The following is a 52707-nucleotide window of genomic DNA, read 5'->3' as shown; positions in this document are numbered from 1 at the left end:
CCAACTTGCCGTAGATCGGCTCGCCCCAGCCAGGCGGCACGCCATCGGCCACCGCCATGACCTTCGCGCCGACCGAATCGCCGGACTTGCGCAGCGCGTCCATGTAGCTTTCCAGCTCGGCCACCTGCTCTGCGCAAGGCCAGAAGAACGGATTGCCTTCCACCGCGCTCCAGTCGTGCAAACGTGGCACGACATCGCCGATCTGGGTCATGCAGCCGCGCACGGTGACGCCACGCTGGACCAACCACTTCTTGGCGATGACCGCGGCAGCCACGCGCAGTGTGGTCTCGCGCGCGCTGCTGCGCCCGCCGCCGCGCGGATCGCGGGTGCCGTACTTCTGCCAATAGCTGTAGTCGGCATGGCCGGGGCGGAACTGCGCGGCGATCTTCGCGTAGTCCTTGCTGCGCTGGTCGGTGTTGCGAATCAGCAGCGCGATCGGCGTGCCGGTGGTGACGCCTTCATACACGCCGCTGAGGATTTCGACCTCGTCCGCTTCGTGCCGCGCCGAGGTATGGCGGGTCTTGCCGGTGGCACGGCGCGAAAGATCGTGGGCGAAGTCTTCTGGCGCGATGGCGATGCCGGGCGGACAGCCGTCGAGGACGCAGCCGATGGCCGGCCCATGCGACTCGCCAAAAGTGGTGACGCGCAGCAGATGGCCGAAGGTGTTCAAGGGCTGATCCGTGACCCCGATGGGGACGATGAAAACGGGCTAACGGCGGAAAGATGCCGCATTGCAGCAAATGTAACAGCATTGAAATGCTGCAGCGCAAATCTTCGGTCTTTGTGCCATAAAAAAACCGGATGCCCAATGTGAATTGGACATCCGGTCTGGATCACGACTACACATCTGGTGGGCACTGAGGGGATCGAACCCCCGACCCGCTCCGTGTAAAGGAGCCGCTCTACCGCTGAGCTAAGTGCCCGGAGCCGACATTATCGCAGGCCAGTGCGCGCAGCGAAACCACCAAAATGCAAAAGCCCGGCATTTAGCCGGGCTTTTGCGCGAAAACTTTGCGCTGCGATCAGTTGACCGCGTCCTTCAATGCCTTGCCTGCCTTGAACGCGGGGTTCTTGGAGGCCTTGATCTTGATGGTGTCGCCAGTACGCGGGTTGCGGCCGGTGCGGGCGCCGCGCTTGCGAACCGAGAAGGTACCGAAGCCCACGAGGGTCACGGTGTCGCCCTTCTTGAGGGCCTTGGTAACGGCAGCGATCATCGCATCGACAGCACGGCCGGCATCGGCCTTGGTCAGTTCAGCGCCATCGGCTACGGCTTCGATGAAATCAGCTTTGTTCATTGGTGTATTGGCTCCGTTGCGGTTGTTGGTGCAAGAAATCGGTTGACCAAAATAAAGGCGCTCCCCTGCCTGTGCTTTGGGCTTACCGCAGCGAGAACAGGTGCACGCCACGGTTGCCAAACTTTATACCAGCGCCATTTCCTGCATGCAACACGAAAACAAGCTCTGGTGCGGGTTTCAGCGGTTCATTTGGGATCAGGTCGCATTTTCCCCATATTCAGTGCTTGAGCGAAGGGCGGGTGGTGCCCTTCCCCCTGCCTTTTGGCACTGCGGCCCGCACGCGCACAGCGGGCGTTTTGGCCGCCGCCTTGCCAGCCGTCTTGCGTGCTGGAGCCGGTTGCACCAGCGCAAGCTCCAGCACTTCGTCGATCCATTTCACCGGCACGATCTTCAAGTTCCGGGTCACTGTCGCCGGCAGGTCGGCAAGATCCTTGCGGTTTTCCTCCGGGATCAGCACCGTCTTGATCCCACCACGCAAAGCCGCCAGCAATTTCTCTTTCAGCCCACCAATGGCGCTTACACGGCCACGCAAGGTGATCTCGCCGGTCATCGCCAGATCATGCCGCACTGGCACTTTGGTCAGCATCGACACCAGCGCGGTGGCCATTGCAATACCCGCACTGGGGCCATCCTTCGGTGTGGCGCCATCGGGCACATGCACATGCACATCGTGCTTTTGCAGGAAATCAATTTCGATGCCCAGTTGCGCCGCGCGCGCGCGCACCACCGACAGCGCCGCCGATGCCGATTCTTTCATCACATCGCCCAACTGCCCGGTCAGGATGACCTGCCCCTTGCCCGGCACCAAAGTGGACTCGACTTGCAACAGATCGCCCCCCACTTCGGTCCATGCCAAGCCGGTGACCAAGCCGATTTCGTTCTCTGCCTCGGCGCGGCCAAAATCAAAGCGCTGCACCCCCAGATACTTGGCCAGGTTCTTGCCATTCACGGTGATCGTCTTGGGTGTGCTGCCTTTGGCCTGCGGGCCTTGCAGCGCAATATCCTTGACCACTTTGCGGGCAATCTTGGCTAGCTCGCGCTCAAGGTTACGCACGCCTGATTCCCGCGTGTAATAACGAATGATGTCGGTAATCGCCGCCTCGGCAATCACCAATTCGACCTCACGCAGACCGTTGGCCTTGATCTGCTTGGGCACCAGATAGCGGCTGGCGATATTGAGCTTTTCTTCCTCGGTGTAACCGGGAATCCGGATCACTTCCATGCGATCGAGCAATGGACCTGGAATGTTCATTGAATTGGACGTTGCCACGAACATCACTTCGGACAAATCCAGATCGACTTCCAGGTAGTGGTCGTTGAAGGCGTGATTTTGCTCGGGATCCAACACTTCCAGCAAGGCCGAAGAAGGATCGCCACGGAAGTCCATCGACATCTTGTCGATTTCGTCGAGCATGAACAGCGGATTCTTGCTACCCGCCTTGTTCAGATTCTGCACGATCCGGCCGGGCATCGAGCCCACATACGTGCGCCGATGGCCGCGAATCTCGGCTTCATCGCGCACGCCACCGAGTGCCATGCGCACGAATTTGCGGTTGGTGGCCTTGGCAATACTTTGCCCCAGCGAGGTTTTGCCTACGCCAGGCGGCCCCACCAAGCACAAGATGGGGCCCTTCATTTTCGAGACCCGTGACTGCACCGCCAAATATTCCAGGATGCGGTCCTTGACCTTCTCCAACCCGTAATGGTCTGCATCCAGCGTGTCTTGCGCGGCCTTCAAATTCTTGCGCACCTTGCTGCGCACGTCCCACGGCACGCCCAATAACCAATCCAAGTAATTGCGCACCACACCCGCCTCGGCCGACATCGGTGACATCTGCTTGAGCTTGGCGAGTTCAGTCTTGGCTTTGGTTTCCACCGCCTTGGGCATCTTGGCCGCAGCAATTTTCTTGGCGATTTCTTCCAGCTCATTGGGCGCTTCATCCAGCTCACCCAGCTCTTTCTGGATAGCCTTCATCTGCTCGTTGAGGTAGTACTCGCGCTGGCTTTTTTCCATCTGCGTCTTGACCCGCCCGCGAATGCGCTTTTCCATCTGCTGCACATCAATTTCACCCTCTACCAACCCCACCAGCAATTCCAAGCGCTCGGCGGTATCCAGGGTTTCCAGCAGTTTTTGCTTATCGGCAAGACGCACGCCCAGATGCGCAGCCACGGTATCGGCCAGGCGCTCGGGCTCTTCAATCCCGGCCAAGGTTTGCAGCAACTCCGGCGGCAATTTGCGATTGGTCTTGATGTACTGCTCAAACAGCGCCAGCAGCGTGCGCCCGATGGCCTGGACTTCACGCGGCTCGCGGCTGATCGGGACAGGCACATCCTGCGCATCGGCAAATAGCGCACCATCATGCGCATGCACGTGCTGTACGCGCGCGCGCGTCACGCCTTCCACCAACACCTTGATGGTGCCATCCGGCAACTTCAGAAGTTGCAGCACCTGCGCCAAAGTACCCACCGAGTGCAGATCGGTGGCACCAGGGTCGTCGGTCTCCGGGGAGGTCTGCGCCACCAGCAAAATGCGTTTATCCCCTTCCACGGCAATATCGAGTGCGCGAATGGATTTTTCGCGCCCCACGAACAGCGGGATCACCATATGCGGGAACACCACCACGTCACGCAGCGGCAACACTGGGAGGATGTGGGCAGTAGAGTCAGTAGGGGCAGACATGCAAGATCTCCTGGTGCGGCACTGCAATCACAATGCCTGACTCGTTTATGGGGTTGTTGTCGCCGTGTTGCAAGCATTTTTGCAACAACAGAAAAACAATCTGCAAATCAATACGTTACCGAATCCAAAAAACAAACAAGCCGCCCGAAGGCGGCTTGCGGGAGCCACCGGCAGGCAACTCAATCGGCAGCTGCCACCTTGGCCGGGGCACTTTGGTAGATCAGATATGGCTCGGACTTGTGCTCGATCACGGATTCATCCACCACCACCTTGCTGACGTTTTCCAGCGAGGGCAGGTCATACATGGTGTCCAACAATACTGATTCGACGATGGTGCGCAGGCCACGTGCACCGGTCTTGCGCTTGATTGCTTTTTTGGCAATCGCAGCCAGCGCGTCGGGACGGATTTCCAGCTCCACGCCCTCCATGTCAAACAATTTCTTGAACTGCTTGGTGATGGCATTTTTGGGCTCGGTCAAAATCTTGATCAGCGCCGCTTCGTCCAGCTCCTCCAGCGTTGCTACCACCGGCAAGCGGCCGACAAATTCCGGAATCAAGCCATACTTGATCAAGTCTTCCGGTTCCACTTGCGACAACACCTGGCCGATATCTGCCTTGCGTTCGGCACTCTTGACCTTGGCGCCAAAGCCAATCCCGCCAGATTCGCTGGAACGTTGCTGAATCACCTTGTCCAACCCGGCAAACGCGCCACCCACAATGAACAGGATATTGCGGGTATCGACTTGCAAGAACTCCTGCTGCGGATGCTTGCGGCCACCCTGCGGCGGCACGCTGGCCAAGGTGCCTTCGATCAGCTTGAGCAGCGCCTGCTGTACGCCCTCACCAGAGACATCGCGGGTGATCGACGGGTTTTCGCTCTTGCGCGAAATCTTGTCGATTTCATCGATGTACACAATGCCCTGCTGCGCTTTTTCGACATCGTAATCGCATTTTTGCAGCAGCTTCTGAATGATGTTTTCCACGTCCTCACCGACGTAACCGGCTTCGGTCAGGGTGGTGGCATCGGCCATGGTAAACGGCACATTGAGCATGCGTGCCAACGTTTCCGCCAGCAGCGTCTTGCCCGAGCCGGTGGGGCCCACCAGCAGGATATTGGATTTTGCCAGCTCGATGTCGTCCGACTTCTGTCGACTCTCGATGCGCTTGTAGTGGTTGTACACCGCCACCGCCAGCGTTTTTTTCGCACGCTGCTGGCCAATCACGTATTGATCGAGTACTTCGAGAATCTCGCGCGGCTTGGGCAGCGAACTGCGGCTGGACTGCGCCTTTTCCTCAAGCTCCTCGCGGATGATGTCGTTGCACAACTCCACGCATTCATCGCAGATGAACACACTGGGCCCTGCGATCAGCTTGCGTACCTCGTGCTGACTCTTTCCACAGAAGGAGCAGTACAGGATCTTGCTGTTGTCGCCGGTGTTGCGTCCCTGACGGTCTTCGCTCATTCGCCACTCACTTGCCGCGCATCCGCGCTTTCGGCCCGAGAATACCATATGCACCCGCCGGGCCTGACAGGCCGGTGCATCCCTGATTTATCGCCGGCGCAATCCAGTATCGGGGCTGCGCAGGCTGGTTCAATTGGCTTGAATCGACTCGTCCGGACGCCGCACCAGCACTTCATCTACCAAGCCGTATTCACGCGCAGCCTGGGCACTCTTGAAGTTGTCACGGTCGGTATCGCGGGCAATAGTTTCGATCGGCTGGCCAGTGTGGCGTGCCAAAATCTCATTCAAGCGTTCGCGCATCGTCAAGATTTCACGTGCCTGAATGTCGATATCAGTGGCTTGGCCCTGTGCACCGCCCAGCGGCTGGTGAATCATCACGCGCGAATTGGGTAGCGCATAGCGCTTGCCCGAAGCACCCGCTGCCAGCAACACCGCACCCATCGAGCAGGCTTGACCCACGCAAATGGTGCTCACGTCCGGCTTGATGTATTGCATGGTGTCGTAGATCGCCATGCCCGCAGTGACGATCCCGCCAGGCGAGTTGATGTACAGACTGATGTCTTTCTCGGGGTTTTCCGCCTCGAGGAACAACATCTGTGCCAACACCACATTGGCCACGTGATCGTCGATACCGCCCACCAGGAAAATCACGCGCTCCTTCAACAGGCGCGAGTAGATGTCGTAGGCGCGCTCACCGCGGCTGGTCTGTTCGACCACCATCGGCACCAAATTGAGAGCTTTGATCGGATCCATGGGTACTCGCTGCGAAAGACGTGTGTTGCGGGATGACTGTCGACTACCTTGCCAGACCGCCGCCGAAGCGGCGAGTTCCGGCAGTCGCAGGCTTACGAGTTAAGTGCGTCCTGGAAGCTCAGGGCTTGCTCGGTATGCTGAGCACGCTCCGCAATCCAGTCGATGACCTGTTCTTCCATAACGCGGTTCTGCAAGCCCTGCATCAACTGTTGGTCATTGCGATACAGCGCGATCACCTGTTCCGGCTGCTCGTAGGTCGATGCAATCAGGCGCATGGTCTCATTCAGGCGCTCGGGCTCCAGACGCAGATCATTGCGGCGGGCAACCTCACCCACCAACAGGCCGACCAATACGCGCTTGCGCGCAGCCTCCTGGAACGCGGACGGATCGGCATTCAATTGCTGACCTTGGCGGCGCGCTTGTTCGGCGGCATTGGCTTGCAGCGCATTGGCTTCGTTTTCAACCAGACGCGGCGGCAATTCCACATCCTTGTAAGCGGCAACCAATTGGTCACCCACTTCGCGGCGCAAGCGGTTCATCAGCGCACCCTTGAGTTCACGCTCCAGGTTGCTGCGAATGTCTGCCTTGAATTGTTCGATGTCACCGCTCTTGACACCGAAGCTGCGAATGAAAGCGGCATCAATGTCAGGCAACGCCTGCTCAAACACTTCACCCAGTTTGAAGGTGGATGTCAACGTTTTGCCGGCAAATTGCACGGCGTGCCAGTCTGCCGGCAGGGTCACATCCAGCGTTTTTTCTTCACCCGCCTGCATTCCAACCAGTGCGGTTTCAACCTCCGGATACATCGCCGCAGTGCCCAGCACGGTACTGGTCTTTTCCACGCCTTCCGCAGGCATACGGGCGCCGTCGAGGATGCTGTAGGTTTCCACATTGACCAGATCGCCGGCCTTGGCAGCGCGCTCGACCTTGCTCCAGCTGCCGCGCTGCTGACGCAGGTTTTCCAGCATGCGATCGATATCGGCATCAGTCACTTCCGCTGTATGCCGAACCACTTCCAGCTTGGTCATGTCGAGGTCGCCAAATTCCGGCACCAGCTCGACCGCAGCCACATACTTCAGCTCACCTTCGGCAGCATCTTCTCCCGGCGTCACTTGTGGCAGACCGGCCACGCGCAATTCGTTTTCGCGCACGGCTTGATCCAGCCCCTGGCGCAACAGGCCATCCACGATTTCGGCGCGCACCTGGCCGCCATAACGCTGCTCAACCACCTTGGTCGGCACCTTGCCTGGGCGAAAGCCCTTGATGCGCACGTTGTGCGCGATTTCGCGCAGGCGGCTGCCGATTTGCGCTTCGACGTCGCCTGCGGGCAGGCTGAGGATGACGCGGCGCTCGAGGTTGCCGGTGGATTCGACCGAGACTTGCATGATGCGATGACTCCTGGGCGGGCATGTCACAGCCCGGTTGCGGGTACGAAGGGTTGGACGGGCGCAGCATGGCCGCGCGGAACGTACTAGTTTCGCCGATTTTGCCCGTTCGCGCCACCTGTCTGATGGAATGGCGTTGACATGCGACGCCTAGCGCTGGACAATGCCGGGCCTTTCGTAGCGCTGGCGTGCCACGACAGGGAACAGGAAGCATCCACCAAGTGTCTTCGAAATGTTCGGTTCCATCGTCGGGGTATAGCGCAGTCTGGTAGCGCGCCTGCTTTGGGAGCAGGATGTCGGGGGTTCGAATCCCTCTACCCCGACCATTTCGGTACCGTACGATGCACCACTCCGGATCGGGCGCCCGTAGCTCAACCGGATAGAGCACCGGCCTTCTAAGCCGGTGGTTGCAGGTTCGATTCCTGCCGGGCGCGCCATTGTTGTGAAGGTTTGAGGTTTTTTGTGGTGGCTGTAGCTCAGTTGGTTAGAGTCCTGGATTGTGATTCCAGTTGTCGGGGGTTCGAGTCCCCTCAGCCACCCCACTTCTTCGCTTGTTGTTGCATTGCAGCGCTTGCAAGAATTGGATTGTTTGCTACAATTTCGCTTCTTTCGGGGCCGTTAGCTCAGTTGGTAGAGCAGTTGACTCTTAATCAATAGGTCCAAGGTTCGAATCCTTGACGGCCCACCAATCCCGAAACGCCCGGCCTTACCGCCGGGCGTTTTCTTTCGCGCCACATCAACGATTCGAACCAAGGTTCACCCGTTATGCGAGCGGCTTTTCGTGCTTCGCATCAGGTCGCTGCGGAGTGAATATCCCGGATGTCGCCCAGCTCACGCAGCAGCGTCGTGGCATAGCAGCCCGGCGGCAGGGCAAAACGCAGCTCCAATGCGCCGTCACCGTGCCATGCCCATGCCAGTTCTACCGGCCGCAGGCGCAAGTTGCGGCGTTCTTGCTGCAGCTCGGCACGCTCCAGGCCGCGCTGCAATCTTGATGCGGTATCGCCTGCCAGTGCAGCCAATTCAAACGCGCGTGCGGGCCCACTCGTGCGCAATTGGCCTGCGCCCCACAACGGGCCGGTGGGATGAATATCGAATGCCTGCAGCCGTGCCTGCAACTCGGGCGTGAGGGCTTCCGGCCCGAACACGCTACGGCTGCCGTCCAGCATCCACACTTCGCCGTCAAGCGCAGCATTCCAGGTGCCCGCCGCAACCCGCGCCGACAACACGCGGTTGAACAATTCAGCACGTGCTGCCGACAACAGCAGACTGCGCTCTTCGCGCTTGACCCTGCGCCCGGCAAACATCGCCACCGCCTGCTGTACGTTGTCGCCTTTGCGGCCAAAGCGCTGTTCGCCGAAATAGTTGGGCACGCCGTGTGCGGCAATCGCCTGCAAGCGCTGTTCAATCGCCACACGTTCGCCCTCCAACTCACGCAGCACCAACACGAAGCGGTTGCCCGCCAGTGCGCCACGCGGCAGCTTGCGCAAATGCCATGCGTGTTCCAGCACACGCAAATCGTCGCTTTGCAATAAGCCGATATCGGGTGCGATCTTTTTCGGAATCCACACCGAAAACCGCTGCCGGGTGACGGCATGGCGATCCTTCAGGCCCGCATAGCCAATTGCGGATTCGGCAACGCCGGCCCACTGCGCAATCGTTTTGGCGGCGAACGCGGTGTTCATGCCGCGTTTTTCGATGCTGATGAGCAGATGCTCACCCGCACCACTGGGCTCGAACCCCGGCAATTCTTCCACGAAGAAATCTGCATCCGTGCTGCGAATATGCGCACCCAGTACCGCAGCGCCGTGAGCGCAAGGCAGCTCCATCACGGCCGCTCCAACAAACACACCGCCTGCGCGGCGATGCCCTCGCTACGCCCGGTGAAGCCCAAGGTTTCGGTGGTGGTGGCTTTCACGCTCACCGCGTCCACCGCAATCCCAAGATCGCAGGCAATGCACGCGCGCATCGCCTGCGCATGCGGGCCCACTTTGGGTCGCTCGCAAATCACGGTGATATCGCAATTGCCTACCTGCCAGCCACGCCCGCGAATCAGCGCGGTGCAGTGACGCAAGAAACTGCGGCTGTCTGCATCTTTCCAGCGCGCATCCGTGGGCGGGAAGTGCATGCCGATATCGCCTAGCGCCAACGCGCCCAGCATGGCATCGCACAACGCGTGCAGCACCACGTCGCCATCGGAATGCGCCCGCAAGCCATGCGTATGTGCGATGCGCACACCACCCAGCATGATGTGATCACCACTGCCGAAGGCATGGACGTCAAACCCTTGACCAATGCGCATGCTCATGCCGCCCTCGCCAACAAAAATTCCACCAACGCCAAATCCGCCGGGGTGGTGACTTTGAGATTATCTTCGCGGCCTTCCACCAGTACCGGATGCAGGCCCAACCGCTCTACCGCCATCGCCTCGTCCGTCACCGTCACCCCTGCGGCCTGCGCCGCCTGCAGTGCGCGTTGCAACAGGTCACGGCGAAACGCTTGTGGCGTCAGTGCGCGCCACAGGCCGGCGCGTGGCACGGTGGCTTCGATGCGGTGATCGGCATCTGAAGCCTTCAAGGTATCGCGCACCGGCGCGGCCAAAATCGCACCATCTCGCTGCACGTTGGCAGCGGCAATCAATGTCGATAAATCACCGCCGTGCACATTGGGGCGTGCGGCATCGTGCACCAATAGCAAAGCATCGTGCGCCACGTTTTCTGGCAGCGCATGCAGCGCCGCCAGCACCGAATCGGCGCGCTCAAGGCCGCCCACACAGGTCACCACCGGCTTGCCGTGCAGGGTTGTCCAACCCGGCCAATGCGGGTCGTCCGCTGCCAACGCCACTACCGCGCCATCCATCTGCGGGTGCGCAAGCAATGCCTCCAGCGCGTGCCCAATCAACGGTTTGCCCGCCGCATGCAGATATTGCTTGGGCACATCGCCACCGAAGCGGCGGCCGCTACCGGCAGCCGGTACCAACGCCCAGATCATGGCGTGACGTCATCCGGGTCGGCTACTGGCTCATCGACGGCGGCATCGGCAGGCGCCGGTGCAGCCGTTGTTTGCGGCGTTCCAGGTTGCGCAACAGGTAGCTTTTCTGGAGTTGCCACAGGCGCAGGTGCAAGTGCTGGCTCCGCAGCTCGCGGTGGCGCAGATTGCACCGCCGCGTGGTCGATCACGCGGTAAAAGGTCTCGCCAGGCTTGACCAGACCCAGCTCACTACGCGCACGCTCCTCCACTGCTTCGCCACCACTTTTGAGGTCAGCCACTTCCGCTGCAAGCGCGTCATTGCGCGCTTGCAGCTTGCCGTTCTCGGATTGCTGGGCCAGCACTTGTGCATTCAACGCCACCACATCGGCCTGCCCGCCGTGGCCGTACCACAGCTTGTATTGCAATGCGGCCAGCAGCAACGCCAGCGCGAGCAACACACCCAGCAGTCGCATCCAGGGGCTCCGTCAGCGCTCGATCGACACGAAGGCATCGCGCCCGGCGTAGCGTGCCGCGCTGCCCAACTGCTGCTGGATGCGCAGCAATTGGTTGTACTTGGCCACGCGGTCGCTACGACACAGCGAGCCGGTCTTGATCTGGGTGGCGGTGGTGGCCACCGCGATATCGGCAATCGTGGTGTCTTCGGTTTCACCCGAGCGATGCGAGATGATCGCCGCGTACTTGGCCGCATCGGCCATCGCGATGGCTTCCAGCGTTTCACTGAGCGTACCGATTTGGTTGACCTTGATCAGAATGGCATTGGCCACACCACGACTGATGCCGTCGCGGAAGATGCGTGGATTGGTGACGAACACATCATCGCCCACCAATTGCACCTTGCCGGCCAAGCGATCGGTGAGCTGCTTCCAACCGTCCCAATCGTCTTCGCCCATGCCGTCTTCAATGGTGATGATGGGGTACTGCGCGCACCAATGCGCCAGGAAGTCCACGAACTGTTCGGAGCTGAGCCGCTTGCCTTCGCCAGTGAGATTGTATTTGCCATTTTCGTAAAACTCGGTGGCCGCACAATCCAACCCCAGCATCACGTCTTCGCCAGCCTTGTAGCCGGCCTTGCCGATCGCTTCAAGGATCACTTCCAACGCCTCTTCATTGCTGCGCAGATCGGGGGCGAAACCGCCCTCGTCGCCCACCGCAGTGGACAGGCCGCGCCCCTTCAGCACCGACTTCAGCGCATGGAAAATTTCGGTCCCACTACGCAGCGCTTCGGAGAACGAATCAAAGCCGACCGGCAGCACCATGAACTCCTGCAGGTCGACGTTGTTGTCGGCATGCGCGCCACCATTGATGATGTTCATCATCGGCACCGGCAACACCGGGGTTGCGCCAGTCAGGCTGGCAAGGTATTGCCACAGTGCCAGCTTTTTCGATGCGGCCACCGCATGCGCCGCCGCCATCGAAACGCCCAACAAGGCATTGGCACCCAAGCGGCCTTTGTTGTCGGTGCCATCCAGATCAATCAGACGTTTGTCCAGACCGGCCTGATCGGCCGCATCAAATCCGCGCAGGGTGTCGGCAATCGTGCCATTGACGTGGCCCACCGCTTTCAACACACCCTTGCCCAGATAGCGGGTTTTATCGCCATCGCGCAGTTCCACCGCCTCCTTGCTGCCGGTGGATGCGCCCGACGGTACCGCGGCGCGGCCAAACGAGCCATCGCTCAGTGCGACCTCCGCTTCCAAGGTGGGGTTGCCGCGGCTATCCAGAATTTCGCGGGCGTGGATGTGGGTAATCGTGGTCATCGTGTGGGCGTCGCTGAGTAGTCGTAGGGGATTACAGGGAGTGTTCCAGAAAACCGCTGCGTTTGGTAATCGCATCGAGTTCCAGCAAGGTGGTCAGCAAGGCTTCCATCTTGCCCAATGGCCACGCATTGGGGCCGTCGGACAACGCCTTGCTGGGATCCGGATGGGTTTCCATGAAGATACCGGCCACGCCTGCCGCAATCGCAGCGCGCGCCAGCACCGGCACGAATTCGCGCTGACCACCGCTGGTGCTGCCCTGCCCGCCCGGCAATTGCACCGAGTGAGTAGCATCAAACACCACCGGGCAACCGGTCTGGCGCATCACGCTCAGCGAGCGCATGTCGCTGACCAGATTGTTGTAGCCAAAACTGGCACCGCGCTCGCACACCATGATCTGCTGGTTGCCGGTGGACTTGGCCTTCTCCACCACCGGGGCCATGTCCCACGGCGACAAGAATTGGCCTTTCTTGATGTTGACCGGCTTGCCGGTGGCGCAAACTTTGGTGATGAAGTCGGTCTGCCTCACTAAAAAGGCAGGTGTTTGCAGCACATCCACCACCGAGGCGACTTCGTCCATCGGCGTGTATTCGTGGACGTCGGTCAGCACCGGCACGCCGATCTGACGTTTGACTTCCGCCAACACACGCAGGCCTTCTTCCATGCCGGGGCCGCGGAAACTCGATATCGATGTGCGATTGGCTTTGTCGAAACTCGACTTAAAGATGAAGTGGATGCCAAGCCGGCCGGTGATTTCCTTCAATTGCCCGGCCACATCCAATTGCAGCTGTTCGCTTTCCACCACGCAGGGCCCGGCGATCAGGAACAACGGGTGTTCCAAGCCCACATCAAAGCCGCAAAGTTTCATGGATGCACTCACTTCTGGTTGCTCGCCTTGCGCTCACGCGCGGCCTTGATGAACCCCACAAACAGTGGATGCCCGCTGCGCGGGGTGGATAAAAATTCCGGGTGCGCTTGGCAGGCTAGGAACCACGGATGCGCGGTTTGTGGCATTTCGATCATCTCCACCAACAAGTCATCCATCGACTTGGCCGAGATCACCATGCCCGCGGCTTCCAACTGCTCACGATAGCCGTTATTGAATTCGTAGCGATGGCGGTGCCGTTCACCCACCACATCCTTGCCGTACAACGCATGCGCCAGCGTCCCCGGCTTGACGCGCTGTTCTTGCAGACCAAGACGCATGGTGCCGCCCAAGTCGGAGCCCTCATCACGGCGCTCGATGTCACCACTTTGCGTGCGCCATTCGGTGATCAGGCCGATTACCGGATGCTTGGCTTGCTTGTCATTTTCGGTACTGTTGGCACCCTCCAACCCAGCCAAATGGCGGGCCACATCCACCACTGCTGCCTGCATGCCATAGCAGATGCCAAAGTACGGCAGTCCGGTTTCCCGCGCATATTTCGAGGTCAACACCTTGCCTTCGAAACCGCGATCGCCAAACCCGCCGGGCACCAGTACGCCATCCACGCCAGCCAACACCTGCGCCGCGCCTTCGCGCTCCACGTCTTCGGCTTCCAGCCACTTCAGCGTCACCTTGGTGCGCTGGCGAATGCCGCCGTGCTTGAGCGCTTCGCCCACCGATTTATAGGCGTCCTGGTGATCCACATATTTGCCGACCACGGCAATGGTGACGGCATCATCCGGGTGGCTGGCGGCATCGACCACCGCATCCCATTCGGACAGATCTGCCTCGGCCGCAGACAAATGCAGCTGATCCACCACGATCTGATCCAGCGCCTGCGCATGGAACCAGCGTGGAATCTTGTGGATGTTGTCCAGATCAATGGCCGAGATCACCGCCTTTTCAGGCACATTGGTGAACAGCGCGATCTTGCGGCGCTCGCCCTCGGGCAGCGGCTGTTCGCTACGGCAAATCAGCACGTCCGGCTGAATGCCAATACTGCGCAATTCCTTCACCGAATGCTGGGTGGGCTTGGTTTTGAGTTCGCCGGCGGCAGCAATGTAGGGCACCAAGGTCAGGTGCATGAACATCGCCTTGTCGGCACCGCGCTCGGTACGCAATTGGCGGATGGCTTCCAAAAACGGCAGCGATTCGATATCGCCCACAGTGCCGCCAATTTCGACGATACCCACATCAAACCCATCGGTGGCGGCATCAATACAGGCCTTGATTTGATCCGTCACATGCGGGATCACCTGCACGGTGCCGCCCAGATAATCACCGCGCCGCTCCTTGCGGATCACCGCCTCGTAGATTTTCCCGGTGGTGATCGAGTTCAGGCCCGACAGCCGCGTGTTGACGAAGCGCTCGTAGTGGCCCAGATCAAGGTCGGTTTCCGCGCCATCGTCGGTGACATACACCTCGCCATGCTGGAACGGGCTCATGGTGCCCGGATCCACGTTCAGATACGGGTCAAGCTTCATCATGGTGACGCGCAAACCACGCGCCTCAAGGATGGCGGCAAGCGAGGCAGCGGCAATACCCTTGCCAAGCGAAGACACCACGCCCCCGGTAACAAAGAGCAAGGGCGTATGGGAATTGGGGGTTGTCATGTGAGCAGCGCGGCGCTGGAAACCCGTATTCTAGCGATTTCTGGCGGCAAGTTGCCTTTTTGTGGCCGCAGCAGCCCCCAAATTCTTCAAGCGTGCGTGTGCGCGACGTACCACGCCGCTGCGCCAATCAAGCCCAATTGGCCGTGTTCCAGCGTGTACACCGGCACCTCACGCAAGGTGTCGGACAGCACACCCTTGTCGATAAAGCGCTGCATGAAGCCGCCCTGCCGCAGGTAGTGCTGCAAATGCCCCGTCAATCCGCCCGCCAGACACACCGAACGGGCGCGGAAGGTAATCGCCAGATCGCCGGCAAAACTACCAAACCAACGGCAGAACAACGCCACGCATTCGGCCGCCAGCACATCGCTGCCGGCATCGGCGGCATCCACCAGATCGGCCGGCATGCGCCAGCGCGGCTGGATATCGCGCAGCTCGCACAGGACTTGATACAGATTGATCAGCCCGGGCCCGGAAAACACGCGCTCGCTGGCCACATGACCAAAGCGCGCCTGCAGCAGGCGCACCACATCCAACTCAAACGGGGTGTTGCCCGCCAACTGCGCGTGCCCGGCCTCGCTCGGCTGCACCCCAACGCGCCCCCCCTGATCCACCACTAGCGCCGCGCCAAGGCCCGTTCCCGGCCCCAGCAACAGTGCCGGCAGTGACAGCCCGCTGTCATCGCCCTTGCCGAGCACCTCCAGCTGTGACAACGGTACCTGTGGCAGTGCCCAAGCCAGTGCTTCGAAATCATTGATCAGGTGCAACTGCGCGATCCCGGCGGCCTGCCTGGTTTCGGCCAGCGACACCTGCCACGGCAGGTTGCTATTGAGCAGCACATCGCCTTGCAGTACGCCGGCAATGGCCACCACACAGGTATCCGGAAACTCCGCGCCAGCGGCGTCGGCAAGCGCCTGCCGAAAGGTGCACAAGATCTCCGCCAGCCCGGAAAACTCGGCACAGGCATAGCGCTGATGGAAACCCAGGGTGATGGTCTGGCCATCCACCTGCACCAGCCCGATCCGCGCATAGGTGCCGCCCACATCGGCGGCAAGCAACGGCAACGTGGCCGCGTGCGTTGTGCCGCGCCCTTCAACATCCCCCACAAAACCCCCTCGAACAGCTGGCCAATTCACCCTGTGCGCCTATTGTAGGGCTTGCCGGGCGTGAACCGACCGCACCGCATGTGCAAATCGCGCCGCAAGACCGCACACTTGCACGCCCAAGCAAGACCCGTAGGATTTGTTTTCGCCAATGAATACCCGCTACAACGCCGCCGATATCGAAGTTCTCTCCGGTCTGGATCCGGTCAAGCGCCGCCCCGGCATGTACACCGATACCACCCGTCCCAATCATCTTGCACAAGAGGTGATCGACAACGCGGTGGACGAAGCGCTGGCCGGCCATGCCAAAGCCATCAGCATCACCCTGTTTGCCGATGGCAGTTGCGAGGTCAGCGATGACGGCCGCGGCATGCCGGTGGATATTCATCCCGAAGAAAAAATTCCCGGCATTGAGCTCATCCTCACTCGGCTGCATGCCGGCGGCAAATTCAACAACAAGAACTACACCTTCAGTGGTGGCCTGCACGGCGTGGGCGTCAGCGTGGTCAATGCGCTGTCGTGCAAGGTGGATGTATTCATCAAGCGCGACGGCAACGAATACCACATGGGCTTTGCCAATGGGGATCGTGTCTCCGCATTATCGGTAGCTGGCAGCGTCGGCAAGAAGAACACCGGCACCCGCCTGCGTTTTTGGCCGGATGCCAAGTATTTCGACACACCCAAATTCAACCTGCGCGCGCTGAAACACCTGTTGCGCGCCAAAGCCGTGCTGTGCCCCGGCCTTACCGTGAGCTTTTGGGATGAGGCCAGCGGCGAGCGCGCACAGTGGTATTACGAAGATGGCCTGCGCGATTATTTGAAAGGTGAACTCACCGATCGCGACTTGCTACCGCCGGAGCTATTCGTTGGCAGCCTGAAAAAAGACACCGAAGTGGTGGACTGGGCGGTGGCGTGGCTGGCCGAAGGCGAGCTGGTGCAAGAAAGCTATGTCAATCTGATCCCCACCGCCCAGCACGGCACCCATGTCAACGGCCTGCGCAGCGGGTTTACCGACGCGCTACGTGAGTTTTGCGATTTTCGCAATCTGCTGCCGCGCGGGGTGAAACTTGCGCCGGAAGATGTGTGGGACCGGGTGGCGTTTGTACTCTCGTTGAAGATGACCGATCCGCAGTTTTCCGGGCAAACCAAAGAGCGCCTATCCTCACGGCAAGCGGCCGGCTTTGTGGAAAGTGCGGCGCACGATGCATTTTCGCTGTGGCTCAATACCAACACCGAGTTCGGCGAAAAAATCGCGCAATTGGCCATCGACCGCGCCAGCGCAAGGCTTAAAACCGAAAAACAAATCGTCCGCAAAAAAGTGACGCAAGGCCCGGCCCTGCCCGGCAAACTGGCCGACTGCATTTCGCAAGACCTCTCGCGCACCGAACTTTTTTTGGTGGAAGGCGATTCAGCCGGCGGCAGCGCACGGCAAGCTCGCGATAAAGACTTTCAGGCCATCTTGCCGCTGCGCGGCAAAATCCTGAACACCTGGGAAGTGGCTTCCGGACAAGTGCTGGGCTCGCAGGAAGTGCATGATCTTGCGGTCGCCATCGGCTGCGACCCCGGCAAGGACGACATCGACGGCCTGCGCTACGGCAAGATCGTGATCCTGGCCGATGCCGACTCCGACGGCCTGCACATCGCCACGTTGTTGAGCGCTCTTTTCCTGCGCCACTTCCCGGCACTGGTGCGCGCCGGTCATGTGTTCGTGGCGATGCCGCCTTTATTCCGTGTCGATGTGGGCAAGCAAGTGTTCTACGCACTGGACGAAGAAGAAAAACGCCTGCTGCTGGAAAAAATCCAGCGCGAAAAACTCAAAGGCCAAGTCAACGTCACGCGCTTCAAAGGCCTGGGTGAAATGAACCCGCTGCAATTGCGCGAATCCACCATGCACATCGACACCCGCCGCCTCGTACAACTCACCGTGGATGACGACAGCGCCACCCGCGCACTCATGGACATGCTGCTGGCAAAAAAACGCGCACCAGATCGCAAGACATGGCTGGAACAGAAGGGCGATTTAGCGACACTGGAGGTATGAAGCCACTCCGGCACACCCACAATCAACGATTCGTGATTGGCCGCTGATGACAATCCGATGGATTACCTCAATCCGGGATGCCCTATTGCATCTTTCCGCCACGAAACCGTTAAAATCGACCCTGCCGTGCTGGGGAGCAACGGCCATCACATGGACAGGAAACCACATGAAAAAACAATACCATGCGCGGCATATGCTCGCGTCACTCTTGCTGTTTTCCGCTACGGTGGCAACAGCACAGACACCCAGTGCCGAAGATTTCGCAAAACGACCCGATGCCTGGGAGTTGTCCCTTTCTCCTTCCGGCCAATACGTGGCAATGGCGGTACCAACTGCGGATGGAATGGAAACCCGACTGGAAATCTTCAACATCCAAAGCGGAAAATCGCAAATCCTTCGCTTCGGCCCACAACAGCATGTCTCTGACATTACCTGGACCGCAGACGACCAACTGGTTGTTGCCCGCGCAGAAATGGAACCATTAAAAGCCCGCCCAAGCACACAAGGCGAGCTCTATACCACCGACGTAAAGGGCAAGAACCAAGACGTGCTGTTCGGCTACGTCCCGGAGCACGAAGGCAAGCGTGGCAAGCGCAATGACCACGGTTGGTCTGTACTTGCCAAGGTCCTCCCTAACGAGCCCGGCATGGCGCTGGTGAATTTCCTGTGTTGGGATTGCGGTACCGAACCCAATACCGTGATCTTCAAAGTCGACACCCGCACAGGTGCACGCAAAGAAGTCGAACGCACTAGCGGCCGGGCGTATTACCAGTTTGACGAAACCGGTGAGGCGCGACTTCGCACCACTTGGGACGATAACGATGAACCCGTTCAGTACTACCGTCGCAACAAGGGTGCAGATTGGGCACCGCTGCCGAAATCGATTGCCGGCCGTCAGATATACAGCGTCCGTTTCGCCGCCGACAACAACACTGCGTACGCCCTGATCACCGACAAACTGGAGCCCGCACAGGCTTACCGGGTCGACATCCAATCAGGCACGCGCACCAAGCTGGCGAGTAATCCCGACGTTGCGGTCAGCGGCTTCATGTACGGCGGGCTGGAAGGATTGCCATTTGCTGTCACCTTTGACGCACGCTCACCGTCGATCCAGTACATCGACCCCGAATCGGAATGGGCAAAACTGCATGCTGGCTTGATGAAATCCTTCCCCGGCGAAATGCTGTCATTCAACAGCTTCAGTCGCGACGGCAACAAAGTGCTGTTCTCGGTGTGGTCGGATCGCGATCCCGGCAGCTACTACACCTTCGACCGCGCCACCGGCAAGGCACAGAAAGTGGTCGATTATCGGCCTTGGCTCAAGCCTGAAACGATGGCAAAAGCCCGCCCCATCACGTTCGTCAACCGCGGTGGCCAGAATATCTTCGGCCTCTATACCGCGATGGGCACAGGCCCGAAGCCGATGGTTGTCATGGCACACGGTGGCCCATTCGGCATTTATGATACATGGGGCTTCGATGACGAAGTCCAGTTCCTCGCCAGTCACGGCTACGCGGTATTGCAAGTGAACTATCGTGGCTCGGGTGGCCGCGGCGAGGAGTTTGAGCAGGCCGGTTGGAAAGGATGGGGTACGACGATCCAAGACGACATCACCGACGGCGTCCGCTGGGCTATCGATCAAAAGCTGGCAGAGCCCAACCGCATTTGCACCTTTGGTGCCAGCTTTGGCGGCTATACCGCACTATTCCAGCCAATCCTCAATCCAGGCATGTACAAATGCGCAATCGGCTATGTCGGCGTGTACGACCTGCCACTGATGCGCAAGACTGACAAAAACATGGGACAGTCAAAACGCACCGCCCGTTTTTTTGATCGCACACTGGGAACTGACATGGATGCCCTTGCGAAGGTATCACCGGTGCAACGTGTGGCTGAGATCAATGTTCCCGTGATGCTGGTACATGGCGGCGATGACCACACTGCCGATCTGAATCAATATAAAGCAATGACCGCAGCACTGAAGGATGCCGGCAAGCCAGTCGAGACATTTCTGGCACCCGGTGAAGGGCATGGCTTCTACAAGCCTGAAAATCGAGCCGAGTTGTTCCGCCGCATGGATGCATTCCTGAAGAAACATATCGGATCAAACGCAAAATAATCCTGCGCTGCATCAAACAACCGAAGGCGGCGCAGGCCGCCTTCGGTTGTTGTGAGCGACTTGATCCTAGAGCCGCGAATAACTCCGGCCTGACGTCACAACGCCGCCCTGACCGCAGCGATCAGGGTATGCATCTTGTCCGGGAACGCCATATTCAGCAGCCACCAGATGAAATAGGCACCCAACAACGCTGCGGCCAGGCCCAGCAGTTGTTGTAAGACACTGTATTTCCGTCGACTTGCAGGGAGCATCGATTTGCCTCCGGTCATCCATCGTCACATACGGTGCCAGCAATTTAAGCTGATTGGGCGACCAACCTGCTGCCGGACGCCACCGGGCGTACTCAGGTAAACCGCGCCGGGTCGAACGGCGCAGGGTTCACGCAGGGTGTGCGACCGGCAATCATATCGGCCAACAGCTGTCCGGTGCTGGCACTCATGCTGACGCCCATCATGCCGTGGCCAACCGCCATCCACAGATGGGCATGCCCCGGGGCGCGCCCAATCAGCGGAATGTCATCACGGCTCATCGGCCGCCAGCCACACCATTGTTCGCGTACTTCTGGCCCCACGGGATGCTGCAGGAACTGCGCAGCCCCGCGCTCCAATGCACCCAGACGCTGTGCATTGAGGCGGTCGTCGTAGCCGCTGAACTCCATCGTGCTGCCAAGTCGATAACCACTTGGCCACGCGGTCACGCATACGGAGGGTTCATACAGAATCACCGGGCGCTTCGGTGTCAACTCAGGCGAGCTATAGGTGATCGAATACCCCTTGCCTGGCTGAATGGTCTTGCGCAACCAAGGCAGCCCCACGGCATTGGCAATACGCGGCGCCCACGCACCGGTGGCCAATACCACGTCGCGTGCACGCAGCCGGCCCTGTGCGGTATTCGCCACAACGCCCTGCACACCGGATTCCAGCGAAAGCAAGGCGCATTGTTCAAGGATGCGGCCACCGCGTTCGCGCACTACCCGCGCAAGTTCCGCAACGTAACGGTCGGGGCGCAGAGCGGCATCACCACGAAAACACAATGCGCCAGCCAGACCAGGCTTGAAGGCGGGGTCGCGGGCCTCATAATCGCGCCCCTCCACCACTTCGACATCCACACCCAGCTCACGCAGCATTGGCACATCGCCCAACTCCCGATCCATGTCGCGCCGGGTTCTGAACACGTAATCTTCACCGGTTTCTGCAAATTCGCAGTCCAGCTGATAGCGTGTCACCCACTGCTGGATGCGCTGCCGTGAGTCTGCCAGCAACGTGTACTTTGCACGCGCACTGGCCTCGTAATCGCGATGATTGCAGCGCAACGCAAACCCCAGCATCCAGCGCAGCGTGTCTGGATTCAGCGTGGGCTTGATGTATAGCGGCGCATCCGGCGTGAACATCCAACGTGCGGCACGCTGCAATGTGCTGGGCCCCGCCAGTGGCGGTGCATGACTGGGCGTGAGGGTGCCGCAATTGCCGTGCGATGCCCCCTTCCCGATCAAGCCCTGATCAATGATGGTCACCTCGCGACCGTCATCCAACAAGGCCAAGGCGGTCGCCAAGCCGGTAACACCGGCACCGATCACCAAACAGTCGATGGTAGTTTCAGGCTTGGCAGCATTCACGATGCACAGGACTCGCTAAATGATGTAACGCAAACGACGGAAAGCGGAGACGTGCGGCCGTCATTAATGCTGGTGACCACCCTCGCCGTGCACATGACCGTGCGCCAATTCTTCTTCGCTGGCCTCGCGTACGTCGATGATGTCGATGTCGAAGGTCAGATCCTTGCCCGCCATCGGATGATTCAGATCCACGTCCACCACGCTCATGCCGACCTTTTCGATGGTCACTGCACGCGGCCCGAAATTGGTTTGCAGCACCACTTGCATGCCCGGCACCAGTTTTTGATTGCCAAAATGCTTTTTGGGGATGCGCTGGCCAAGCCCTTCACGGCGCTCACCATAGGCCTCGGCAGCGGTCACGTCCGCCTTGAACGATTCGCCGGCTTCACGGCCTGCCATCGCCTTTTCAAGCCCCGGGATGATGTGGCCGCGACCAAACAGAATGGCCAAGGGTTCACCGGCATCCTTCGAAGTTTCCAGCGCCTCCTGTCCAGTTTCGGCAACGGCATAGTGGAAACGGACGACACGGTCTTGTTCGATCTTCATGGGGGCCTTCATGCTTGCGGTTGGGCGCTTGCCACCGCGAAACGATGCGGCAACACTGCGCAAATGATGAAACCAGCCGACTGTCAGCAGCGACCGGACGCCTATTATCGGTGTAATGGCCTGCCTTCGCCATCACCGGCACTGGTCATTGCGATTGTGAGCGTGCTGCTGACGGCCTGCGGTGGCAGCCCGTTGCGGCCCAATAGACCGCCGCCCAATGCACCACGCACAGATGCCCGCCCAGTGGATCCGGCCAGGGCCAACGCCGTGCTGATGCGTGCCATTAGCCTGGTGGGAATTCCGTATCGCTATGGCGGCAATACGCCTGAAGGTGGCTTTGATTGCAGCGGACTGGTGGGCTATGTGTTCCGTGACATGTTGGATCTGCGTCTGCCACGCACCACTCGTGAACTGGCCAAGCTGCAAGGGCCAAAGATTGATCCGGCGCGATTGGCCAGCGGCGATCTGGTGTTTTTTGGTGATGCAGGCACGGTCAGCCATGTGGGGATCTATGTGGGTGATGGTCGCTTTGTGCATGCTCCCAGCAGCGGCGGCACGGTACGGCTGGATCGGCTCGATGGCAGCTGGTGGCAGACGCATTACAGCGGCGCGCGACGCCTGCTGTTTTGAAATGCCTGAGGTTCGGTGTGATTTTTTCCACAGATTCACGAATATGAACGGGTAAATTCAGTGTTTTACCCATTCATATTCGCCCGCCTAACGTTTTTTTGACCCTTTCGCCGGCCATCCCGGGCATAGTCGCCGCTGCTTTGCAATGTGATGACCGCGTGAAGACAGCCCAACTGCCCGACGGCCGTGCCGAAATTCACCCCAATCGTGGGTTTCGTCTACTCATTGCCGGCCTGCTGCTTGCCGCCAGTGTTCCGGCATTCGCCATGAACCCGATCACGGCAAAAGCAGATCCCACTGCAGCGACCACCACAGGCGCATCTGTCCAATCGGCCTTGCTGCCAGCGACAACCGCCATTGCGACCCCGGATGTCGCCACAGCCGCCAGCATCCAAGACAACACCGCGAAGACACCGAACACCGCAGCCAGCATCAGCACCGTCAGCCGCGCGCGTACCGCCATCCAGAATGCATTCGCACTGCTGGGTACGCCTTACCGCTGGGGCGGCAACAGCCCCGATGGTGGCTTTGATTGCAGCGGCTTGGTCGGCTATGTATTCCGCACGATCGGGATTGATCTGCCGCGGGTGTCCCGCTCGATGGCCGACCAAGGCACCAAGGTGGCCAGCCGTGACGCACTTGCCGAAGGTGATCTGGTGTTCTTTGGCCGCCGGGGCCATGTGGATCACGTGGGCATCTATATCGGCAACGGCCAGTTCCTGCATGCACCACGCACCGGCCGCGACGTCACCGTTTCCAGCCTGACCACCGGCTACTGGGCACAAAAGTACCTGGAAGCCCGCCGCTTGGCCACAGGCAGCTAATTCGGGGTACCCCGCCAGACAACGCCGCCGCAAGGCGGCGTTTGCATTTGGGCTTGATCGCTGGCTCAGGCCTACTCTGCCGCCGGGTGATAGCGAGCAATCGTGGATTCGATGCCTTTGCTCAGCTCCATCACCTTCAGTGCGTACTCGGACAGACGTACATCCTCATCGCTGTCCGGCGTCCAGCCGGGCACGGCGACCGGCTTGCCCGCGTCGTCCACGGCCACGAACACGATCACGCAATGCGTGCAGAGCCGCGCCTGTACTGCATCCGCACGGGGGTCGCGGGCGCGCACATCCACCGCGAAATGCATGGAGGTGGTGCCGGTATGGATCAGGGTGGCCTCCACACTGACCAAGTCCCCAATCCGGATCGGGGCGACAAAGCGAATGCCGCCCACCGCCACCGTCACGCTATAGCGGCCACTCCAACCCACCGCTGCGGCATAGCCACACTGGTCGATCCAACGCATCACCTGCCCGCCGTGTACCTTGCCGCCGAAATTGACATCCGACGGTTCGGCCAGGAAGCACTGCGTCAACTGGCGCTGGGAGCCACTCATGTGGGTGTTTGATCAGAACGGAATGTCATCGTCAAACGGCACGCTGCTGTCAAAATCCTGCACCTTCGCCGCGGGTGCCGGCTCGCGCCGTTGTGCCGGGGCACTGCGCTGTGGGCGCTCACCACCATAGCTGCCGCCGCTACCGCCGTCACGCGAATAACCGCCCTCACCACCGCTACGCTGCTGCGAATAGCCGCCACCTTCGCTGCCACCACGCTGGCCGCCTTCGCCGCCGCCGATCATCTGCATTTCATCGGCAATGATGTCGGTGGTGTAGTGCTTCACACCGTCCTTCTCGTAGCTGCCGTATTCCAAGCGGCCTTCGATATAGACCTGACGGCCCTTTTTCAGGTACTCGCCGGCGATCTCGCCCAGCTTGCCGAACAGCTTGACCCGGTGCCACTCGGTCTTTTCCTGCTGGTTGCCGTCGCGATCCTTGCGCACATGGGTGGTGGCCACGCTGAGCGTGGTGATGGCCATGCCGCCCTGGGTGTACTTCACATCCGGATCATTGCCCAGATTGCCGACCAAGATGACTTTATTGACGCCGCGTGCCATGGGATTCCTCGATGTAATACCGTCCAATCCGGACGATGCCATTGAAGTATAACGGCCCTGTCGCCGGCTATACGGTGGATTCCGCATCCGGGGGTCGGGAAACCCCGCACCGCCTATAATTGCGATTGCCCATTGTCGAACTTGCCCCATGACTCCATGCCGCAGCGAACCACCTGGTCTTCCTGCCATCCAAGCGCTGGCCGCCGCCGATATGGCTGCGGTGGATGCGCTGATCCGCCGTCGGCTGGCCTCGGACGTGGTGCTGATCAACCAGGTGGCCGAATACATCATCGGGGCCGGCGGCAAGCGCCTGCGGCCAATGCTGTTGCTGCTGGCGGCCGGTGCCCTGGGTCATCGCGGCGCGGATGCGCACCAGCTGGCGGCGGTGGTGGAGTTCATCCACACCTCAACCCTGCTGCACGACGATGTGGTGGACGAATCCGACCTGCGGCGCGGGCGCAAGACCGCCAATGCGGTGTGGGGCAACGCGGCATCGGTGCTGGTGGGCGACTTTCTGTATTCGCGCAGCTTCCAGTTGATGGTGGAGCTGGAATCCATGGCGGTGCAGCAAATTCTAGCCAACACCACCAACATGATCGCCGAAGGTGAAGTGCTGCAATTGCTGCATGTGCGCAACCCGGACACCGACGAGTCCGCGTATCTGCGCGTGATTGAACGCAAGACCGCCATTCTGTTTGCGGCGGCCACCCGGCTTGGCGCGCTGCTGGCCGGCGCCGATACCACCACCCAGGATGCACTGCACACGTATGGCCTGAATCTGGGCTATGCCTTCCAGATTGCCGATGATGTACTGGACTATGCGTCTGACGCGGCCACCTTGGGCAAGAACCTCGGTGATGATTTGGCCGAAGGCAAGATGACCCTGCCGCTGATTCATGCGATGGCGCAATCGGATGCCGGTACCCGCGATACGCTCCGCCACATCGTCGCGCATGGCGATCTGGATGGGCTACCCGCCGCACAAGCCGCTATCACTGCCTGTGACAGCCTGGACTACAGCCGGCGCTGCGCACTGGCGTATGCCGAAACCGCCAATGCGGCGCTGCGCGGCTTGCCCGATAACGATTACACCGCCGCACTACGCGGACTCGCGCATTACGCGGTCAATCGCGATCACTGACTCGGGTCACTCGCGCAGCGCAAATCGCCCAGCGAAAAAGCCATGCATCATGGCGTAGGCGCGACGTGCGGCACGCGGATCGTACTTGCAGCCGGGTTTGTTGGCGGTTTCCAGCGCGAAGCAGTGCACCGCACCACCGAAGTTGACGAACTGCCAATCCGCGCCCGCGCTGTCCATTTCATCTTCGAACGGCACGATCGCCGCTTTCTGGCTTTGATCTGCGGCTCCATTCAACACCAGAATGGGTGTCTTGATGGCGCCCGGCGATGCCGGGAGTTCGGTGTGCAGCCCGCCGTGGAAGGTCACGATGCCGGCCAGCTTCACGCCGCTGCGCGCCAATTCAAGTACGGATGAGCCGCCAAAGCAGAAGCCGAACGCCCCGATCCGCGTGGCATCCAGCGGCACCGCCGAAGCTTGCGCCTTGAACGCATCCAGCGCTGCCTGCATGCGCGCGCGCATCAGCATCGGCTTTGGATACAGCACCTGCACCTGCGCCAGCGCCTGCTTGTCGTCGGCCGGGCGCACGCCCTTGCCATACATGTCCACCACGAACACCACATAGTCGCTACCAGCTTGCTGCCTGGCCTTGTCCAGCGCAGCAGGTGTCACGCCATACCAGTCCGGCACCATCAGCAAGCCGGGGCGCTTGGCGGCACTGGCATCGTCATAGACCACGTAACCACTGAAGTGATCGTGGCCAGCACTCCATTCGACAGGCCGGGTTTTCATGGCAGCCACCGCAGGCAAGGACAACAGGGCCAATCCAATGGCCATCAACAGACGGGTCATGGCAAATCCGAGGGCGTAAAGCGCCAACAGTAGCGCGCCCGGGTTCAGTATGCGTGAATCCGGCCTCAGCCAATCCCCATCCCCGCAATACTGCTGATGATGTCCGGGTCAAAGCCGGCCAATTCGGCAAAATGACGGCCGCGGGCCACATAGTTTTTATACGCCCCAAAGCTGGGCGCGCCGGGCGACAGCAAGATCACGCCACCCTCGGGCAAGGCCTCGCGGGCTTTGGTCATCGCATCGGCAAGATCATTGGCCGCACGCAGTGCAAAGCCGGCTTGCGTGGCCAACGGCGCCAGCAGGGCATGGATCCGCGGGCCGTTCTGGCCCATGGTGATGATGGCGTTGGGCGCATGCACGCGCATGGCATCGGCAAATTCATCCCACGGCAGGCCGCGATCATGGCCGCCCACCAGCACCGCTACCGGGCGATCTGCATATACGTCCAACGCCGCCTGGGTGGCCATCGGCGTGGTACTGATGGAATCGTTGACGTACAGATAACCGCCGTGTTTCCCCAATGCTTGCAGGCGATTGGGCAACGGCTGGAAGCTGGCCGCATGTGGCGCCAAGGCCACGGCATCCAGACCGTAGGCTTCCAGCGCAGTGAGCACGGCGCACAGGTTGCTGCGATTGTGGCGGCCGGGTAGCGGCAGCATGGCGGTGTCCATCACGAAGGCATCGCCGCGATACAGCGCGTCCTCGCGCAGGTGCCAACCGGCGGCATTGCCGTACCAGCGAATATCGCAGCCGGGCAATGCCAGTTGCGCCAGCAGCGGGTCGGCCGCGTTAAGCACGGCGATGCGTGGCTGGGCCGCTGTCACCAGTGCCAATTTATCTTCGATGTAGCGCGCCTGACTGCCGTGCCAGTCCAGATGTTCGGGGTGCAAATTGGTGACGATGGCAATCCGCGGGTGTGCGCCAGATGCCGCCACATCGCGGGTTTGGTAGCTGGACAGTTCAATCGCCCAGATATCGGCATGTGCGTTCAACAGCGAGAGCAATGGCACGCCGATATTGCCGGCCAAGGCCGTGCGCAACCCCGCAGCGCGCAGCAGGTGCGCCAGCAGCGAGGATGTGGTGCTCTTGCCCTTGGTGCCCGTCACACAGATCGCGTTGGCAACTTCGCCATTGGTATCGGCATGCTCGGCAAACCACAACGCGGTGCCACCCAGCAAACGCGTGCCGTGTTGCGCAGCGAAGAGTGCTTCGGGTGTGTACGCACTGATGCCCGGCGATTTCACCACCACCTCAAATGCCGCCAAACACTCGCCGCTGGCCTCAAGCTCAATTGCCAGCAACGCATCGTTCAAGGCTGCCGCCTCGCAGGCTTCGGCCGCGCTGCAGAACAACGTCAACGGCAGACTGGGCAAGCGTGTGCGCAAGGCACGATAGGCGGCATGGCCTTCATGCCCCCAACCCCATAACGCCACCCGCCGGCCGGCAAGGTCGGCGATGCACAGATGCTCAGGCAGCGAAACGGACACGCAGACGCTCCCACAACGCGGCGGGGATACGGTGTTCGTTGCTCAATGCCAAGAGTGGCTCGATCACCCATTCGCCAGCATCCAACTGCGGTGCAATCTGATTGGCAAAGCGTTTGACCAGCACGTCTTCACGCCATTCCGCGCGCTGCGCCAAGGTGGCCATCGCCGCACGCGATTCGCGGCCTTCGCCCACGCATTCAAACGGCTTGTGGTCGCCATATTCCAACAGCGCGTCATAGCCCGCCTGTTGCGCGGCATCGTCCAGCAGGTTGCGCCCCACGATACCCACCAAGCGCAGCTTGGGCAGGAACGGGGCCAATGCCAGAAACACGAAATGGCACTTCGGGCAGACCCCGCACCAGCGGCTGGTGGGGCGTTCACCCAGGATATGGAAGTTGCGATTGCAGCTGGAAAAATGCGCGTCATAGCGGTCGGTCTTGGCAAACTGCCGCGCCACCGCCAGCTCGCTGAGTGGGCGCAGCAAGGAGTAGTACTGCAAATCCGCGGCCACATGCGTTTGCAAGTAGTCGCCAAATGCCGATTCAAATGCCCAGCCCTTTGACCACTGGTGGTTGACCTCGCCGGTGACCGTGCCGTCGGCGGACACGATCATCGAGCCGTAGCTGGCCGAACGTTCGTTGGAAAACACCACCTGATCCACACCCGACACCACCGCCGCGAACGCCAAGATGGCCGAGTTCACTGCGGTGACGGGGATATGCCCGTTCCACGCGCCCTGCCGGTTGAAGTCGAACAATTGCGGCGCAAGCTGGCGGCCGATATTGAGCGTGGGCAGGCCGGTGTGCGCGGCGCAGGCGGCGATCAGCTGCGAACCGCCGATCCAGGTGACGGTCTGTTCCACGCCCTCGGCACGCAGCGCCTCGATGCTGACCAGCGAGTCCTTGCCACCGCCAATGGCCACCAATGCGTGCGTACGCAGGCCCAGTGTGGGCGCGGCGGCAGCATTCGATGCCGCAACCGGAAACCGGATCTTGCCACGCAACTCCAAACCATTGCGGTAGGCGAACTCGCCCAAGCCGTTGTGATAGATCTCTTCCAACAGTGCAGCGGTTTCGGCATCGATGCTGTAGTCATCAATGCGAATCCCGGAAGGCACCGCTGCCTTGTAATAACTCACCCCGGCGATGAGATGCAGCAGGCGCAGCGCACGCTGAGCGGCGGCCTCGCGCTGTGCATCCAGCGCAAATGGCGCGCCCGGAAGGGTCACGGTTTCGGTCAGCTCGGGGCCGTCATCGAAGGCATACACCAACTGCGCCACGCCGGTCTGCGTATCAAACGCGCAACGCATGAAGCGGAAGCAGCCAATGGTGTCGCGATTGAAAATCCAGTCGGTCATGGTCTCGTTTCTTGCCATCTCAAGCGCTGGGCAGAATCGATTCTGCCGGCAGCGAACGTAGATTGTAGGTGCTTGCCATGCTGAACCCGTAGGCCCCGGCATCGGCAATCACCATCACATCACCGGCGGCGGTAGCCTGCGGCAGCTTGACCCGTTGGCCGAACACATCGCTGGATTCGCAAATCGGGCCGACCACATCGAAGTCCTGCACGATCGCATCATTCCAACGCGACAGGTTGCCGATGTCGTGCCAGGCGTCATACAGCGCGGGCCGGATCAGGGTATGCATGCCAGCGTCCAGGCCCACCCGCAGCACGCCGTCTTTTTCCACCACCTGATTGGCATGGGTCAGCAGCACACCGGCCTCGGCCACCAGGAAGCGGCCCGGCTCGATCGCCAGTTGGAACGCCGGGTGCACGGCTTTGATGGCGGCCAACCCGTTTGCCCAAGTCTGCAGATCAAAGGGCTCGTCGTCTTCGGTGTACGGGATTGGCAAACCGCCACCCAAATCCAAAATTTCCACACTGCCGATGCGGCGCGCAAAGCCGGCCAGCTCGTCCACCACTTCCTGCCAGTGGCCCACGGTTTCAATACCGCTGCCCAGATGCGCATGCACGCCAGTGATGCGCACATCCAAGGTGCGTGCAAGACCGACCAACTCGTCCACGCGCTGCGCCGACAACCCGAATTTGGACTGCTTGCCGCCGGTGTTGACCTTTTCGTGATGACCATCGCCATGCCCAAGGTCAATGCGCAGCCACAGCTTGCGGCCACGGAACACCTCTGGCCATTGCTGCAGCAGCTCCACATTGTCGATGGTGACGTTGACCCCACGCGCCAGCGCGGCGGCGTATTCGCCAATCGGCGCGAAACTGGGGGTGAACAACACGCGCTCGGGTGCCAATGTGGGCACGGCTGCGAACACGCGATCCAGCTCGCCCTGCGACACGCATTCCAGCCCGAAACCTTCGTCCACCAGCGTGCGCAAAATTTGCGGGTGCGCGTTGGCCTTGATCGCATAGAAATGCCGATCCAGCGCCGCAATGGCTTTCAGCTGGCGCGCCCGCTCTCGCACGGTGGGCAAGTGATAGGCATAGCGCGGCGTGCCTTGCTGGGCACAGGCCAGCAGCGCCGCCTGCGCGCCGGCGGCTTCCCACCAGCGCGCTGGGCGCGGCCGGAAGCTGCCTTCAATCTCGCGCCAACGCGGGCCGAACACGGCCGCTTCATGCACCGGCATCGCGCCGGAATCAATCAGGGCCGCGTGCAACTTCGGCAACATGCCATCGGCGGCCGATTCATCGACCACAAAGGTCAGATTGAGGTCGTTGGACGATTGCGAAATCAGGTGCACGCGCTCGCGCCCGAACATCGCCCACACATCCTGCAATTTATGCAGCAGCGAACGCATGCCGCGCCCGACCAAGGTGATCGCCGCGCACGGAACAATAATCTTGACCCGGCAGATGCCGGCAAGGTCGGCCGACAGCGCCGCCAACACGTCGCCATTGACCAGATTCTCGGATGGATCCAGCGACACCGTCACATTGGTTTCGGCCGAACCAATCATGTCTACCGACAAGCCATGTTGCTTGAACAGCGCGAACACATCGGCGAGGAAGCCGACCTGTTGCCACATGCTGATGCCTTCCATCGACACCAGCACGATGCCATTGCGGCGGCTGATCGCCTTCACTCCCGGCACCGGCTCGGCATCACCGTCGATGCTGGTGCCCGGCAACTGCGGGCGCTCGGTATCCAAAATCGCCATCGGCACGCCGCTGTTGCGGCAGGGGCGGATCGCGCGCGGGTGCAGCACTTTCGCGCCGGTGGTGGCGATTTCCTGCGCCTCGTAATAATCCAGGCGCGTCAGCAGGCGCGCATCCGGCACTTCACGCGGGTTGGCGCTGAACATGCCGGGCACGTCGGTCCAGATTTCAACTCGCTGGGCACCCAGCAACGCACCGAAATACGCCGCCGACGTATCCGAACCGCCACGCCCCAAAATCGCGGTGCGCCCATCCTGGTGCCGGGCGATGAAGCCCTGCGTGATCAGCAAGCGCGTGGGCTGCTGCGCAAAGCGTTGGCGGAAATCACCCTCGGCCTGTGCCTGGCAATTGACGGATAGCCGCTGCGACCATGCGCTTTGATTGGGCTGTGGCGGCAGCGCGGCCAACCAGTGGCGGGCATCCATCCATCCGATGTCCAAGCCCTGCGCATGCAAGTACGCCGCGCCAAGGGCGGAAGACAGCAGCTCGCCCTGCCCCAGTACTTCGGCCTGCCAATCCAGCGGACGGGTGGCGGCACGCGGGTCGGTCAGCAAGCCATGCAGGGCGGCCAGGCGTGCACCCAGCACGGCATCGGCATCGAGTTCGAGTTCGGCCAGAAATTCGCGATGGCGCACCTCCAACTTGGCCACGCGCTGTGCGCTATCAACCGCGCCATCGGCAATCGCGGTCAGCTCATTGGTGACGCCCGACAGTGCCGACACCACCACCAGCACCCGCGCATCGTTGTCCTTGGCACGGCCAGCGGCGAGCTTGCCGATGTTGTCCCAACGCGCCCGTTTCGAGACCGATGTGCCACCAAACTTGAGGACAAGCCAGCGATCTGTGGAGACGGGGGATGTCGACGACATGGCATCTGAATGGGTTGCGGAAGGGGATGTCGCGAAAGCTGCGACGTCAGGCATTCTAGCGGCCCTACACGCTTGGATGATGCATCGCAACATGACACGTCGTTATATGCAACTGGATGTTTTCGCCTCGCGCCCCGGAGCTGGCAATCCGCTTGCCGTGGTGCTGGATGCGGAGGGACTGGGCGATGCCGCGATGCAGGCCATCGCCCGCTGGACACGGCTACCGGAAACCACCTTCGTGTTCCCATCCACCTCGCCCGATGCCACCCACCGCATTCGCATCTTCAGCCCGCGCCGGGAAGTGCCGTTTGCCGGCCATCCCAGCGTCGGCACCGCCTACGCATTGCTGGATGCAGGGCTGGTGACGCCGCGCAACGGCCTGCTGGTGCAGGAAGGCATCGCCGGCCTGCTGCCACTGCGCGTGCGCGGCGAGGGCACGGCGCGCACGGTGGCGGTGCGCACACCACGTGCGTGCGCGCAGGACATCGCCGCGCCCGACGATGCGCGCTTGGCCGCCGCACTGGCCGGGCTGGACCTGGGCGCCCTGCCGCCGGTGCTGATGGACGGTGGTCGCCGCTGGTGGCTGGTGGAACTCGCCAGCGAAGCGCACCTGCGCAGCGCCACCCCGAACTGGGATGCCATCGCCGCGCTGGCCGAGGCCACCGACAGCATGGGCCTGTTCGTGTATGCGCGCAGCCGTGATCCGGTTTATTACTTTGCCGTGCGCGCCTTCGTCGGCGCACCTGCGCGCTTCGAGGACGCCGCCTCCGGCGCGGCCAACGCCACCCTTGCGGCGTGGCTGGCCGAACGCGGCGCCCTGCCGGGCAACGACGGCTTCTACCGCGTGAGCCAGGGCCGCGAAGTGGGCTTCGACGCCATCATCGAGCTCACCGTCGATACCGACGGCGAGGTGTGGTCGGGTGGCCGCGCGGTGCCGGTGGTGGCCGGCACGCTGGATTGGCCCGACGTCTGATGCCGGCCCGGCCCGCCCCGTTGTCGCGTGGAGCCGGCGGGGCGCGCCACGCACACCCGGCACGTCGTCACCGGGCCGCCACCGGCACCAGCCGCAAGTCCTGGAAGTCGAAGCTGAAATCGGTCAGCGGCGACACCGGCTCCATCCGCATTTCCCGAATCTTGCCGTCGGCGTCCAAGGTGAAATTGACGAAGGCATCGGCATTCAGGCCGCGATCGCGCCAACGCACGATGAAGCTGTCGTGCTGCCAGTGTTCGATGTCGCCCAGCAGCTCGGCGGTCTTGCTGAACTGCATCTCCAGGCCCTTCGCGCCCTGGCGGATCACGACATCGCCGTACCACGGGTCGCGGTAGGTGCCGGCGTACTTGGCCAGCGGCAGCGACGGCTTGCTGTCGGCGTCGCGGGCGGCGACGTGCTTCTGCCAGTCGGCGTCGGCGTTGCCCTGCGATTTCTCGAAGGCGATGCCGTAGCCCTTCAGCCAGTCGTGGCCGCTGTTGCCCAGCATCATGTCCAGCGCTTCATAGGTGATTGCGTTGAAAGCCACGCCCACTTCGGCGCTGGTCAACACGATCACACCCATCTTCTTGTCCGGCACCAAGGTCAAGCGCGAGACCTGACCCGGCCAACCGCCGGTATGCCACACCAGCCGGTTGCCGCTGTAATCGGACAACTGCCAGCCTTGCCCATAGCCGGAAAAATTGGGCGTGGCCGCAACCAACTCCGGGATTGCGGCAGGGCGCACCGGGATCGGCGTCAGCACCGTCCACATTTCACGCTGGCGCTGCTCGGAGAACAGGCGCTTGGCCGTCTCGCCACTGCCCGCATACACGCCGCCATACAGCTGCGCGTTCATCCACTTGGTGAGGTCATGCACGCTGGAATAAATACCGCCCGCACCCGACACATTGCGCCATGTTGTCACGCCCACCGGGCGCAGGTCCTTGAAATCGAACTTGGCGTTGCCCACCGCCACGTTGTCGGAAGGCTTCAGATCATCGCTGTTGAAACGCGTCTCGGTCATGCCCAGCGGTTGCCAGATGCGGCTTTGCAGGAACTGCTTGTAGGGCATGCCCGAGGCTTGCTCGACCACCAGACTGGCCACCCCGAACAGGATGTTGTCGTAGGCATATTGCTCGCGGAAACCGCCAGTCAGCGGCACATCTTTCAGGCGCTCGGCCACTTCGCGGCTGGAATACGTGGTGGTGGGCCAATACAGCAAATCCCCTGCCCCCAAGCTCAGACCGCTGCGGTGCGCCAGCAGGTCGCGGATGCGCATCTCACGCGTGACGTAGGCATCGCTCATGCGGAACCACGGCAGGTGGTCGATGACGCGGTCGGTGGTTTTCAGTTTGCCGTCGTCCTGCAGCATGTTCAGCGAGGCAGCGGTGAATGCCTTGGTGTTGGACGCGATGGCAAACATCGTGTGCGCATCCACCTTGGCCGGCTTGCCCAACTCGCGCACGCCGTAGCCGCGCTCCATCACCACCTGCCCGTCCTTGACGATGGCCACCGCCACGCCGGGCACGTCGAAGCGCTTTTGCACATCCGCGACGAACGCATCAAAGCGCGCCAGCCGCGCCGCATCGGGCAGTTGCGTGGCCAGTGGCGCTGCCGTGTCGTCCACCCGAATCGGTGGCGCTTGCTGCGCCAGCACCGGGCTGGCGGCACCCAGCGCCAACAGCAAAGCCAAAGCAAGTGGGGCGATCCGCATGGCAACGCGTCCTATCCATCGAAAGCGCGAAGTATGCCGCAGCCGCCCAGCCATGGGATGCGCCATCGGTCATGCCGGGATGTTGGAAACTATGGAATCGTGCTGCCGTGGATAATGGGACGATGTCCGCCCTCAACACCCTGCCCAACACCACCCGCGCCCTCTGGCAAATCCATTTTTGTGTCCTGCTATGGGGCTTCACCGCGATTCTGGGCAAGCTCATCACCCTGCCGGCGCTACCGCTGGTGTGGTGGCGGATGCTGATTGTGGTGGCCACGCTGGCGCTGCTACCCAAGGTCTGGCGCGGGTTGGCCGCGATGCCGGCACGCACGCGCTGGGCATATGCCGGGATTGGCGTGCTGGTGGCGCTGCACTGGCTGACGTTTTATGGCGCGATCAAGCTGGCCAATGCCTCGGTCGCCGCAACCTGCATTGCGTTTGCCACGCCGATCACCGCACTGCTGGAACCGCTGTTTACCCGCCAACGCTTCCGCCCGGGTGATTTATTGCTGGGCGTGGTGTCGCTGCCCGGCATTTGGTTGGTGGTCGGCGGGGTCCCCGCGGACATGCACGCGGGGATCGTGGCCGGGGTGGTGTCGGCGCTGTTTGTGGCGATGTTCAGCAGCCTCAACAAGCGCATGGTGGATGCCGGCGATCCGCTGACCGTCACGGCATTGGAATTGGGCGCAGGCACGCTCACCTTGAGCCTGCTGGCCCCGCTGATGCCGACGCTGGTCCCCGCATTTGCCGGGCCTCTGCTGGTAGTGCCTACGGGCATGGATGTGCTCTGGCTGTTGCTGCTGGCGCTGGCCTGCACCTTGCTGCCGTTTGCACTGTGCCTGGTGGCGCTGCGCCATTTATCCGCATTCACCGCGCAGCTATCGGTGAACCTGGAGCCGGTGTACGCGATCGTGCTGGCCGCGATTTTGTTTGGCGAGCAGCAGCAGTTATCGGCCAAATTTTATCTTGGCGTGGCCATCATCCTGGGCGTGGTGTTTGCACAAGGCTTGCTGGCTGCCCGGCGCAAACCTGTTCACACCGAGCAGGTGGGCGTGAGCGAAGCCCACCACATTGCCGATTAGAACTCGGCAGTGAGGCAAGACAGAACACGCCAAGACATGGCACGCTAGGCCCATGTATCTGCGCTATTACGGCCTGACCGAGCCGCCGTTTTCGATCACCCCCGACCCGCGCTTCGTGCATCTGAGCGAGCGCCACCGGGATGCCTTGGCGCATCTGCTCTTTGGCATCGACAAAGGCGGTGGCGGCGGATTTGTGCAACTCACCGGCGAAGTGGGCACCGGCAAAACCACGCTCAGCCGACTGCTGCTGGAACAACTGCCCGAGCACGCGCGCATCGCGCTGGTACTGAACCCCAAGCAAAACGCCATCGAGCTGCTGGAAACGATTTGCGAAGAATTGCGCATCGACATCACCGGCAAGCGCGGCAGCGCCAAGGGCTTGATCGACGCGCTCAATGCGTTCTTACTTGCGGCCTATGCGCAAGGCCTGCGCGTGGTGGTGTTGATTGACGAGGCTCAAAACCTGCCGGCCGACACGCTGGAGCAAGTGCGGCTGCTCACCAATCTGGAAACCGACACCCAAAAGCTGCTGCAAATCCTGCTGCTGGGCCAGCCCGAATTGCGCAGCTTGCTGGGCAAACCCGAACTGCGCCAACTGGCGCAGCGCATCACCGCGCGCTACCACTTGGCCCCGCTGGATGCGAAAGAAACCGATGCCTACTTGCGTCATCGTTGGCGCGTGGCCGGTGGCACCCGCTTTCCATTAGATGGCAAAGCAGTGGCACGCCTGCACGCACGCTCCGGCGGCGTGCCACGTTTGCTCAATGTGATTGCCGAACGCGCGCTACTGGCCGGGTATGCGCGCGATGCCGCCGGCATTGATGCCAAGCTCATCGACCTTGCCGCCGATGAAGTGCTGCCACCCGTGATGCAATCGCACCATTGGCGCTGGCTGGCGATTGTCGCAGCTGTTGCGGCCATGGCTACATTGGGGTTTGCCGTCGTGCAGTGGCGCAGTGCGCCGGCATCCGCAGCACCCACCGCCATCGCATCGGCAACCACCGGCAATCCGCGCACGCAAAAAACGCAGAGCCTCGATGCCGATCAATTCAGCAGACGCATCGCCGCAACCGGGGCATCGCCGCTGCCGGCATGGCAAGCACTGCTGGCGCAGTGGTCACTGCCATCCAATGCCATCACCGTGGATCCGGCCGGTCCATGCCAGCGGCTGCAAGACCAAGTGCACTGCGTCCAAGGCCGTAGCCGGCTGGACACGCTGCTGGCGGTCGATCGCCCGATCCTGCTGCGTCTGCATGCCAGCAATACCCGTGCCTGGGCACTGCTACTCGGCGCCGATGCGCGCAGTGTGCGATTGGAGCTTGGCGGCCAGCGGTTCGATGTGGATCGGCAGGTATTGCAAGCCCAATGGGATGGCAGCTATGCCGGGCTGTGGCGCGGCCCGGCGGTGCTGGATACCCCCCCGACTACGGGTAGCGTGGGCCCGGCCGTGAACTGGCTGTGGCTGCGCCTGTTGCCGCAATCGGCCAGTGCTGATGCCGCCTATGACACCACTCTGCGCGATGCCGTGCGCAATTTCCAAAATGCCCGCGGCCTGCCGACGGACGGCGTGGCCGGTCCGTTGACCCTGATGGCGCTGGCCAATGGCCTGCCCGGCCCGCGCCTGTTGCGCGCACTGGATTGAACCGATGTCCCTGATTCTGGAAGCCCTGCGTAAATCCGAAGCCGAACGCCGCCGCGACAGCACGCCCGACGTTGCCCTGGAGCTGCCCCCTCCCGCCCCCCGCGCCAGCCGCGGCATGCCCACCTGGCTATGGCCGGTACTGCTCTGCACGGCGGCATTGCTGGCACTGGGCGTGTGGTTGGGCACCCGGATGGCCGTGCGCGACCATACCGCTGCGGCCACGCCATCCGTCGCCACACGTTCGCCGCCAACTCCAGAAGCGCCAGCGGCATCTGCCCTCCCTACCATGAGTCAGCCCACTGCGCCCGTGCGCGCTCCGGCCCCGGTCCCGGCCGCACCCACACTGGCACCCGCAACAACGCCTGCGGCATCCATGGCCCGCCCCGACGCGTCCATCCTGCCGCCACCGCCACCGGTGGCCACGGTACCCTCGCCTGCACCTGCCCCACCAGCACCCGCCCACACCGCACGGCCGGTTGCCAGCAATGACGCCCCCGATATCGGAGACACCAGCTTGCCGGCGGTCAAATTGAGCATGCATATGTGGGATGCCGACCCGGCGCGGCGCTTTGTCATTCTGGACGGTCAACGCATGGGCGAAGGCGATCGCAGCGGCGCACTCAGTGTCATTGCGATTGAACGCAATGGCGTCGTGATCGAACGCAACGGCCAACGCGCACGGATCCCATTGCCATGAATCAGCACAAGCAAGCACTCCACTTCGCACTGGATGCCGGTCGCGAATTCATCGAACTCAACCAATTATTGAAACTGGTCGGCCTGTGCGACTCGGGCGGTGCCGGCAAGCAGTTGGTAGCCAGCGGCGCGGTGCGTGTCGATGGCGTGGTGGAACTGCGCAAGACCGCCAAAATCCGCGCCGGGCAGCGGGTGCAAGCAGGTGCTGTCGAGATCCGGGTGACGGCCGAAGGCTGACATTTTCTTGGTGCCGGGTGTGAGAATGCCCGCCCTGGTACGAATCATGGTTCGACACGCGCCCTCACCGCGCCAGGAGCACCATGCACACCATTGCCTCCAACACCCAGGATGACCCACGCAAGGCCTTCGGCACGCTGTTGCAGCAACACCGCGGCATCGTGTTCAAAGTCGCCAACAGCTATGCGTGGCAAGCCGACGATCGCGACGACCTGGCGCAGGAAATCGCCACCCAGTTGTGGCACGCATGGCCACGCTACGACCCCGCGCGCAGCTTCAGCACATGGATGTATCGGGTGGCTTTGAACGTGGCGATCAGCCATGTGCGCGAACACAGCATGCGCCTGCGCCACGACGCCGTGCCACTGGATGCCGACCTGCACGAGATTACCGGCACCGATACCAGCGACCACGAGCACCGGCATCACCTTTTGCTGCTGCAACGCTTCATCCAGCAGCAAGCCCCGCTCGATCGCGCCTTGTTGCTGCTGTATCTGGACGAACGACCACAGCGCGAGATCGCCGACATTCTGGGCATCAGCGAAAGCAATGTCTCCACCAAGATCGGACGCCTCAAGCAGCGCATCCAGCAAACCCTCTGACTGCAATCACCCACATGGACACGATCATGGAACTCGACGACTTCAAATCCGCTTGGCAGATCCTCGACCGCCGCCTGGAACTGGACAACCGGCTCAAGCTGCACGCCTTGCATGAGCGCAGCACCCACAAAGCCCGCCGCGCACTGCGCCCACTGGTCTGGGGACAGATCGCACAGATCCTGTTTGCACTGCCATTCATCGCACTTGCCGCACTGCTGTGGATGAGCCATCCCGTGCATCTCGCCACGATTGTCGCCGGCGTGCTGGTGCATGCCTATGGCGTGCTGACCATCACCTGTGCCGGTGTGGTGCTGGGCCAGCTGGGCAAGGTGGACTACGGCAAACCGGTGCTCGATATCCAAAAGCAACTCCTGCGTGCCCGCAGCCTGTATATCCGCAGCGGCATGCTGGCCGGCCTGCCATGGTGGTTCTTGTGGGTTCCGCTGCTGCAAGTGCTGGCCGGGTTGGGGCATGTGGACTTGCTGGCCAAAGCACCCTCGCTGGTGGTCAGTGGCTACGCTATCGGCATCGTGGGCTTGCTGGCAACGGGCTGGTTCCACCGCTGGGCACGCCGCCCGGAACGGGCCGAATTGGGCCGCAAGATCGATGACAGCCTGACCGGCGGCAGTCTGCGCAAGGCGCTGGCACAGCTTGAAGATCTGCGGCAGTTCGAACGCGATTAATTGCGGAACCCTGCCCTGGGGTCGGAATGAAAATCCGGACAAGGTCTTGGCGTTTTGACTGCGCGATTGGCCCGGACTGCCGCGCTGACCTGCAATCTGCGTTTACCATGCTTGAACGCAACCGGGAACGCGGCAATGGCAATAGTGGTTGTCTTGATGTGTGCCGTGCCGGCACTGTGGGTGATGCTCACGTTCAACCGGCTGGTACGGCTGCGCAACCAATCGCGCACCGCTTGGGCCGATATCGACGTGCAACTCCAGCGCCGGCACGATCTGGTGCCGCGCTTGGTCGAAGTCGTGAAGGGCTATGCCGCCCACGAACGCGCAACGCTTGCCGCGGTGACTGAGCTGCGTGCACAAGCACAATCGGCGCATGGCGCAGCCGTACAAGGGCAGGCCGAAGACGCGCTATCGCAAGCGCTGGGCCGCTTGATCGCACTTCGCGAAGCCTATCCGGAGTTGAAGGCCAACCGGAATTTCGCGCAGCTGTCGGCGGCACTGGTGGAGGTGGAAGACCATCTGCAATATGCGCGTCGCTTCTACAACGGCGCGGTACGCGACTTCAATGACGGCATCCAGCGTTTTCCGGCCATGCTGATTGCCGGCGTGTTCGGTTTTCGCAGCGCAGAGTTTTTTCAAACCGAGAACGGTAGCCAGCAGGCGCCAAACGTGGAGCTGGGCCGATGAATCATCCATTCGCACGACGCTTGCTATGCCTTGCGGCGCTGCTGACGTTTCCAGCGCTGGCGCAGACCACGCCAGCTCAGGATGCCCACTCGCCCGCAAGCGCACCCCGCAGCGAGGACGTTGTGGCGCAAATCAATCCCAGCAGCGGCAGCGAACGCATCCTGTCGTATGCCATCGACGTCACCGCGCATGCAAACAACACGCTGGATGTCACCGAAACCATTCGCGTGGTGGCGCAGGGCGTCCAGATTCGGCGCGGTCTGTATCGCGATTTTCCGACTCGCTACAAGGACCGCTACGGCAACAACGTGGTGGTCGGGTTCGACGTCACCGGCCTCAAGCGCGACGCTCAAGCGGAGCCGTGGTTTACCGAATCCATGTCCAACGGCATTCGGGTGAATTTTGGCAACGATGATTTCCTGAAAGTACCCGCGACTTACACATACACCCTGCGCTATCGCACCAATCGCCAGGTCGGTTTTTTCAGCGATCACGATGAGCTGTACTGGAATGCCATCGGTACCGGCTGGGATTTCCCCATCGAGCACGCCAGCGTCAGCGTGCATCTGCCACAGCCGGTGCCAGTGGCCGATATGCAGGCCGAAGGCTATACCGGCGCGCAAGGCAGCAAGGGGCAAGGCTATGCCGCCTCCATTCCCGAGCCCGGCGTGGCGCGCTGGATACTGACGCAACCCCTGATGCCGCACGAAGGGGTGACGATAGTGCTGCGCTTTCCCAAGGGCATCATTGCCAAGCCTTCCACCGGGCAATACGTGCGCTGGTTCCTGCATGACAACCGAGCCATCCTGCTCGGGCTCGGCACGTTTCTGCTGATGTTCTGCTACTTGCTGCTGAGTTGGTTGCGCGTCGGCCGCGACCCCGACCCGGGCATCATCATCGCCCGCTACACCCCCCCGGCCGGCTATCCGCCTTCAGCGCTGCGCTTCATCCGCAAGATGGCACCCGATGACGCTGGCTTTACCGCGGATCTGGTGGACATGGCGATCAAGGGACTGATCCACATCTCCTGCGAACCCAAGCTGCTTGGCAGCAAAGAGTGGACGCTGCAACGCACCGAGCTGCAGCCCGGTGAAGACTTGCCGAAGCTGCAGCGCGAGTTGCTCCAGTCGCTGTTTGCATCCTCCAGGACACTGGCAGCGACACCCGCCAATCGCGAAAAATGGATGGCTGCCAAACTCGCCTTGTTCAAATCGCTGAATGCTGCCTACAACGGTCGCATGTTCAAGCGCAACGGCGGCCCCTCGGGCTGGGCGTTTCTGATTGGCCTTGCCGGCATGATCGCGGCATTCGTGATCGCCAACGGTGCCGGCACCGTTGTTCTGATTGTGACCTGTGGCGCAATGTTCATGATGCTGGTCTGGTTTGGAATCCTGCTCGCCGCACCTACCCCGGAAGGCCGCAAGCTGCTGGATGAAGTCGATGGCCTGAAGCGCTACCTCAGCGTGGCCGAGCGTGACGATCTGGCGCGCATGCAGGCACCCTCGCTGGACTCCGATCAATTCCAGGCACTCCTGCCCTATGCCATCGCACTCGACGTGGAAGACGCGTGGACAAAAAAATTCACCGCCGCCGTGGGCGCAGCCGCCGCACAGCAGGCCACTGCGCAGATGGGCTGGTATAGCGGTAGCGCATTTTCCAGCATGAACCAGTTCACCAGCGGGCTCAGCGGCAGTTTCAGTGCGTCGATTGCCTCGGCATCCACCCCCCCTGGAAGCAGCTCAGGCGGCGGCGGTGGTGGTTCTTCCGGCGGTGGCGGCGGCGGCGGTGGTGGCGGCGGGCGCTGAGTCGATCACGGGTGCGCAACTTCAGGATGCGGCTTGCCCGGTTGTGCAACGCTTGGCAGGTTGCTGTCCACCGCCTGCTCGTCTTCATGCTTGGCCTGCAGGGCTTCTTCGGGCGGTGTTGAGACGGGCATCGCCAACACCGCGCCATCCAGTTCGGCCATTGGGCTTTCCACCGGACACTTCGGGTCGGGAAAGCCGTATCGGTGGCGCAGTGTCAGGCCACAGGTGTTGATATCGGCCACATCCTGGTGTGCCGCGTCCGCAGGTGCCACGCACTGCGCCTCGTATGCACGTCGAAAATCATCGCGCCGCTGCAAAAATTCAATCCCGCAACGGCGCGCCAGGCGAATGCGATCCAGATCATCTTCCACCGCGTTGGCCCCGGCCAGGCCAAACTTTTCCAACTCATCATCGGTAAGAATCCGCAAGGTACGGTTGGGCACCGTAGTCATCAGATCATAGACTTCGATGGAAGCACCATTGCGCTCCAGATAGTTGCGCAATTCTTCGCTGAGGCGACGCAATTCTTCACCCAACTCCTTGCGGGAGGTCGCGGTGGACCTAACCCGAATCATTCGATGCACCCCCACCGGGCCCACGATCACGCGCATATCGCCAGCCGCCAGCAGCAGCACACAGGCGCTATGGCACACCGAATCGCCACGCACCCAGATCGTCCAATCGTTCTCACCAATGGCATCGCCGGCACGCATCGCTGCTTCCACGCTACCACCACCCGAATCAATATCGAGAATGCGCTTGCCGACTCCCAGATCACTGGCCACCTTGCCCACTCGCTCGGCCAACGCCGCAAAACTGGCCGACACCTTGCCTTTGTAGCGCAGCCGAATCAGCCCCGAGGTACGGCAGTCTTGCATGGTGTTGCGCAGGTCTAGATAAGCCAGCGACAACACCGGGCGACCATCGCCTTGGCGGTAGTCCGCGCTGCAATCAACCCACGCATCGCCGGCTTCCAACCGCACCGGCGACCAATCAATTTCAGCCTGCTCCTTGCGCTGCACCACCTGTGCAGGCGGCTCCAGCGGCCCCGCATTGGTTTGTACAGCCGCGGGTTGACGACTACAGGCGCCGGCCAGCAGGTACAGCAACAACAAACTCCAGCGCAGGCGCATCGAGAACATCACACATGAAAGAGGCAAGCCAAGTTTAGGGCCACCTCCACGGTCTGCCCATAACCTTGGGTGAACTAGCGTGCCGTCAGCCGGCGTACTGCCGTCAACACCGGCTACTGCCGCGCCGGACATGTGACTGCACAACGGCCCATGCCTGCACCACCGGCAGGGCATAGTCGAAGGCAGCGGCAGTGACCATCGCCACTTCAAAAGGCCTCGGCCAAGCAAAATGCAAGACCCACCGCGCCACTGCGGCAACATCACCCCATACAAATCCCCCCCTCCCGCCGATTGCCTGCGATCATAGGCAATGACCTTCCCCACCGCATTTGCCGAACTGGCGCTCGACCCCACCCTACGTGCGGGTCTGGATGCGCTTGAATACACCACCCTGACCGCCATCCAGGCGCAGGCCCTGCCTGCGATTTTGCAAGGCCGCGACTTGATCGCGCAGGCCCCTACCGGCAGCGGCAAGACTGCGGCATTCGGGTTGGGCCTGCTGCACGCCATCGACGCCGGCAGCCTGCGCACGCAGGCTTTGGTGCTCTGCCCCACCCGCGAGCTGGCCGACCAAGTGGGCAAGCAGCTGCGCAAGCTGGCCACCGGGATTGCGAACCTGAAATTGTCGGTGCTGTGCGGCGGCATTCCGCTGGCACCGCAGTTGGCCTCGCTGGCGCATGCGCCGCATGTGGTGGTGGGCACGCCGGGGCGGGTACTGGAGCTGGTGCAAAAAGATGCACTGGACCTGCGCGGCGTGCGCACGCTGGTGCTGGATGAAGCCGACCGCATGCTTGATATGGGCTTCGAGGAACCGATCCGCGCACTGGTCAAACGCACCCCAAAAGAACGCCAGAGCCTGCTGTTTTCCGCCACGTTCCCGGACAGCATCCGCAGCCTGGCCACTGCCATGTTGCGCGAACCGCTGGAGGTCAGCGTGGATGGCGGTGCGCAACCGGCCACCATTGCCGCGCATTTCTTCGATGCCGAGCCTGCGCGCCGCGCACCACAACTGGCCGCCCTGCTCTTGGAGTTCCGCCCCGATTCGGCGGTGGTGTTTTGCAATATGCGCCGTGACACCGAGGAAGTGGTGGGCTCGCTGGCACATTACGGCTTCACCGCGCTGGCCCTGCATGGCGATATGGAGCAACGCGAGCGCGAAGAAGTCCTGGTGCGCTTTGCCAACCGCAGCTGCACGGTGCTGGTGGCCAGCGACGTGGCCGCACGCGGGCTGGATATCGATGATATCGGCGCGGTCATCAATTACGAATTACCCACCGATGCCGACACCTATCTGCACCGCGTGGGCCGCACCGGCCGCGCCGGCCGCAAGGGCTTGGCATTGAGTCTGGTGGCCGCAAGCGAACGCAATCGCGCAAGTTTGATCGAAGAACGCCAAGGTCAGCCGATCCGCTTCGAACGCATCGACGCGCTGGCCGGCAAGCCCAGCGGCGTGCCGCAGGCAGCGATGGCCACCTTGCGCATTGACGCCGGCCGCACCGACAAACTGCGCCCCGGCGATATCGTGGGCGCACTGACCGGCGATGCCGGCCTGCACAAGGACAGCATTGGCAAGATCGACGTATTTGCCACCCGCAGCTATGTGGCCATCGCCCGCAATCACGCCAGGCACGCGCTGGCGCAGCTGCGCGCCGGCAAGATCAAGGGGCGCAAATTTCGGGTCAGTTTGCTCTGACCCCAACCGCGCAGGTGCATCATGCGTAGGCACTCAGGGGACTGCCGATGACCCAACTCAAGCGCGAGGATTTCGACACCGCCGCCAAAATGCACTCGCAGAGGTGGTTCATCTATCCGTTCTTCGGCATTCACATGTTGATGTTCGGGCTGTCAGGCTTTCTTTTGGCCTACGCACCCGAGCATGCGGACCTGACGTTTCTGTATTTGCATGGCGGCATCGCGATTGTCGTGTACATCGCGTTTTATCTGCTGATTTTCGGTCGCGATGAAATCCGGTGGATGTTCATCAATGCCGCGCTCGGCATCCTTGGCATTTATTCGCAAATTGGTTGGCTGTTGGCACGATTTGGCAAGAACATCGACAACTACCCTTGGCCGGTACACGTCACCCCGTTTTTGTACTACGTGTTGTACACCTTCTTGCTGCGCCAATTCTTGCTGGACATCACCCACAGCCGTGACAGCCAGGTACGGCGCAAGTGGGTCAACAACGGCTACGTCTTGGTCTCGCTGGCAGTCTACGGCGGGCTGCTGTGGCGCGGCGGATAGCCACGTCGACGGCCTGTTTTCATCTGCAAATCATGATCCCCCGTGGCGACTTTTTTGCTGCCATCTCGCTCCATGCACAGAGGGATATGCTCACCTGAAATAGGCGTACACTCGAATCCAAGATGAGCACGCGCGTCCAATACGGGGGGCCGCGCGATGCGGGGGGCGCTGGCTCAGGGACTGGGCCAGGCATCGACTTCGTATCGGCGCTGTTTTCCACGACCAGTCTCGATGACATCGAGGTTCTCACTGCGCGTGAAGCCGAGTCACGCTTTGGATTGAGTAAACTGCGCCTGCACTGGGTCGCAACGACGGTGGGCAGCTCGCCACTGGCGGACGACACGCATGCCGTGGTGCCACTGCATGCACCGCGACTCGCGTCGGACAAGCGGCCGTACCAGTTTGAACTTGTGGGCACACCGCCCGGTACCTGGATGTCCGCCGAAGGTGTGGTGACCGGCCGCAAGTTCAATCCTGCGTCCTCCGAATGGGCCGACTTCCTGGTGCTGATCGCCGCCAGGGTCCGCACTGCACTCGAACTGCGCGATCAGCAGCTTGCGGCAGACCGCTTAGGCAAGACGGCCCGGCTGCAAGCCGCCCTGTTCGAAGTGGCCAACCTCGCATCGGCACGACTGGACATGTCGGACATGCTGCGCCGCATCCACCTTGTGGTGTGTGAATTGATGTATGCACCCAATTTCTTCATCGCCCTGCATGACAGCAGCAAAGACAGCATTCGCTTCATCTATTTTTCCGATGAAAAAGATCCGCGTATCGTCGATCCCGAGCACGAATTCAGCGCGGAGGAACTAGGCAACAGCTTGACCTTGAGCGTCATTCGCGCCGGACGCCCGGCGATGGGGCCATCGCGCAAGGTGAGCGCGGAATTCGGGCTGCCCATAACCTCCGAAGAATGCGGGCCCGAGAGCGCCGATTGGCTGGGCGTACCGATGATCGACGATGGGTTGGTGCGGGGTGCGATCGTGCTGCAAAGCTATGACCAACCCAAACGCTACACTTTGGAAGATCAGGCCCTGCTGCAATTTGTATCGCATCACATCCTGATTGCGCTGACCAGACGGCAAGCGCGGGATGAACTCGAACACCGCGTAGAGGAACGCACTCAAGCCCTGACCGAAGAAATCCGCGAACGCAAACGCGTGGCCAAATTGCAGGCCGCATTGTATTCCATCGCCGATCTGGCCAGTAGCCAGTTGAGCATGGAAGACATGTTGCGGCGCATCCACCTCACCGTGGGCGAGTTGATGTACGCACACAACTTCTATATCGCCTTATATGACTCGGGCAACGATAGTGTGCGTTTCATCTACTTCGCTGATGCCAAGGACATCAACTTTTACGAAATTGACCGCGAAATGCCGGCGGCAGAAATGAAGGACAGCCTCACGTTGGGCTTGATCCGCCATGGCAAACCCGTGCATGGGCCCGCGCGCAAGGTTGCCGAGCAGCTTCACATCGCTACCGGCATTGGCCTTGGCACGCCTGCGCTGGATTTTCTGGGGGTGCCGATGATCGATGACAATGGCGTGCGCGGCGCAGTGGTAGTGCAAACTTACGAACATGGCGTGCATTACAGCATGGAGGACAGCGCACTACTGGCGTATGTGGCGCAGCACATCATGACCGCGCTGGAGCGCAAGAAAGCCCAGTCCGAACTGGAGCGCCGAGTCGAAGATCGCACGCAAGAATTGGCCAAGGTCGTGGATGAGTTGCGTGAGCAGATCACAGTGCGTGAACAGGCCGAACAACGCTTGCAGCACGAGGCCTTGCACGATGCGCTGACTGGCCTACCCAACCGTGCCTGCTTGCTCAATGCGCTCGAGCTGGCGTTGGCGCGCTTCCACCGTGATCAGCATCAAATCTTTGCCGTGCTGTTCCTCGACCTGGATCGATTCAAGGTGGTCAACGACAGTGTGGGCCACATGTTCGGCGACAAGATGTTGCAAGAAGCCGCCCATAGGCTGTCTCGTTGCATCCGTGGCCAAGACATCGTGGCGCGGCTGGGTGGGGATGAGTTTGCCATTCTGATGACCGGCTTGAATGGGCCTGAAGATGCTTGTCATACCGCACAGCGCACCATCCACGCACTATCCGAGCCGATGTTGATTGATGGCAAGGAACTTTTCACTTCCGCCAGCGTTGGTATTTCCTTGGGCGGGTCCCGCTATCGGCAGGCCGAGGAATTGCTGCGCGATGCAGACGTGGCGATGTATCGTGCCAAGTCACGCGGTCGCCAGTGCTTTGCGCTATTCGACGAACGCCTGCATCAGGAAGCGCTGCATTTGCTGGAGCTCGAAAGCGAGCTACGCCACGCAGTCACGCGACATGAATTCCAACCCTATTTTCAACCCATCGTCGATCTGCAGTCCGGTCATATCGTTGGCTATGAATCCTTGCTGCGCTGGCACCACCCCACCCGCGGGGTGTTGGCTCCCGGTGAATTCCTGAAAGTGGCAGAAGACACCGGAATCATCGAGCAAATTGATTGGCAAATGCTGTCGTTGACCTGCCAGGCCATTCCAGCGCTTGCACAGGGTGACCGTTATGTCACGCTGAATGTCTCACCCAGACGCTTCCACGCACCGGACCTGGCCCAACGCCTGCTGGCACAACTGGATCGCAATCAGGTCGATCATCACAGCATCCGTATCGAAATTACCGAAGACGCGATGCTGGAAAACCCCGATCAAGTTCTGGCAACGCTGGCCCAGCTACGCGATGCCGGCGTCATGGCCGCGCTGGATGATTTTGGTACCGGCTATTCCTCGCTCAGCTACCTGCATATCTTCCCTTTGCACGCGATCAAGATCGATCGTTCGTTTGTGCGCGACCTCGAACCAGAGGCTGCCGGTGGAAGTGCTGCCGTGGTGCGCGCAGTATTGGCGATGGCCGCATCATTAGGGCTGCAAGTCATTGCAGAAGGCGTAGAAACCGAGGCGCAACGCCTGCAGTTGGTTGAGCTTGGCTGCACGCGTGGGCAAGGCTTCCTGTTTGGTCATTCCATGCCCAGCAATCATTGGCTGGAGATTGCGGCTTAACGCACATCGCGGGCGCGAATGAGGTTGTCCAATGCCTGCGCGAATCCAGCACCGTGGCGTGGATCCACACCCAGGTAGAAATCCGGCTCGATCAGCTCCGCTTCCATCAACAGCCAGCGGCCGTCGGCATCCGGCACCATGTCGATGCGCGCGTACAGCAGCGGCTCGCCGACGGCTTGCAGCACCTGCTCTGCCAGCGCCACCGCAGCGGCCGGCGGCTCGGGCACCAGCGCGTACTGGCCGCCGAATTCCTCCTGGATGCGGAACTCGCCGGCCACCGGGCGCTTGTTCACCGCGTGGCTCAGGCGTCCGCCGAAATACAGCAGCGAGGTTTCGCCCTCGGTTTCAATGGTCGGAAGGAAGGGCTGAAGCAGCATCGCCATGCCGTCCGTCGCACCGACCGCTTCGCCGCGCCGCAGCCGCCGCGTCTTCCATGCGCCGCCGGACACCGCCGGCTTGACGATCAGTTCGTCCGTGCCGGTGTCGGCGAAGGCGCGTTCGACCACATTCTGCGACAACGCATCTGTGAACGTGGTCGGTGGAATCGCCACGCCGCGTTCCGCCAGCTCGCGCAGGTAGCGCTTGTCGGTGTTCCAAGCCAACACTTTCGCCGGGTTCGCCAACCGCACGCCTTCGCGCTCCCAGGTCGCGCAGGCCCGCTGCCAGCGCGCGGCGTCGTGGTGGTAGCCCCAGACCAGCAGCGGCAGCACGCTGGCGTAATCGCGCAGGCCAGCCGCATCGTCCATGTGCGCCGTCCACGGCGTCGGCACGGCCTCGATGCCCGCACCGTCCAGCGCGCGTTGCAGGCGCGCCAGCACTTTCGGCCACAGGTCGGGATACGCGACTTCCGCCGGATCGGGAGTGAGGATGGCGACGCGGGTCATGGGACGTCCTGCAAGGGAAGATCGAGATAGCTGCTGCCGTGCCAGCGGATCTCCAGCGGCGCGCCGGCATCGGCCACGGTTTCGTCGGACGGCTCCTTGCCGCTGCCGAGGTTGAGCTGGCGGTCGGGCTGCTTGATGACGCCGAGCGCGACGACGATCCGGCTGCCGGCGGCCAGTTTGCGGCCGAGCAGGCGCGTGTCGCGCACGTCGAGGCGCTGCGGCTGATCCGGCGTCAGCAGATGGCGCTGGCGGCGGTCGGCGTTGTAGCTGGCGCGCTGCAGCCAGAACGCGAGGTCGAGGTATTCGCCGGCGGCGTTCAGTTCGTACACGCCGATGGCGACGTCCACGTCGCGCTTGTTGACGGTGAACTCCAGCGCACCGGAGAACGGGCCGGACAGTTCGGCATCGCGCGGCAGCGGCTCGCCGACGAAGGCCAGGCCCAGGTGCGGATCGAGCGCGGTGTTGACGACGTTCGGCGGCTGCGTCCAGTCCGCGTCGCTGCGGTCGGCGAAATCGACGCGCTGCACGCTGACGGCCTGCGGCTGCGCCTGCGCCGACAGCGCGTGCGAAGCACCGCTGGCGCCCGGCACCAGATACAGCCGCTGCGTGCGCGGCGCCATCGCCTCCAGCGTGTGCGCGTGCCGCCACGCATCCGCGCCCATGACCTGCCAGTTCACGCGGTCGGCCAGCAGGGCCGGCTTCGGCGCGCCCTTGAACACGTGGTCGAACCAGTCCAGCCGCAGCCCTTGCAGGTCGATACGCGCGGACGGATCGAGCGGATAGCCCTGCACCACCGGCGGCACGCCGGTCTGCATCGTGAAATGCTCGTACGGGCCGATCACCAACGTGTGGTCGGCATCCGGGCGATGCCGCAGGTGTTCGCGGAAGTAGTGCAGCGCGCCGATCTGCGCGCCGTCGAAATAGCCGGTCGTCGCCAGCACCGGGATGTCGATGCCCGCGAATGCGTCGCCCTGCGGGATCATCGCCTGCCAGTACGCGTCGTAAGCCGGATGGGTCAGCCATTTGGCGAACAGCGGATTGGGCGTGCCGTCGATGGTGGGCAGATCGCGGTAGGCGCGGCCGCTGGCATACCAGTCGCGATTGACGCGCGCCCAGCGCGCGGCGTCGCCGTAGTCGGCGTCGTCCAGGGCGCGGTTGCTGGCGACGTACGCCGGCCACGCGTACATGAAATTGAGGAAGATGCCGCCTTCCTTCGGCGTGTCGATGCCGGGCGCGGCGGTGGCCGAGGTGGCGATGGCCTTCAATGCCTTCGGCCGATGCTTCAGCGCGGCCCACTGGGTGAAGCCGCTGTAGCTGCCGCCGTACATGCCGACGCGCCCATCGCTCCAGGGCTGCGCGGCGATCCAGTCGATCACCGCCGCGGCGTCGTCGCCGTCGCGCTCGAAGGGAACGATGGCGTCGGGGCTGCGTCCCTTGCCGCGCGAATAGGCGACCACGCCGACGTAACCGCGCGAGGCCATCTTCTTGGCGTCGGCCCAGGCCCAGTCGTCGTTGGCGTAGACGGTGAAGGTCAGCAGCGTCGGCAGCGGTTGCGCGCCGGCCGGACGCACGACCAGCGTCGAAATGCTCGCGCCGTCCGGCGTGCGCACCAGCGCGTCGCGGTCGATGGCGTAGCGGCGCGCGTCGTCCTCGGCCAGCGCGGCGGCGAACAGGGGGACGAAGCTCGAATAGGCGTCCTGCACCTGGTACTTGCGGATCAGCTCCAGCGCATCCGCCAGCGGCATCGTTCCGTGCGCCTGCGCCGCGCGCGCCGCGTCGAAATCGGCGCGCATGCGCACGAGGTTGCCGCCGAAGGCGAACTCGGCCTGCAGTGCGGTCGCGTCGTCGAGCGTACCGAAGCGGTCGCGGAACGCACTGCGCCACGCCTGCGGATATGGCACACGCTGCTGCGCCTGCAGCAGCTTCGCCCGCGCATGCAGTTCGTATTGCAGATAGAGCCAGCCGCTGCCCGCGCCGCCGCGCGCGCGCACCGCGTCGATGCTGGCCAGCGCCTCCCGGTACTGCCCCGCCGCTAGTTGCAAGCGGAACAGCACGCCCGGATCGGCATCGCCCGGATGCTCGCCGCGATACGCGGCCAGCGCCTCGCGCGCCAGCGCCGGCATCGCGCGTCCGTCGCCGTGCAGTCCGGCGGGAACGCGGATGTCCCGCGCCAGCGCCGGCCACGCGACCAGCGCCCACAGGACCAGCGTCAGCAGCACTCCCGGCAGGCGGCGCATCGGCTTACAGCATCGGCAGCTTGAGGCCCTGCTCCTTCGCGCATTGCTGCGCGATCTCGTAGCCGGCATCGGCATGCCGCATCACGCCGGTAGCGGGGTCATTCCACAGCACGCGGGCGATGCGCTTGCCGGCGGCTTCGCTGCCATCGCACACAATCACCACGCCGCTGTGCTGCGAATAGCCCATGCCCACCCCGCCACCGTGGTGCAGGCTGACCCAGGTGGCGCCACCGGCAACATTGAGCATGGCGTTGAGCAGCGGCCAGTCCGACACCGCATCACTGCCGTCGCGCATCGCTTCGGTTTCGCGATTGGGCGAGGCCACGCTGCCGCTATCCAGATGGTCGCGACCAATGACGATCGGTGCTTTCAATTCGCCATTGCGGACCATTTCATTGAACGCCAAGCCCAGCTTGTGGCGCAGGCCCAGGCCCACCCAGCAAATGCGCGCCGGCAAGCCTTGGAAGCTGATGCGCTCGCGCGCCATGTCCAACCAGTGGTGCAGGTGGGCGTCGTCCGGGATGAGTTCCTTGACCTTGGCATCGGTCTTGTAGATGTCCTCGGGGTCTCCCGAGAGTGCCACCCAGCGGAACGGACCCACGCCACGGCAAAACAGCGGGCGCACATACGCCGGCACAAAGCCGGGGAACGTGAACGCGCCCTCGCAGCCCACATCGAACGCCATCTGGCGGATGTTGTTGCCGTAATCGACGGTCGGGATGCCCTGTGCGTGGAACGCCAGCATGGCTTCCACATGCACACGCATCGATT

Annotated in this window: 44 protein-coding genes, 5 tRNA genes and 1 pseudogene; 21 read left to right on the top strand and 29 right to left on the bottom strand. The window is 62.0% G+C overall.

The features are described from left to right. The 7 genes from aroC to tig form a co-directional block, all read right to left on the bottom strand. Positions 1 to 670, bottom strand: a 670-nt coding sequence (gene aroC / locus QWB57_RS07210) for a chorismate synthase (protein ID WP_288968956.1), incomplete at its 3' end; no start/stop codon positions are given. 178 nt (positions 671 to 848) lie between these two features. Then, positions 849 to 923 (bottom strand) — tRNA-Val (locus QWB57_RS07205). A gap of 99 nt (positions 924 to 1022) precedes the next feature. Then, positions 1023 to 1295 carry an HU family DNA-binding protein gene (locus QWB57_RS07200; RefSeq protein WP_223628405.1) on the bottom strand — a complete coding sequence of 91 codons (273 nt, stop codon included), beginning with the start codon at positions 1293 to 1295 and terminating at the stop codon, positions 1023 to 1025. 217 nt (positions 1296 to 1512) lie between these two features. Continuing rightward, positions 1513 to 3975, bottom strand: coding sequence for an endopeptidase La (gene lon, locus QWB57_RS07195; protein WP_288968954.1), 2463 nt, complete (start codon positions 3973 to 3975; stop codon positions 1513 to 1515). A 179-nt stretch (positions 3976 to 4154) separates the two neighbouring features. Then, complete coding sequence (clpX, locus tag QWB57_RS07190; RefSeq protein WP_223628401.1) at positions 4155 to 5438, bottom strand: ATP-dependent Clp protease ATP-binding subunit ClpX; 1284 nt, start codon at positions 5436 to 5438, stop codon at positions 4155 to 4157. Between the two features lie 129 nt (positions 5439 to 5567). Further along, entirely contained in the window at positions 5568 to 6191 is a 624-nt protein-coding gene (gene clpP, locus QWB57_RS07185; protein WP_223628397.1) for an ATP-dependent Clp endopeptidase proteolytic subunit ClpP, read from the bottom strand. A gap of 92 nt (positions 6192 to 6283) precedes the next feature. After that, positions 6284 to 7576, bottom strand: coding sequence for a trigger factor (tig, locus tag QWB57_RS07180; RefSeq protein WP_223628395.1), 1293 nt, complete (start codon positions 7574 to 7576; stop codon positions 6284 to 6286). 249 nt (positions 7577 to 7825) lie between these two features. Here tig and QWB57_RS07175 point away from each other — a divergent pair. The 4 genes from QWB57_RS07175 to QWB57_RS07160 all read left to right on the top strand — a co-directional run bounded on the left by QWB57_RS07175 (position 7826) and on the right by QWB57_RS07160 (position 8264). Then, a tRNA-Pro gene (locus tag QWB57_RS07175) sits at positions 7826 to 7902 on the top strand. A 34-nt stretch (positions 7903 to 7936) separates the two neighbouring features. After that, positions 7937 to 8013, top strand: a tRNA-Arg gene (locus QWB57_RS07170). Positions 8014 to 8041: 28 nt separating this feature from the next. Further along, positions 8042 to 8118 (top strand) — tRNA-His (locus QWB57_RS07165). A gap of 70 nt (positions 8119 to 8188) precedes the next feature. Continuing rightward, positions 8189 to 8264: transfer RNA gene (locus tag QWB57_RS07160), tRNA-Lys, on the top strand. A gap of 103 nt (positions 8265 to 8367) precedes the next feature. On the opposite strand, the gene truD is transcribed toward QWB57_RS07160, so the two are convergent. From truD to QWB57_RS07120, 8 genes and pseudogenes are all read right to left on the bottom strand, one after another. Then, positions 8368 to 9402: a tRNA pseudouridine(13) synthase TruD gene (gene truD, locus QWB57_RS07155; protein ID WP_288968951.1), complete on the bottom strand. Its 1035-nt coding sequence runs from the start codon at positions 9400 to 9402 to the stop codon at positions 8368 to 8370. Continuing rightward, positions 9402 to 9881, bottom strand: coding sequence for a 2-C-methyl-D-erythritol 2,4-cyclodiphosphate synthase (gene ispF / locus QWB57_RS07150; RefSeq protein ID WP_223628391.1), 480 nt, complete (start codon positions 9879 to 9881; stop codon positions 9402 to 9404). Before ispF ends, truD begins: the two co-directional genes overlap by 1 nt. Next, positions 9878 to 10564 (bottom strand): 2-C-methyl-D-erythritol 4-phosphate cytidylyltransferase, encoded by a 687-nt coding sequence (gene ispD, locus QWB57_RS07145; RefSeq protein ID WP_288968949.1) that lies wholly within the window; start codon positions 10562 to 10564, stop codon positions 9878 to 9880. Before ispD ends, ispF begins: the two co-directional genes overlap by 4 nt. Before the next feature lie 110 nt (positions 10565 to 10674). After that, positions 10675 to 11016: pseudogene (gene ftsB / locus QWB57_RS07140) on the bottom strand (cell division protein FtsB); the annotation flags it as partial. 12 nt (positions 11017 to 11028) lie between these two features. After that, a complete protein-coding gene (gene eno, locus QWB57_RS07135) occupies positions 11029 to 12321 on the bottom strand; it encodes a phosphopyruvate hydratase (RefSeq protein ID WP_223628386.1) in 1293 nt (430 codons plus the stop codon). A gap of 31 nt (positions 12322 to 12352) precedes the next feature. Beyond that, the gene (gene kdsA / locus QWB57_RS07130) at positions 12353 to 13186 is read right to left on the bottom strand and encodes a 3-deoxy-8-phosphooctulonate synthase (protein ID WP_223628384.1); all 834 of its coding nucleotides are present in this window, start codon (positions 13184 to 13186) and stop codon (positions 12353 to 12355) included. A gap of 8 nt (positions 13187 to 13194) precedes the next feature. Continuing rightward, positions 13195 to 14856, bottom strand: a complete 1662-nt coding sequence (locus QWB57_RS07125) for a CTP synthase (protein WP_288968948.1) — start codon at positions 14854 to 14856, stop codon at positions 13195 to 13197. Between the two features lie 86 nt (positions 14857 to 14942). Next, positions 14943 to 15917, bottom strand: coding sequence for a glucokinase (locus QWB57_RS07120; protein WP_288968947.1), 975 nt, complete (start codon positions 15915 to 15917; stop codon positions 14943 to 14945). Between the two features lie 190 nt (positions 15918 to 16107). On the opposite strand from QWB57_RS07120, the gene parE reads away from it, so the two are divergent. Both parE and QWB57_RS07110 read left to right on the top strand, forming a co-directional pair. Further along, positions 16108 to 17997, top strand: coding sequence for a DNA topoisomerase IV subunit B (gene parE, locus QWB57_RS07115; RefSeq protein WP_223628377.1), 1890 nt, complete (start codon positions 16108 to 16110; stop codon positions 17995 to 17997). Between the two features lie 166 nt (positions 17998 to 18163). Then, positions 18164 to 20116: an alpha/beta fold hydrolase gene (locus QWB57_RS07110; protein WP_288968945.1), complete on the top strand. Its 1953-nt coding sequence runs from the start codon at positions 18164 to 18166 to the stop codon at positions 20114 to 20116. A 95-nt stretch (positions 20117 to 20211) separates the two neighbouring features. Here the strand turns inward: QWB57_RS07110 and QWB57_RS07105 are convergent, their stop codons facing one another. The 3 genes from QWB57_RS07105 to QWB57_RS07095 all read right to left on the bottom strand — a co-directional run bounded on the left by QWB57_RS07105 (position 20212) and on the right by QWB57_RS07095 (position 22277). Beyond that, positions 20212 to 20385, bottom strand: a complete 174-nt coding sequence (locus QWB57_RS07105; RefSeq protein WP_223628372.1) for a hypothetical protein — start codon at positions 20383 to 20385, stop codon at positions 20212 to 20214. Positions 20386 to 20459: 74 nt separating this feature from the next. Beyond that, the gene (locus tag QWB57_RS07100) at positions 20460 to 21731 is read right to left on the bottom strand and encodes an FAD-dependent oxidoreductase (RefSeq protein WP_223628370.1); all 1272 of its coding nucleotides are present in this window, start codon (positions 21729 to 21731) and stop codon (positions 20460 to 20462) included. A 63-nt stretch (positions 21732 to 21794) separates the two neighbouring features. After that, the gene (locus tag QWB57_RS07095) at positions 21795 to 22277 is read right to left on the bottom strand and encodes a peptidylprolyl isomerase (RefSeq protein WP_223628368.1); all 483 of its coding nucleotides are present in this window, start codon (positions 22275 to 22277) and stop codon (positions 21795 to 21797) included. Positions 22278 to 22340: 63 nt separating this feature from the next. Between QWB57_RS07095 and QWB57_RS07090 the strand changes: the two genes are divergently transcribed. Together QWB57_RS07090 and QWB57_RS07085 are read left to right on the top strand one after the other, a co-directional pair. After that, positions 22341 to 22907 carry a C40 family peptidase gene (locus QWB57_RS07090; RefSeq protein ID WP_288968942.1) on the top strand — a complete coding sequence of 189 codons (567 nt, stop codon included), beginning with the start codon at positions 22341 to 22343 and terminating at the stop codon, positions 22905 to 22907. Between the two features lie 158 nt (positions 22908 to 23065). Then, entirely contained in the window at positions 23066 to 23731 is a 666-nt protein-coding gene (locus QWB57_RS07085; RefSeq protein ID WP_223628363.1) for a C40 family peptidase, read from the top strand. 71 nt (positions 23732 to 23802) lie between these two features. On the opposite strand, the gene QWB57_RS07080 is transcribed toward QWB57_RS07085, so the two are convergent. Next, positions 23803 to 24294: an acyl-CoA thioesterase gene (locus tag QWB57_RS07080; protein WP_223628361.1), complete on the bottom strand. Its 492-nt coding sequence runs from the start codon at positions 24292 to 24294 to the stop codon at positions 23803 to 23805. A gap of 12 nt (positions 24295 to 24306) precedes the next feature. Further along, the gene (gene ssb, locus QWB57_RS07075) at positions 24307 to 24852 is read right to left on the bottom strand and encodes a single-stranded DNA-binding protein (RefSeq protein WP_288968940.1); all 546 of its coding nucleotides are present in this window, start codon (positions 24850 to 24852) and stop codon (positions 24307 to 24309) included. A gap of 148 nt (positions 24853 to 25000) precedes the next feature. Between ssb and QWB57_RS07070 the strand changes: the two genes are divergently transcribed. After that, on the top strand, positions 25001 to 25993 hold the full coding sequence (locus QWB57_RS07070; protein WP_223628357.1) for a polyprenyl synthetase family protein: 993 nt from the start codon (positions 25001 to 25003) through the stop codon (positions 25991 to 25993). A 6-nt stretch (positions 25994 to 25999) separates the two neighbouring features. Here QWB57_RS07070 and QWB57_RS07065 read toward each other — a convergent pair whose 3' ends face one another. From QWB57_RS07065 to QWB57_RS07050, 4 genes are all read right to left on the bottom strand, one after another. Beyond that, a complete protein-coding gene (locus QWB57_RS07065) occupies positions 26000 to 26782 on the bottom strand; it encodes a dienelactone hydrolase family protein (protein ID WP_223628355.1) in 783 nt (260 codons plus the stop codon). Between the two features lie 65 nt (positions 26783 to 26847). Next, positions 26848 to 28245, bottom strand: a complete 1398-nt coding sequence (gene murD / locus QWB57_RS07060; RefSeq protein ID WP_288968958.1) for a UDP-N-acetylmuramoyl-L-alanine--D-glutamate ligase — start codon at positions 28243 to 28245, stop codon at positions 26848 to 26850. 4 nt (positions 28246 to 28249) lie between these two features. Then, complete coding sequence (murL, locus tag QWB57_RS07055) at positions 28250 to 29626, bottom strand: UDP-N-acetyl-alpha-D-muramoyl-L-alanyl-L-glutamate epimerase (protein WP_223628353.1); 1377 nt, start codon at positions 29624 to 29626, stop codon at positions 28250 to 28252. A gap of 19 nt (positions 29627 to 29645) precedes the next feature. Next, a complete protein-coding gene (locus QWB57_RS07050; RefSeq protein ID WP_223628350.1) occupies positions 29646 to 32261 on the bottom strand; it encodes a bifunctional aspartate kinase/diaminopimelate decarboxylase in 2616 nt (871 codons plus the stop codon). 91 nt (positions 32262 to 32352) lie between these two features. Here QWB57_RS07050 and QWB57_RS07045 point away from each other — a divergent pair, with 91 nt between their 5' ends. After that, positions 32353 to 33234, top strand: a complete 882-nt coding sequence (locus tag QWB57_RS07045) for a PhzF family phenazine biosynthesis protein (protein ID WP_223628348.1) — start codon at positions 32353 to 32355, stop codon at positions 33232 to 33234. A 67-nt stretch (positions 33235 to 33301) separates the two neighbouring features. Here QWB57_RS07045 and QWB57_RS07040 read toward each other — a convergent pair whose 3' ends face one another. Beyond that, entirely contained in the window at positions 33302 to 34945 is a 1644-nt protein-coding gene (locus QWB57_RS07040) for a serine hydrolase (RefSeq protein ID WP_288968936.1), read from the bottom strand. Between the two features lie 122 nt (positions 34946 to 35067). Here QWB57_RS07040 and QWB57_RS07035 point away from each other — a divergent pair, with 122 nt between their 5' ends. From QWB57_RS07035 to QWB57_RS07000, 8 genes are all read left to right on the top strand, one after another. Further along, on the top strand, positions 35068 to 36027 hold the full coding sequence (locus tag QWB57_RS07035) for a DMT family transporter (RefSeq protein ID WP_223628343.1): 960 nt from the start codon (positions 35068 to 35070) through the stop codon (positions 36025 to 36027). 52 nt (positions 36028 to 36079) lie between these two features. Then, positions 36080 to 37669: an ExeA family protein gene (locus QWB57_RS07030; RefSeq protein ID WP_288968934.1), complete on the top strand. Its 1590-nt coding sequence runs from the start codon at positions 36080 to 36082 to the stop codon at positions 37667 to 37669. A gap of 4 nt (positions 37670 to 37673) precedes the next feature. Continuing rightward, on the top strand, positions 37674 to 38366 hold the full coding sequence (locus QWB57_RS07025; protein WP_288968932.1) for a general secretion pathway protein GspB: 693 nt from the start codon (positions 37674 to 37676) through the stop codon (positions 38364 to 38366). After that, positions 38363 to 38602, top strand: coding sequence for an RNA-binding S4 domain-containing protein (locus QWB57_RS07020; RefSeq protein WP_223628336.1), 240 nt, complete (start codon positions 38363 to 38365; stop codon positions 38600 to 38602). Before QWB57_RS07025 ends, QWB57_RS07020 begins: the two co-directional genes overlap by 4 nt. An 83-nt stretch (positions 38603 to 38685) precedes the next feature. Beyond that, positions 38686 to 39204 (top strand): sigma-70 family RNA polymerase sigma factor, encoded by a 519-nt coding sequence (locus tag QWB57_RS07015; RefSeq protein ID WP_288968930.1) that lies wholly within the window; start codon positions 38686 to 38688, stop codon positions 39202 to 39204. Positions 39205 to 39218: 14 nt separating this feature from the next. Next, complete coding sequence (locus tag QWB57_RS07010; RefSeq protein ID WP_288968929.1) at positions 39219 to 39887, top strand: serine/threonine protein kinase; 669 nt, start codon at positions 39219 to 39221, stop codon at positions 39885 to 39887. Between the two features lie 135 nt (positions 39888 to 40022). Then, entirely contained in the window at positions 40023 to 40574 is a 552-nt protein-coding gene (locus QWB57_RS07005; RefSeq protein WP_223628329.1) for a LemA family protein, read from the top strand. Then, positions 40571 to 42379, top strand: a complete 1809-nt coding sequence (locus QWB57_RS07000; protein ID WP_223628325.1) for a DUF2207 domain-containing protein — start codon at positions 40571 to 40573, stop codon at positions 42377 to 42379. Before QWB57_RS07005 ends, QWB57_RS07000 begins: the two co-directional genes overlap by 4 nt. A 5-nt stretch (positions 42380 to 42384) precedes the next feature. Here the strand turns inward: QWB57_RS07000 and QWB57_RS06995 are convergent, their stop codons facing one another. Beyond that, on the bottom strand, positions 42385 to 43539 hold the full coding sequence (locus QWB57_RS06995; protein ID WP_223628323.1) for a hypothetical protein: 1155 nt from the start codon (positions 43537 to 43539) through the stop codon (positions 42385 to 42387). Between the two features lie 283 nt (positions 43540 to 43822). On the opposite strand from QWB57_RS06995, the gene dbpA reads away from it, so the two are divergent. The 3 genes from dbpA (at position 43823) to QWB57_RS06980 (ending at position 48815) form a co-directional block, all read left to right on the top strand. Beyond that, entirely contained in the window at positions 43823 to 45205 is a 1383-nt protein-coding gene (gene dbpA, locus QWB57_RS06990) for an ATP-dependent RNA helicase DbpA (protein ID WP_288968928.1), read from the top strand. Between the two features lie 47 nt (positions 45206 to 45252). Then, positions 45253 to 45756 (top strand): hypothetical protein, encoded by a 504-nt coding sequence (locus QWB57_RS06985; RefSeq protein ID WP_223628318.1) that lies wholly within the window; start codon positions 45253 to 45255, stop codon positions 45754 to 45756. Positions 45757 to 45878: 122 nt separating this feature from the next. Next, complete coding sequence (locus QWB57_RS06980; protein ID WP_288968926.1) at positions 45879 to 48815, top strand: EAL domain-containing protein; 2937 nt, start codon at positions 45879 to 45881, stop codon at positions 48813 to 48815. Here QWB57_RS06980 and QWB57_RS06975 read toward each other — a convergent pair. The 3 genes from QWB57_RS06975 to hutU all read right to left on the bottom strand — a co-directional run. Continuing rightward, positions 48812 to 49699 (bottom strand): hypothetical protein, encoded by an 888-nt coding sequence (locus QWB57_RS06975; protein WP_223628313.1) that lies wholly within the window; start codon positions 49697 to 49699, stop codon positions 48812 to 48814. The two genes, QWB57_RS06980 and QWB57_RS06975, sit on opposite strands and share 4 nt — an antisense overlap. Next, positions 49696 to 51936, bottom strand: a complete 2241-nt coding sequence (locus QWB57_RS06970; RefSeq protein ID WP_288968924.1) for a CocE/NonD family hydrolase — start codon at positions 51934 to 51936, stop codon at positions 49696 to 49698. The genes QWB57_RS06975 and QWB57_RS06970 overlap by 4 nt, the downstream gene beginning before the upstream one ends. 4 nt (positions 51937 to 51940) lie before the next feature. After that, on the bottom strand, positions 51941 to 52707 hold a 767-nt coding region (gene hutU / locus QWB57_RS06965), incomplete at its 5' end, for a urocanate hydratase (RefSeq protein WP_288968922.1).

Origin of the sequence: uncultured Thermomonas sp. (genome assembly GCF_937872235.1) — a bacterium.
Taxonomy (GTDB): Bacteria; Pseudomonadota; Gammaproteobacteria; order Xanthomonadales; family Xanthomonadaceae; genus Thermomonas; species Thermomonas beijingensis.
The sequence above is the reverse complement of the archived record's forward strand: the minus strand, read 5'-3'. Positions and strand labels throughout refer to the sequence as shown.

Coding starts and splice junctions, on each gene's coding strand:
- QWB57_RS07200 (WP_223628405.1), bottom strand. CDS start 1,295: ATGAACAAAGCTGATTTCATCGAAGCCGTAGCCGATGGCGCTGAACTG.
- lon (WP_288968954.1), bottom strand. CDS start 3,975: ATGTCTGCCCCTACTGACTCTACTGCCCACATCCTCCCAGTGTTGCCG.
- clpX (WP_223628401.1), bottom strand. CDS start 5,438: ATGAGCGAAGACCGTCAGGGACGCAACACCGGCGACAACAGCAAGATC.
- clpP (WP_223628397.1), bottom strand. CDS start 6,191: ATGGATCCGATCAAAGCTCTCAATTTGGTGCCGATGGTGGTCGAACAG.
- tig (WP_223628395.1), bottom strand. CDS start 7,576: ATGCAAGTCTCGGTCGAATCCACCGGCAACCTCGAGCGCCGCGTCATC.
- truD (WP_288968951.1), bottom strand. CDS start 9,402: ATGGAGCTGCCTTGCGCTCACGGCGCTGCGGTACTGGGTGCGCATATT.
- ispF (WP_223628391.1), bottom strand. CDS start 9,881: ATGAGCATGCGCATTGGTCAAGGGTTTGACGTCCATGCCTTCGGCAGT.
- ispD (WP_288968949.1), bottom strand. CDS start 10,564: ATGATCTGGGCGTTGGTACCGGCTGCCGGTAGCGGCCGCCGCTTCGGT.
- eno (WP_223628386.1), bottom strand. CDS start 12,321: ATGACCACGATTACCCACATCCACGCCCGCGAAATTCTGGATAGCCGC.
- kdsA (WP_223628384.1), bottom strand. CDS start 13,186: ATGAAACTTTGCGGCTTTGATGTGGGCTTGGAACACCCGTTGTTCCTG.
- QWB57_RS07125 (WP_288968948.1), bottom strand. CDS start 14,856: ATGACAACCCCCAATTCCCATACGCCCTTGCTCTTTGTTACCGGGGGC.
- parE (WP_223628377.1), top strand. CDS start 16,108: ATGAATACCCGCTACAACGCCGCCGATATCGAAGTTCTCTCCGGTCTG.
- QWB57_RS07110 (WP_288968945.1), top strand. CDS start 18,164: ATGAAAAAACAATACCATGCGCGGCATATGCTCGCGTCACTCTTGCTG.
- QWB57_RS07105 (WP_223628372.1), bottom strand. CDS start 20,385: ATGACCGGAGGCAAATCGATGCTCCCTGCAAGTCGACGGAAATACAGT.
- QWB57_RS07095 (WP_223628368.1), bottom strand. CDS start 22,277: ATGAAGATCGAACAAGACCGTGTCGTCCGTTTCCACTATGCCGTTGCC.
- QWB57_RS07090 (WP_288968942.1), top strand. CDS start 22,341: ATGATGAAACCAGCCGACTGTCAGCAGCGACCGGACGCCTATTATCGG.
- QWB57_RS07080 (WP_223628361.1), bottom strand. CDS start 24,294: ATGAGTGGCTCCCAGCGCCAGTTGACGCAGTGCTTCCTGGCCGAACCG.
- ssb (WP_288968940.1), bottom strand. CDS start 24,852: ATGGCACGCGGCGTCAATAAAGTCATCTTGGTCGGCAATCTGGGCAAT.
- QWB57_RS07070 (WP_223628357.1), top strand. CDS start 25,001: ATGACTCCATGCCGCAGCGAACCACCTGGTCTTCCTGCCATCCAAGCG.
- QWB57_RS07065 (WP_223628355.1), bottom strand. CDS start 26,782: ATGACCCGTCTGTTGATGGCCATTGGATTGGCCCTGTTGTCCTTGCCT.
- murL (WP_223628353.1), bottom strand. CDS start 29,626: ATGACCGACTGGATTTTCAATCGCGACACCATTGGCTGCTTCCGCTTC.
- QWB57_RS07050 (WP_223628350.1), bottom strand. CDS start 32,261: ATGTCGTCGACATCCCCCGTCTCCACAGATCGCTGGCTTGTCCTCAAG.
- QWB57_RS07045 (WP_223628348.1), top strand. CDS start 32,353: ATGACACGTCGTTATATGCAACTGGATGTTTTCGCCTCGCGCCCCGGA.
- QWB57_RS07040 (WP_288968936.1), bottom strand. CDS start 34,945: ATGCGGATCGCCCCACTTGCTTTGGCTTTGCTGTTGGCGCTGGGTGCC.
- QWB57_RS07035 (WP_223628343.1), top strand. CDS start 35,068: ATGTCCGCCCTCAACACCCTGCCCAACACCACCCGCGCCCTCTGGCAA.
- QWB57_RS07030 (WP_288968934.1), top strand. CDS start 36,080: ATGTATCTGCGCTATTACGGCCTGACCGAGCCGCCGTTTTCGATCACC.
- QWB57_RS07025 (WP_288968932.1), top strand. CDS start 37,674: ATGTCCCTGATTCTGGAAGCCCTGCGTAAATCCGAAGCCGAACGCCGC.
- QWB57_RS07020 (WP_223628336.1), top strand. CDS start 38,363: ATGAATCAGCACAAGCAAGCACTCCACTTCGCACTGGATGCCGGTCGC.
- QWB57_RS07015 (WP_288968930.1), top strand. CDS start 38,686: ATGCACACCATTGCCTCCAACACCCAGGATGACCCACGCAAGGCCTTC.
- QWB57_RS07010 (WP_288968929.1), top strand. CDS start 39,219: ATGGACACGATCATGGAACTCGACGACTTCAAATCCGCTTGGCAGATC.
- QWB57_RS07005 (WP_223628329.1), top strand. CDS start 40,023: ATGGCAATAGTGGTTGTCTTGATGTGTGCCGTGCCGGCACTGTGGGTG.
- QWB57_RS07000 (WP_223628325.1), top strand. CDS start 40,571: ATGAATCATCCATTCGCACGACGCTTGCTATGCCTTGCGGCGCTGCTG.
- dbpA (WP_288968928.1), top strand. CDS start 43,823: ATGACCTTCCCCACCGCATTTGCCGAACTGGCGCTCGACCCCACCCTA.
- QWB57_RS06985 (WP_223628318.1), top strand. CDS start 45,253: ATGACCCAACTCAAGCGCGAGGATTTCGACACCGCCGCCAAAATGCAC.
- QWB57_RS06980 (WP_288968926.1), top strand. CDS start 45,879: ATGAGCACGCGCGTCCAATACGGGGGGCCGCGCGATGCGGGGGGCGCT.
- QWB57_RS06975 (WP_223628313.1), bottom strand. CDS start 49,699: ATGACCCGCGTCGCCATCCTCACTCCCGATCCGGCGGAAGTCGCGTAT.
- QWB57_RS06970 (WP_288968924.1), bottom strand. CDS start 51,936: ATGCGCCGCCTGCCGGGAGTGCTGCTGACGCTGGTCCTGTGGGCGCTG.